The organism is Sphingomonas kyeonggiensis (assembly GCF_030812785.1).
GTDB lineage: Bacteria > Pseudomonadota > Alphaproteobacteria > Sphingomonadales > Sphingomonadaceae > Sphingomonas > Sphingomonas kyeonggiensis_B.
The window spans coordinates 996,851-1,051,239 of record NZ_JAUSTJ010000001.1; the positions used below are offsets into that span (position 1 = coordinate 996,851).

Sequence of the window (54,389 nt, forward strand, 5' to 3'; positions counted from 1 at the left end):
GTCCACCGCCAGCGCCTTGAGCGGCGAGATGTAGAGCGTGTGCAGCCCGTCGGCCGGGTTCTCGATCAGATCGGCGAGCGTCGGCAGGAAGCCGGCCAGCGTCTTGCCCGCGCCGGTGGGGGCGACGAGCAGGGCATGCTCGCCGCGGCGGCCCGCCTCGAGCATCTCGAGCTGGTGGCGGCGCGGCGCCCAGCCGCGGCTTGCGAACCAGTCCTGCAATATCGGGGGGAGCTGGGAACCAAGGGCCATCCCGCCCATATAGGCATGATGGCGAAGCTCGGCGACTGGATCGATCCGCGGCCCACGGGCATCTATCTGCCTGCGGCCGATATCTGGATCGACCCGTCGCAGCCGGTCCGCCGCGCGCTGGTGACGCATGGCCATGCCGATCACGCCCGGGGCGGGCACGAGGCGGTATGGGCGACGCCGCAGACGCTGGCGATCATGGAAGCGCGTTACGGCCCGCAGCAGGGCAATCCGGTGGAATATGGCGAGCGGATCGCGATGCACGGCATCGACATCCGCTTTGTCCCCGCCGGCCATGTCCTCGGCTCGGCCCAGATCGTGCTCGAGCATCGGGGCGAGCGGATCGTCGTCTCGGGTGATTACAAGCGCCGCGCGGACCCGACCTGCGCGCCCTTCGAGCCGGTGCCGTGCGACGTGTTCGTCACCGAGGCGACGTTCGGGCTCCCCGTATTTCGCCATCCGGAGACGCATGACGAGCTCGACAAGCTGCTTGCTGCCCTGCGCGCCAATCCGGAGCGCTGCGTGCTGGTCGGCGCCTATGCGTTGGGCAAGGCGCAGCGGGTGATCAGCGAACTGCGCGTGCTGGGGTTCGACGATCCCATCTACATCCACGGCGCGCTCCAGCGGCTCTGCGACCTCTATGTCGAGCAAGGCGTCGACCTGGGCGAGCTGCGACCGGCCACCGGCGTCGCCAAGGCCGAGCTGCAGGGCCGCATCATCCTCTGTCCGCCGGGCGCGCTCAACGACCGCTGGTCGCGGCGGCTGCCCGATCCGATCACCGCGATGGCATCGGGCTGGATGCGGGTGCGTCAGCGTGCCCGGCAGCGCAATGTCGAGCTGCCGCTGATCCTCTCCGACCATGCCGACTGGGACGAACTGACCCGCACGATCCTGGAGCTCGAACCACGCGAGGTGTGGGTGACGCATGGCCGCGAGGACGCGCTGGTCCATTGGTGCCGGCTGCATCAGGTGAAAGCCAGGGCGCTGGATCTCGCCGGGTTCGAGGACGAGGACGACTGAGCCTGCCGATCCAACAGCGCCATCCCGATTCTCCGCAGAAATGTTGAATCTCTTGCGTCGTTTCAGGGGCAGGCGGCGCGGAAGTTCACTAAGTTCGCACTAGCGAGCGCCGACATCGCCGCCGCCGCATATTATGATTGCCCGTGCCCGATCCAATTTTTCCAACAACATGAAATAGCGGCGGGAAATTCCCGGCCGCCGGAGCACAACAGACGAAATCCTACTTTGCAAGCCGCTCAGGCGGCGGCGCGGTCCGAGCCGGAGAACAGCCAGGCTTCCGCCGTCGCGCTATCGTCGAAACAGCGAGCGTAGCGCTGATCGAGCGCGCGGCCGAGCTGCGTGCGTGCCAGCGTCCGACCGATCACGAAGGCGAGCCGGCGCGAGCGATAGGCCGGATCGGCCAGCATCGTACGGAACATCTCCACACTGTCCTGCGCCTGGATCTTCATCTCGCGCAGGTCATTCAGCGTAAGATGCTGGTTTGGCCCGCAGCGTAGCTGCGTGTGCGCCTCTGCACGCCGGGCCAGAAAGGCATCGATATCCTCGGCCGTGAAGAAGCCGCTCATCCGGATGCGGATGAGGTCACGGGCAGGCTCGACATCAATGGTGAAATCGGCGGACATCGAATCGGCGATACCTCGCTGCTGGCTACCAAAATGCTAAGGCCACGGGTTCCCTAGCGTCAACGGGTCCTGGGCCAGGCGAGCGTGGCGACCACTGGATAATGGTCCGACGGATAGAGCTCGCCGCGATGCGTATCGATCGTGCGATAGCCGCGCACGGTGAAGCCGCGGGTGAAGAGCCAGTCGATCCGCCGATCGGCCACGCCCTTGAAGCCGTGGAAGGTCGCCTCCGGGCCTGTCGGGCGTGCGACGGCAGTGCGGGCGTCCGCCAAGGTTTCCGCGAGCGCCGCGTGCGACCTGGATTCGGGCGCGGTGTTGAAGTCGCCGGTGAGAACGACCGGCACACCCTTCGGCAAGGCCGCAATGCGCTTGCGGATCAGTTCCGCGCATTTCTCGCGCGCCGCTTCGTCCTCTTCGCGATAGGGGAAATGGGTGTTGAGCAGGTAGAAGCGCTTGCCGGCCTTCGTCTCGAACAGGCCCCAGGTCACCATGCGCGGGAAGATGTTGCCCCAGCTGATGCTCGCGACCACATCGGGCGTATCCGACAGCCAGAAATTGCCTTGCTCGACCAGCTTGAGCCGGTCGCGGCGATAGAAGACGCCCATATGCTCGTCGGCATGGCCGCCACGCCGGTCGATCCCGAACCAGCTATATTGCGGCAGCTTGGCGACGAGATGGTCGCCTTGAAGCTGGAACAGCTCCTGCGTGCCGATCACGTCGGGCGCGGCGGCGGCGACGGTCTCGACGAACAGGTCGCGGCGCTTCTCCCAGACATTGGCGCCGTCGTTCGGCGAGGGATAGCGGACGTTGAAGCTCATCACGACGAGCCTGTCCTGCGCCTGCGCCGCCACCGGGGCGAGCAGGGCGAGCAACAACCACAGGAAACGCATCAACCCACACCCTCCAGAGCCTTTTGCCGGCGGCGCTGCACCGAGCTGCCGATCCCCATCGCCTCGCGATATTTGGCGACGGTGCGCCGGGCGATGTCGAAGCCCTTGGCGTTGAGCAGCTCGACGAGCGTGTCGTCGGACAGGATCTTCTTGGGATCCTCGGCCTGGATCAGCGTGCGGATCGCGTTCTTCACCGCCTCGGCCGAGACCGCGTCGCCGCCATCGGCCGACTGGATCGCCGAGGTGAAGAAATATTTCAGCTCGAACAGCCCGCGCGCGCAGCTGAGATATTTGTTCGAGGTGACCCGGCTTACCGTCGATTCGTGCATCTCGATCGCCTCGGCGACCTGGCGCAGGGTCATCGGCTTGAGGTGCGCGACGCCCTTGAGGAAAAAGGCTTCCTGCTGCTTCACGATCTCGGAGGCGACCTTGATGATCGTGCGCTGGCGCTGGTCGAGCGCCTTCACCAGCCAGTTGGCGCTGGCCAGCATGTCGGACAGCCAGGCCTTGCTCGCCTTGTCCTGCGGGCCCGACGAGACCTCGGTGTAATAGGCGCGGTTGACCAGCAGCTTCGGCAGGGTCGCGGCGTTGATCTCCACCGCCCAGCCAGCGCCGCGGCGCGCGACGAAGATGTCGGGGGTGACGGCCAGCGTGGGTTCCCCGCCATAGCGGCAGCCGGGCTTGGGATCATAGTTGCGCAGCTCGCGGATCATGTCCGCGAGATCCTCGTCATCGACGTTGCAGATGCGCTTGAGCCGGGGCAGGTCGCCGCGTGCGACCAGATCGAGATTGTCGATCAGCCGCGCCATGCAGGGATCGTAGCGATCGGCTTCCTTCGCCTGGAGCGCGAGGCACTCGGCGAGGTTGCGCGCGCCGACCCCCGTGGGATCGAAGGTCTGGATCGTCGCCAGCACGGCTTCCACCCGGGCGAGCGCGAGGTTCAGCCGGTTGGCGACATCGAGCAGCGGCGCGGTGAGATAGCCGGCCTCGTCGATCTGGTCGATCAGATGGGCGGCGATGAACAGGTCGGCGCCGTCGACGGTCGCGCCGGCCTGCGCCATCAGGTGATCGGCGAGGCTGAGATCGCTGCTGCCGAGATTGTCGAAGTCCGGGCCGTCTTCCGACCCGCCACCGCCGGTGCCGGTGAGGCCGAGGCTGCCGTCGAGCCCGCCGCCCGCGCCGATCGTGTCGCTGCCGCTGTCGTGATGGAAGGTCTCGGCGGCGAAATCGACGTCGAGCGCGGCCTCGCCCGAGGCTTCGCCGCCGCCGGCGATCAGCTCGCTGGCATCGGCCGGGCCGTCGCGCTCCTCGAACTCGAAATCGGGCTCGGGGGCGTCCGGGGCCTCGCCGCCGCTCTCGCGCTCGTCACCGCCGGTGCCGCTGTTCTCGAGCAGCGGGTTCTTCTCCAACTCCTCGGCGATGAAGGTCTCGATCTCGAGATTGGACAGCGCCAGCAGCTTGATCGCCTGCTGGAGCTGCGGCGTCATCACCAGCGATTGCGACTGGCGCAGATCGAGGCGAGGGGCGAGACTCATTTCAAGCTCGTCACCCCGGCGACCCCGGACTTGATCCGGGGCGGGGTCTCGTGCGGCGGGTGCGTGCGATATGGCCTGAGATCCCGGCTTTCGCCGGGATGACGGTCATGAAAGGCGCCGCCTTTCATGACCTACAGCTCGAAGCTCTCGCCGAGATAGAGGCGGCGGACATTCTCGTCCTTGACGAGGTCGTTCGGCGCGCCGGCGAAGAGCACGCGGCCGTCATAGATGATGTAGCCGCGATCGACGATGTCGAGCGTCTCGCGGACATTGTGATCGGTGATCAGCACGCCGATGCCGCGCTTCTTGAGCTGGATGATCAGGTCGCGAATGTCGGAGATCGAGATCGGGTCGATGCCGGCGAACGGTTCGTCGAGCAGGATGATCGTCGGATCGGCGGCGAGCGCGCGGGCGATCTCGGCGCGGCGACGCTCGCCGCCCGACAGCGCCATGGCGGGCGCGGCGCGCAGGCGGGTGAGGCCGAATTCCTCGAGCAGCTCGTCGAGCCGGCGCTTGCGCGCTTCCTTGTCGGGCTCGGCCAGCTCGAGCACGGCGGAGATGTTGCCCTCGACGCTGAGGCCGCGGAAGATCGAGGTTTCCTGCGGGAGATAGCCGAGGCCGAGGATCGCGCGGCGGTACATGGGCAGGCGGGTGATGTCCTCGCCATCGAGCATGATGCGGCCGCTGTCGGGCTTCACCAGCCCCATCACCGAATAGAAGCAGGTGGTCTTGCCGGCACCGTTGGGGCCGAGCAGGCCGACCACCTCGCCGCGGCCGACCGAGACCGACACGTCGGTGAGGACCACGCGCTTGTCGTACGACTTGGCGATCGAGACGACGGCCAGGCCCTTGTCGGGCAGCGGCGCCGGATCGGCGACGGGGGTTTCGAGGGTGTTGACGTCAGCCATACTCGGTCCCTGCATGGACGGTTCGCGTTACCGTGGAGTTTCCTCCGCGGCCGTTTGGCAGGATTCCTGCATGAAGACGACCGGGAAGGGAAGAGCCCGCGCGGCGTGCCGAGGAAAAAGGGCGATTACTGCTTGGGCGCGGGGGTTGCGGAGGGGGCGGGCGCGGTCGCCGGGGCGTTTGCGCGCTTGGGCACCGAGAAGCGACCGGTGACGCGGCCGCCGCGGCTCTGCACGCCGGGGGTGCCCGGCGCCGCGGTCGAGCCGCCGACGCCCGAGCCGTCGATCGTGGCGCGGCCGGTGTCGAGGTTGATCACCAGGCGACCGCCCGAGACGATGTTCGGACCCTGTTTGAGCGTGACGCCGCCGACCATGGTGATGATCCGCTTGTTGACGTCGTATACCGCATACTGGCCGCTCGCGCTCTGGTCCGGGCGAGTGACGGTGACGCCGCCGGCGGCGTCGAGCCGCGAGACCTCGGGCGAGCCGTCGGTGATCTGGCCGGTATAGGCGAGGGTGACGCGCGCGCCGGTGAGCGTCATCTCGGCCTGCTTGATGCGGACGCCGCCGGAGAGGATGACGCGGTTGTTCTTGTCCTGCAGCTCGATGTGCTGGGCGTCGAAATCGATCGGCGCATTGCTGTCGTGCCGCTGCTGGGCAGCCGCGGGCGATGCGGCGAGCAGCGCCAGCGTGAAGCCGATCGGAAGCAGGGCAGTCGCACGGATCATGATCTAGCGCCTATTCGCGCGCTTGGGCGTAATCCGCAAGCGTGCATTGCCATCTAGGGAGATGGTGCGGTTTTCCAAGTCGGCGGTCAGCTTGTTGGCGCTGAACACGCCGGTCGGCGTCTTGCCCGAGACTGCGCCGCCGCTTTCCATCCTGCGGGTCTTGAGGTCGACGGTGGCGTTGGTGGTGTCGAGCGTATAGCCGTCGGTCGTCCGGAACTGGATCGGTCCGTCGGACGAGACCTGTTCCTTGTCGAGATCATAATGGCCGCGATCGGCCTTCAGCGTCGCCGGCCCCTCGGGCAGCTTGATCTCGGCGGCGAGGTCGCGGAGCTGGACGATCGGCTCGGACGAGCTCTTCTGGATCGCCGAGCCCGCATTGAGGCGGAAGGGCTGCCCCTTCTCGTCCTCGCCGCGATAGATCGCCGATTCGAGGCGGAGGCGCTCGGGCGACAGCTCGACCTTGTTCTTGTCGAGCACGAAGCTGACTTCACCCTTGGTGAGCAGCGGTGCGAGGACGAGGAAGGCCGAGAGCACGCCGATGCCGACGGGCAGGAAGATCAGCGACAGCCGCACGACTCGATCATGCGCGGAGCCAGGATGCGCCCAGCCGCGTTTTTGTGATCTTAGGCGTGTGGCGACTTCCGACATCAGATGTGCGCGAAGATGTCGGTTTCCGGCCAGCCGGCGAGATCGAGTTCCGCACGCGCCGGAAGGAAGTCGAAGCAGGCCTGCGCCAAGTCGGTGCGGCCTTCGCGCTCGAGGCGCTTGTCGAGTTCGGTCTTCATTGCGTGCAGGTAACGCACGTCGGACGCTGCGTATTCACGCTGCGGCTCGGAAAGTTCGGGACCGCCCCAGTCCGAGCTCTGCTGCTGCTTCGAGATCTCGACGCCGACCAGCTCGCGGGCGAGGTCCTTGAGGCCATGGCGGTCGGTATAGGTGCGCACCAGGCGCGAGGCGATCTTGGTGCAATAGACCGGGCCGGCGGTGACGCCGAGATAGAAGCGGATCGCCGCCAGGTCGAAGCGGGCGAAGTGATAGAGCTTCAGCCGCTCGGGATCGGCGAGCAGCATGCGCAGGTTCGGCGCGTCATAGCTGGAACGCGGACCGAAGCGGACGAGATGCTCGTCGCCCGAACCGTCGGACAGCTGGACGACGCACAATCGGTCGCGCGGGGTGATCAGTCCCATCGTCTCGGTGTCGACGGCGATCGAGGCGCCCGGCGCGAACAGGCCCTCGGGGATGTCTTCTTCGTGGAAATGCACAGTCATGCGGGTCGCCTAGCTCCGTTCGCCGCCGGGCTCAATGGCTGGAGGCTGCGGTTGTTTCACCCCCTGTTTGCGGGCGCGGGCGTTCCGCGACCAGATGTTGAGCCCCTCGACCGCCGCCGAGAAGGCCATGGCGGTATAGATATAGCCCTTGGGGATGTGCGCGCCGAACGCCTCGCCGATCAGCACCATGCCGATCATCAGCAGGAAGCCGAGCGCGAGCATGACGACGCTGGGATTGCGGTTGATGAAGTTGGCGAGCGGATCGGCGGCGACCAGCATCACGCCGACCGCGACGATCACCGACACGTACATGATCTGCACATGCTCGGTCATGCCGACCGCGGTGAGGATCGAATCGACCGAGAAGACGATGTCGAGCAGCAGGATCTGGACGATCGCGGCGGTGAAGGTGAGCGAGGCGACCTTGTGCTTGTCGAGCAGTTGGTCCTGCTCGCCCGGTTCGTCGGCATCGACCGAATGGTGGATCTCGGTTGTCGCCTTCCACATCAGGAACAGGCCGCCGGCGAGCAGGATCAGGTCCTTCCAGGAGAAATCGGTCTCGAAGGCGCGCTCGCCGTGCGAATCGAGCGGGCCGTAGATGCCGAGCGAGAACACGGTGTTCTTCAGGCTGATGATCCAGCTGATCCCGGTGAGCAGGGCGAGGCGCATGACCAGGGCGAGGCTGATGCCGACTCGGCGCGCGCGCTGGCGCTGGCCCTCGGGCAGCTTGTTCGAGAGAATCGAGATGAAGATGAGATTGTCGATGCCGAGCACCACCTCCATCACGATGAGCGTGAGGAGTGCGACCCAGGCGGCCGGACTGGCGAGCAAATCGACGATCGCGTCCATATTGCTACCGTGCCCTGCGACGAAATGTGGCGCAAGCGCCGCGGTTAACGGATGTTCGCCCTGTTCAAGTCGAATTTCGTTCGCTCGCTGTTCGATTTTGGGCTATGACCGATTCCATGGCGCAGTTTTTTGCGCTTGAAGACCTGCGTTTTTCGTCCGGCGCTTGGCTTTTGATTGTGATTTTGGGCGAACCGGGAAGACGAACAGGGCATGAGTTTCGATAGAGGGCGCCGTGGGGATCGCGGCGGACGTGGCCGCGACAAGCGTGATGGCTTCGGCGGCGATGACTTTGGTGGCGGCGGCTTCGGCGGCGGCTTTGAGGATCGTGGTGGTTTCGGCGGCGGCGGCGGTTTCCGCAGCGGCGGCGGCTATGGCGGTGATCGCGGCGGCTTCGGCGGCGGCGGTGGCGGCGGTGGCTATCGCGGCGGTGGTGGCGGCGGCTTCGGCGGCGGCGGTGGTGGCGGCTTCGGCGGCGGCAACCGGATGCCCCCGCAGGTCATCGGCGAAGGCACCGGCGTCGTTAAGTTCTTCAACGGCCAGAAGGGCTTCGGCTTCATCGTCCGTGACGATGGCGGCGAGGACGTCTTCGTGCACATCTCGGCGGTCGAGCAGGCGGGTCTCACCGGCCTGGCCGAGGGCCAGCCGCTCGGCTTCACGCTCGTCGATCGCGGCGGCCGCATCTCGGCCACCGAGCTCAAGATCGACGGCGAGCCGATGCCGGTCGAAGAGCGTGCGCCCCGCGAGGACCGCGGCGGTGATCGCGGCGGCTTCGGCGGCGAGCGTGGCAGCGGTGGTCCGCAGCGCCAGCTGACCGGCGAGAAGGCGACCGGCACGGTCAAGTTCTTCAACGCGATGAAGGGCTTCGGCTTCATCCAGCGCGATGACGGCCAGCCGGACGCGTTCGTCCACATCTCGGCCGTCGAGCGTGCGGGCATGCCGACGCTCAATGAAGGCGACCGTCTCGAGTTCGAGCTCGAGGTCGATCGTCGCGGCAAGTACGCGGCGGTGAACCTCACGCCGGGTAGCTGAGACGAGCCTTCAGGCTAAGTAAAACGAAGGGGCCGGGCGGAAACGTCCGGCCCTTTTGCTTTGCGGGACGAGTCGGGGTGGGTTCACCGATTCGCGCGGAGCCGGAGAAGCGGGTGATTCGCGTGGGCGCGGGACGCGGGAATTGGTCTCACCGGGTGGAGAGGCAACATTCTTCTCCCCGGCGCAGGCCGGGGCCCAGACTCAGCGTGCGCGAAGACGCGCCAAGGCGCGTGACTTTCAAGGACTGGGCCCCGGCCTTCGCCGGGGAAAGAAGAGTGGGGGGTGCCGGCGCCTAAGCCAGGATCAGCGCCGCGCCGGCGAGTATCCCCAGCACGCTGAGCGCGCGCATGAGCGTCACCCGCTCGCCGAGGAAGAGGATCGCGATCGCCACGGCAGTCACCATCCCCGTCTCGCGCAGCGCGGCGAGCGGGGCGATGGTGCCGAGGGCGAAGGCGTTGAGCGCCAGGCCATAGGTGACGATCGACAGCGCCCCCGCGGTCACGCCCGGCTTCCACTGGGCGAGCGCGGCAGCGAAGATCCGGCCGCGCGAGGCGAGGCCGAACATCGTCACGATCGCGCCGCCGGACAGGACGAAGGACCAGACGATATAGCTGACCGGCCGCGGCGCCGCGCGCACGCCGTGGGCATCGGCAACGGTGTAGCAGCCGATCATCGCCGCGGTGAGCAGCGCCCAGCCGAGCCCGGCCCGGCCGAGATGGCGGCCGATCACCAGCATCGCGACCGCGCCGCCGATCAGCGCGATCCCGACGATCTCGCGTGTCGAGACATGCTCGCCGAACACGAGAATCGCGAGGGTCGCGGTGAGCATCGGGGCGACGCCGCGCATCACCGGATAGGCGGCGGAGAAGTCGCTCGTCTCGAAGGCGCGGACCACGGCGTAGAGATAGAGGCAATGGATCGCCGCGCTGAGGCCGAGCCAGCCCCAGGCGCCGGCCGGCAGCGGCACGAGCAGCGTAGCGGGCAGGAGGATCAGTGCGCTCGACCCGTCGATGATCGCGCGGCCGGTCATCTTGTCCTTGCCGCCCTTGAGGATGGCGTTGACCACCGCATGGATCGAGCCCGAGGCGATCATCATCGCCGGGGCGAGGAATTCGGGGGTCACAACTCGATCTGGCGGCGGCCCAGCCACAGAGCGAGGATGACTCTGGATACGATTGCCGAGAGCAGGACGAGCGGAACGACGATCCAGAGCGTCAGAACCTGCACTTCGGCCCATTGTCCGGCGATCAGGTTGCGCGTGCTGGTCAGCGCGGTCCAGCCGAGCACGATGGCGGCGGTCAGCAGCCCGGCGAGCAGCCCGGCACCGAACCAGCGCCGCCAGGGCAGCGCCGGATCCCGCAGGAACAGCAAGGCGAGCGGCACCCCGACGATCGCGGCATAGCAGATGCCGAACAGCGACAGCGTGCCCCAGATGCGCAGGAAGCTGTCGCCCGGGTTAGACCCGGCGGCGAAGATGCCCGGCAGCAGCGACGCGACTACCGGGCCGGCGAGGACGCAGGCGACAAGCGGCAGGAGCGGAACGCGTTCTTCCCCCATGAGCGGAGACTGGCGCAGCGCGGCGGCGCGCGCAACGCCTCACTGCAAGGGCACGACCTTGCCGCGCACCATCACATAGCCGATGCGCAGCACCGCGGCGGGATCGGTGAGCGGATCGCCGTCCACCGCGATCAGGTCGGCCGACTTGCCGGGTTCGAGTGTGCCGGTCTCGGCGGACAGGCCGAGCAGGTCGGCGCCGCCCTTGGTCGCGGCGACCAGCGCGTCGCGCGGGCTCATGCCGCCCTTGGAGACCATCAGCCCGATCTCTTCGCCATTGCGGCCATGCGGATAGACCGCGGCATCGGTGCCCAGCGCGATCTTCACCCCGGCCTTGTAGGCGCGGTTGAGCGCCTTGCCCCATTGATCGAGTGTCTGGCGGGCCTTGATCTCGCTATTCTCGCTGAAGATGCCCTTGCCGAGATACATTTGCAGCCCGCTGAACGCCATCAGCGTCGCCGAGAAATAGGTGCCCTTCGCCTTCATCAGCTGGACGTCGACATCGTCGGCGAAGGTGCCGTGCTCCATCGAATCGACGCCGGCGCGCACCGCCGCCTCGATCCCGCGCGCACCGTGTGCGTGGGCGGCGCATTTGAGGTGCATCTGGTGCGCGGTGTCGCAGATCGCCTTCATCTCCTCGTCGGTGAAATGCTGCTCCAGCCCCATCGCGCCGGGATCGAGCACGCCGCCGGTGGCGTGGAACTTGATCGCGTCCATGCCCATCGCCGCCAGCTTGCGCACCGCCTTGGCGCACTCCGCGGCGCCGGTGCACACCCAGAATTGCTCGCCGGTCCGGTCGATCGCGTCGCGCAGCTCGGGGGCGAGGCCGGTGGTCTGGTCGCCATGCCCGCCGATGATCGACAGCGCCGGCCCGGCAACGAGGACGCGCGGGCCGGGGAAGCTGCCATCGGCGATCGCATCGCGTACCGCGAGGCTGGCATTGGCCGCCCCGCCCAGGTCACGCACCGTGGTGAAGCCGGCGCGGGCGGTGACCAGCGCGTTCTTCAGGCCGACGGTGGCGGCATAGGGCTCGGAATATTTGGTGGTCAGGCCCTGATACCAGGGCTCGCCGGCGCTGAAGGTGAGGTGGACATGCACGTCGATCAGCCCGGGCAGCACGGTCTTCCCGCGCAGATCGACCACGGTGGCGCCGGCGGGCGCGGTGGCGCCGTCCTCGATCCGGACGATCCGGCCCTTCTCGACGATCAGCGTCGACGGGCCGCGTGCCGGCTTGGAGGCATCGGTGATCACATGGCCGGCCTGGATGGCATAGGTTTGCGCCTGGGCCGTGCCCGCGGTGACGAGCAATGCGGTGGCGAGCAATTTGCGGATCATGGCATCCCCCCTTTTTCGTTGGGCGGAGCTTATGCCCGTGCGCGGGGATGTCGAGAGGCGCTCAGGTAGCGAGCTTGCGCAGGCTCTCTATCGTATCGGCCTCGTGCGCGGGCTTGTCGGTGCGGATGCGGCTGATCCGGGGGAAGCGCATCGCCAGGCCGGACTTGTGGCGCTTCGATTCGTGGATCGAATCGAAGGCGACTTCGAGGACGAGGGTCTTGTCGGTCTCGCGTACCGGGCCGAAGCGATTGACCGTGTGGTTGCGGACATGGCGGTCGAGCCATTTCAGCTCCTCGTCGGTGAAGCCGAAATAGGCCTTGCCGACGGGGAGCAGCTCGCCCTCCGGGGTCCAGGCGCCGAAGGTATAGTCCGAATAGAAGCTGCTGCGCTTGCCGCTGCCGCGCTGGGCGTACATCAGCACGCAATCGGCGATCAGCGGGTCGCGCTTCCATTTGTACCAGAGCCCGGCGCGGCGGCCGGCGACATAGGGCGAATCGCGGCGTTTGAGCATCACGCCCTCGATCGACGCGTCGCGGGCGCCGGCGCGGATCTCCTCGAGGGCGGCGAAGTCGGCGGCTTCGATCACGGCGGAGACGTCGAAGCGCTCGGGGTCGAGGCGGCTGGCGAAGCTTTCCAGCCGGGTGCGGCGCGCGGTCCAGGGCAGTTCGCGCAGGTCTTGCTCGCCGTCGAACAGGATGTCGTAGAGGCGGACGAAGGCGGGATATTCGGCGAGCGTCTTCGCGCTGACCTGCTTGCGGCCGAGGCGCTGCTGGAGCGCGTTGAAGCTCGCGGCTTCCCCGCCCTGGAACTCGCCCTTCACCAGCAGCTCGCCATCGAGCACGCCGGGGGCGGCGAAGCTGCTGGCCACTTCGGGGAAGCTGTGGGTGATGTCGTCGCCGGCGCGGCTGTAGAGCCGCGTCTCGCCCGCGACATGGACGAGCTGGACGCGGATGCCGTCCCACTTCCACTCGGCGGCATAGTCGGCGAGGTCGACGCTCTCGGCCTCGAGCGGGTGGGCGAGCATGAATGGGCGGAAGACGGGGACGTTGCGCGCGGTCGGCTGGGCGCCGCGGCCCTCGGCCCAGTCGAACAGCGGGGCATAGGGTGGCGTCAGGCCGTGCCACACCTCCTCGACGGCATCGACATCGAGCCCGAAGGCCTGGGCGAGCGCGGTCTTGGCGAGGCGGGCGGAAATGCCGACGCGCAGCGCGCCCATGGCGAGCTTGAGCAGGGCGAATCGCTCGTCGGCCTCGAGCCGGTCGAGCATCGATGCCAGGATCGCGGGGGCGTCCGATTTCGAGATGCTGCCGAGCGTGGCGACGACGTGCGAGAGGGCGAGGGGCGTGCTGTCCTCTGGCGGCACGGGCGGCTCGGGCCAGAGCAGCGCGATCGTCTCGGCCGAATCGCCGACGAAGTCGCGGCTCATCGCGTAGAGCACCGGATCGACGCGGGCCTCGACCATCGCGCGGATCAGCGCGGGCTTGACCGCCGGCAGGTCGAGCGTGCCGGTGAGCGCCGCCATCGCCCAGCCGCGATCGGGATCGGGGGTGGCGCGCAGATAGTCGCCGATCAGCTTGAGCTTGGCGTTGCGCGAGCGCGTGTAGATCAGGCTGTCGAGCAGGTCGGCAAAGGCACGCATGATGGCGCAACGCATAGCGCAGCCGATGCGCTCCCGTTACGATGTTCTGATGCGCAAGCTCCTCGCGATTCTCGCCACGCTGGCCTTTCTGGGCGCCGCGTTTCTCGGCTGGTGTTTCCGGGAGGCGACCAGCGATCCGGTGGTGCGCCGCGCCGAAGTGGCGATGCCGGGGCTGGCGCAGCCGTTGAAGATCGTGCTGCTCAGCGACATTCATGTCGGCACCGCCGCGATGGGGCCTAAACGGCTTGGCCGGATCGTCGCGCAGGTGAACGCGCTGAAGCCGGACCTGGTGGTAATCGCGGGCGACTTCATCTTCGGCCACGATCCGCAGGGCGCGGCGAAGCTCGGGCCGGCGATGGTGGAGCCGTTGCGCGCGCTGCGGGCACCGCTTGGCGTGACAGCGGTGCTCGGCAATCATGATTACTGGACCGGTGCACAGGCAGTGCGCGCGCAACTCGTCAGGGCAGGGGTGACCGTGCTGGAGAACAGCGCGGCGCTGCGTGGACCGGTGGCGCTGGGCGGGATCAGCGACGATTTCTCCGGCCATGCCGATGTGCGGGCGACGATGCAGGCGGCGCGGGCGCTGGACAGGCCGATCGTGCTGGTCACCCATTCGCCCGACGTCGCGCCGGACCTGCCGGCCGATGCGCATCTGCTGCTCGCCGGGCACACGCATTGCGGGCAGGTGACGCTGTTCGGCCATCCGGTCGCGCCCGAGGTCAGCCGGTACGGCGCGCGCTATCGTTGTGGGCTGGTGAGCGAAGGCGAGCGGACCGTGGTGGTCACAGCGGGGCTGGGGACCAGCGCGGTACCGTTCCGGCTGGGTGCGAGACCCGATGTCTGGCTGCTTACACTCGTGCCAGCAGCAATAGCGCCGTCACAAAAAGCGCGTTAGGCTCAGCGTTCCACCACCGGAGGGGACTCCAAGTAATGAAGCTCATTCTCACCGCTGCCGCGCTCGCCTGCCTGCCGGCCGCTGCCTTCGCCCAGACCGCGCCTGCGCCCGCCGCGACTCCGGCGCCTGCTGCTGCGCCGGCCCCGGCTGCCGCCGCCAAGTTCAGCGCCGACACACCGATCGAGGCGCTGTTCGCCAATGAGGCGGCCAAGGCGGTGCTGGTCGCCGACGGGCTGGGCGATGTCGACAAGCACCCCGCCTATGAGCAGTTCAAGGCGATGAGCTTCCGCGGGGTCGCCCCCTATTCGGAAGGCAAGATCACCGACGAGCTGCTCGCCAAGCTCGATGCCGACCTGGCGAAGGTGAAGTAATAGAAAAGGGGCCGGAATCGCCTGATTCCGGCCCCGTTTTTTGTCCGGCTTCGTCGGGCCGCATCGTTCAGCTTTGGCTGAACAGCAAAAGGCATCAGCCCTTGCGGCTGGCCTCGAACAGGAACCAGGCGCGCTCCTCGGCCTGGTCGGTCCATTCGTCGACGATCCCGCTGGTCGCATTGTCGCCGGCATCCTCGGCGGCCTGCTTCACGGTGCGGAAGCTCTCGACCAGCTTGAGATTGTCCTCGCGCAGCTCGGCCAGCATGTCGCCGGGCGACACGTAATCCGCATCATTGTCGGTCAGCGTCTGGCGGCGGGCGATGTCGCCGATCGAGCGCAGCGTGACGTTGCCGGTCTTCCGCACGCGCTCGGCAATGGCGTCAGTGATGCCGTAGATCTGCGCCGCCTGATCGTCGAGCAGCAGGTGATAGTCGCGGAAATGCGGGCCCGAGACGTGCCAGTGGAAGTTCTTGGTCTTGAAATAGAGCGCGAAGCAGTCCGCCAGCGCGCTGTTGAGCGCGTCCGCGACGCTCTTCGTGTCGTTGCGGTTGAGGTCGGTCGGGGTGCGGAGCGCCGCGTTGGTATCTGCCATGTTCGTCTCCCTGGGGAATTGGTTCGGAGGGTCAACGAACGGGATATAGTGCGCGGTTCCGGCCATGCACCTGCAATTTCCCCGATCTCAGAAATCGATCAGGTCAGGCGCAGCGCATCGACGCCGATCCAGCAGCCGGCGACGAGGAAGCCGACGCCGCTGAGGATACGCAGCCAGCGCCAGGGTGCCGCCTGCCAGATCCGCTCGCCGAGCACGGCGGCGACGAACGCCACGGCGAAGCAGGCGATCGAGGCGCCCGCGGCGGCGAACCAGGGCTGGCCGCCGGTGGAGAGGGCGAGGGTGAAGAAGGGCGTGCTCTCCCCAAAAGCGAGAATCAGCACGCCGAGGAAGGGGGTGAGGACCGAGCCGAGCTTCCAGCCGGCCAGCCGGTCCTTCACCCTGGCCGATCCGATCGTGCCGAGCGCGCCGAAGATCAAAGCGAGCGCGAGCAGCAGCGCGCGGGCATTGGGGGTCATCATCGGGGCGACCAGCAGGCCGCCCAGCCCGGCGGCGAAATTGACCGCGGCATGCGCGAGGCCGGCGGCGATCGCCACGGTGAGCGGCCGCCCATAGCGATCGGCGAGGATCGCGCTGAGCATCGCCGGCTTGTCGCAGAGCTGGGTGAGTGCGGCCAGAAGGAAGGCCGGGACCAGAGCTTCCATGCGCCTCCCTTTCGGCGGCCATTGTGTCCGGGCAGGGTTAAATGCGTGTGAAGCATGTGGGAATGCGGCTTTCCCGTCACCCCGGCCTTGTGCCGGGGTCCACCAGGCCGCGCGGTCTGTCCTACCGCCTCCTGTCCGGAATTCGCCTCCCGGTGGACCCCGGCACAAGTCCGGGGTGACGAAGAATATGGGGAGAGGCGATGACCTGCTCCTCCCAGCCTTGACTTTTGGCAGAGAATCGCACAGTTGCCCGCGTCTGGCAGCGGTGCGCCTCAGCGTGCCGCTCTTTTCTTTTTACAGAATCAAGGGTTTTGGGTCATGGCGAAGCCGACCACTGTCAAGATCAAGCTCGTCAGCACGGCGGACACGGGTTTCTTCTACGTCACGAAGAAGAATCCGCGTACCCAGACCGAGAAGTTCTCGTTCCGCAAGTACGACCCGGTCGTGCGCAAGCATGTCGAGTTCAAGGAAGCCAAGATCAAGTAAGCCAGGCCTAGGCCCGGCTTGCCCGTCCCCGCCGCGTGCGGGGACCGATCAGAAGAGAAGCCCCGGGCCCTTAGGCTGCGGGGCTTCTTCTGTGCCCGTTGCCGGAGCCTCGGGTGCCGATGCCTCGGGCGCCGGCGATTCGGCCGGCATCAGCGCGCGCACTTCCTCCATGAAGCGGACCAGGCCGATCGGCTTGGAGACATAGGCATTGGCGCCCGCGGCGCGGATCCGCTCCTCGTCGTCGCGGCCGGCATAGGCGGTCACTGCCATGATCGGGATGGCGCGCAGCTGGGGATCGCGCTTCATGTGCTGGATGATCTCCAGGCCGGTGATGTGCGGCATCTGGATGTCCATCACCACCAGCTGCGGATCGAAATCGCGGGCACGCACCACCGCCTCGCGCCCGTCGCGCACCGGCTCCGCCTCGAACTGGTGCGCGCGCAGCAGGTCGCAGAACAGCTTCAGATTGAGTTCGTTGTCCTCGACAACGAGCACCCTTTTTGCCACGCGCTAACCCCCAGGGACCAATTTGGGCGATGTAGGCTATGGCGAGCGCGGAAACAAATGCGGAAGCGCTGGCGCTGCAGGCACTTGTCTGGACGCTGGGCGACGAATCGCGGGCCCGGCGCCTGCTCGACCTGACCGGACTCGACCCGTCCGAGCTGCGCGCCCGGGCCGGCGAGGCGACGTTGCTCGCGGCCACGCTGAGCTTCCTCGAATCCTACGAGCCCGACCTTGTCGCCTGCGCCGAGGCGCTCGATATCAGCCCCGAACAACTGGTCGCCGCCCGGGCGACGCTGGAAAGATCATGAAGCCGCTGCTGATCACCGATTGCGACGAAGTCCTGCTCCACATGGTGCGCCATTTCGGCGTGTGGCTGGGCGAGACCCATGACATCGACTTCAACCCCGACGGCGCGGACTTCGCCAATTCGATGCGCCGCCGCGGCGATTCGTCGGTGATCGCGCGCGAGGAGATGTGGGGGCTGCTCGACGGCTTCTTCCCCGCCGAGATGGAGCGCCAGACCCTGGTGCCGCATGCCCGCGAGGCGCTGGCCGCATTGGCCGAGCAGGCCGATATCGTCGTGCTCACCAACCTGCAGGACCATTGCCGCGATCACCGCATCGCCCAGCTGGCGAATCACGGGATCGCGCACCGGGTGGAGTGCAACCAGGGCGGCAAGGGCTCGCCGGTCGCGCGGCTGATCGAGGAATTCGCGCCCAGCGTCGCCGTGTTCGTCGATGACCTGGCGGTGCACCACGAATCGGTCGCCAAGCACGCGCCGGAGGTGTTCCGCCTGCACATGGTCGCCGAGCCGAGCCTGGCGCCCAATGTCGCCAGGGCGCCGCATGCCCATGCCCGGATCGACGACTGGCGCGATGCCCGGGGCTGGATCGAAGCCCGTTTCGCGGGCTTGACGCTTTGAACCACCAGTGATTGAGCGAGGACCATGACCACTGCAATCGATCGCAAGCTCGAAGAGCTCGGCCTCACCCTTCCCGAAGCCGCGGCGCCCGTCGCCGCCTATGTCCCCGTGGTGGAGGCCGGCGGCCTGCTCCACATCTCGGGCCAGCTGCCGTTCAAGGACGGTGCGCTGATGACCGGCCGGCTCGGCGAGGACCGGGACCTGGAATATGGCGCCGAGGCCGCGCAGCGCTGCGCGCTGATGCTGGTCGCGCAGATCAAGAAGTATCTGAACGGAGACACGGCACGGGTCGCGCGGATCGTCAAGCTCGGCGTGTTCGTCAACTCCACCGCCGACTTCACCGACCAGCCCAAGGTCGCCAACGGCGCCTCGGAGCTGATGCAGGCGCTGTTCGGCGATGACGGCAAGCATGCCCGCAGTGCGGTGGGCGTGCCCACCCTGCCGCTGGGTGCCGCCGTCGAGATCGACGCGATCGTCCAGATCCGCTGATCCACCCTATTTCGGTTAGAATGCCGGCCCGCTTCCCAACCCGGGAAGCGGGCCGGTTCCGTTTTGGACGCTGTGGCCGCGCAGCAACAGTTCGTCACGATCCCGTGACGGAACAGCAATTAATGTTGTGCGCTGCAGCGGCGTGCGGCAAGGAACGGATGTCGCCGCAAGCAGCGCAGGCCCATGAGGCAATGACGCAGCACCGGGGGCAGCAGGCGGGAACCCTTTTGAATAAACGGGAAGGGTATTCCATGCGCTACACCATGATCAGCCTCGCCGCCCTTGCGGCTGCGGTTGCCGCAACGCCGGCAATGGCTCAGGACCAGACCGATCCGCCCCCCGCCGTGACCGTCAGCGGCAGCGTCGGCGTCGTCAGCGATTACAAGTTCCGCGGTATCTCGCAGACCGACGGCAATTTCGCCGTGCAGGGCGGCATCACCGTGAGCCACGCATCGGGCTTCTACGTCTCGGTCTGGGGTTCCTCGATCGACGACTATGTGACCGTGCACGGCACCGCCCATCAGGAAATCGACCTGATCGCCGGCTACAAGCATGCGTTCGACGGCGGCGTCACCGTCGATGTCGGCGCGCTCTATTATGTCTATCCGGGCACCCGGCCGGGCTTCGCCGGCGACAAGAGCGCCTCGGACTTCGTCGAGCCCTATGCCTCGGTCTCCTATGCGATCGGTCCGGTCACTGGGAAGGTGACGGGTAACTACGCGCCGAAGCAGAAGGCGCTGGCGATCGACCAGGGCCAGACCGGCCTGCTCAAGAAGGAAGACAATTTCTACTTGGCCGGCGACCTGTCGGTCGCGATCCCGAAGACGCCAATCGGCCTCACCGCCCATCTCGGCCACACCTGGGGTCCGAGCTGGCTGTCGGGCCCGACCGACGAATATACCGACTGGGGCGTGGGCGCGACCTTCACCTACAAGTCGCTGACCTTCGGCGTGAACTATGTCGACACCGACACGACCTTCATCACGCCGAGCGGCAAGGACGCCGCCAAGGGCGGTATCCTCGGCTCGGTGAGCGTCGCTTTCTAAATCTGGGAGGATGGGGAGCACCACGCGCGCTCTTCGCCATAGCAAAGCGCCGGCCCGCATATGCGGACCGGCGCTTTTTCATGTGCGCTGGAGGCGGCCCCTTGAGGCCGGCCGCTTCTACTGCGGCGTGCTGGCCTTGGCGTCCTTGCCGTCGCCTTCGGGCGCCGCGACGATGTCACGCGTGGTGGTGCCCTTGTCGACGACGCTGGTGTTCGGGCTGCCGGCGGTCGAGCGGGCGCTCTGGTCGGCGCCGGTGCTGCCCGACTGGTCCATGATCGCCTGCTCGCCGGGGCTGCGCGCCGCCGAGCCGCCGAACATCGCGTCGAGCGCCTGGTTGGCCGGGTTGCCTTCCTGCGGACGCGGGGCGCCCGGCTGCGGCGGGACCAGCGCGAAATCGGGCGGGATCACCAGCGGCGCCTGGCGGGCGACGGCGAACTCGTCCGGACGCGCACGATCATAGCCCTTCTTGCCGCAGGCGGAGAGCGAGGCCGCAAGCGCGATCGCGCTCACGATGGTAACGGTCTTACGCATTGACTTCATTCTCCACAGCGGCCGGGCTGTCGCCTGCGGCCTTATCGCGCACGAGGAGCGCGCGGATCAACAGGATCAGCACGCCGATGGTAATCGCCGCATCGGCGACGTTGAAGACCAAAAACGGGCGCCATGTCCCGAAATGCAGGTCGGCGAAATCGACGACGAAGCCGAGTCGCGCGCGATCGAGGATGTTGCCGAGCGCACCGCCCAGCACCAGGCCGAGCGCGCAGACATCGGGCAGCTTCTTCTCGCGGAACATCCACCAGACCACGCCCACGGCGATCGCGCCGGTGAGCGCGACGAGCATCCAGCGGGTCGCGTCGCTGTTCGCGGCGAACAGGCCGAGCGACACACCGATATTGGCGACGAAGCGCAGGTCGAAGATCGGCAGCACTTCCTGGACATGGTTGAGCCCGTCCAGGCCGAGCTTCTGCTGGATCAGCGACTGGACGAACGCCAGATCGACACCGAGCGCGCGCACGACCAACAGCTTCGTCACCTGATCGATGACGAAAACCAGAGCCGCCACGGCAAAGCCGATTCCACGAGTCACGTTCATTCCACCACCCCGGCACAGCGGTCGCACAAGGCGCCGTCCTGCGCAACTTCCGGGAGATGCCGCCAACAGCGGCCGCATTTATGGCGCTGGGTGGGCACGACCGTGACCGCGTCACCTTTGCTCACCTTCGAGACGATGAACAGCTCGGTGAGGTCCGCTTCCGATGCCGGCAGCGCGGGCACGGTGACTTCGGCCTCGAGGCTGGAACGCACCTGCTTCTCGCGGCGATAGGGCTCGATCGCCTCGGTCACCTGTTGGCGCAGCGCGCGGATCGCAACCCAGTCGCTCTCGACCGAGGCGCCTTCCGGCAGCACCGGCCATTCGAGCATGTGGACCGATTCGTCCTCGCTCGGGAAGCGGCCCTGCCACACTTCCTCGGCGGTGAAGGCGAGGATAGGCGCGGCATAGCGGACCAGGGCGTGGAACAGCACGTCCAGCACGGTGCGATAGGCGCGGCGCTTGGGGCTCGTCTCGGCCTCGCAATAGAGGCAGTCCTTGCGGATATCGAAGAAGAAGGCCGAGAGGTCCTCGTTCATGAAATCCGTCAGCGCGCGGCTGTAGCGGTTGAACTCGAACGCCTCCGCGGCCGAACGCAGCTCCGCGTCCAGTTCCACGAGCTTGGCGAGGATGTAGCGCTCGAGCTCGGGCATCTCGGCCACCGGCAGGCGCTCCGCCTCGCCGAAGCCGTCGAGCGCGCCGAGCAGGTAGCGGAAGGTGTTGCGGACCTTGCGATAGGCGTCGCCGGTGCCGGCAAGCACTTCCTTACCGATGCGGACATCGTCGAAATAGTCGGTCTGCGCGACCCAGAGGCGCAGGATGTCGGCGCCGCCCTGGTCGATCTCCTTGAGGGGATCGATGACATTGCCTTCCGACTTGGACATCTTCTTGCCCTTGCCGTCGAGCGCGAAGCCGTGGGTCAGCACCGCGTCGTAGGGCGCCCGGCCGCGCGTGCCTGAGCTTTCGAGCAACGACGACTGGAACCAGCCGCGATGCTGGTCCGAACCCTCGACATAGAGGTTCGCGCGGGTGCCGGCACCGTAGCGCGCCTCGATCACGAAGCTGTGGGTCGAGCCTGAATCGAACCAGACGTCGAGGATGTCGGTGATCACCTCATAGTGCGCGAGGTCGTATTTCTCGCCGAGCAGCGCCTGGTGATCGCCCTGGTACCAGGCGTCGGCGCCGCCGGTGGTGAAGGCCTCGAGGATGCGGGCGTTCACGTCCGGATCGCGGAGATACTCGCCGGTCTGGCGGTGGACATAGAGCGCGATCGGCACGCCCCAGGCGCGCTGGCGGCTGATCACCCAGTCCGGGCGGCCCTCGACCATCGCACGGATGCGGTTCTGCGCTTTTTCCGGCACCCAGCGAGTGTTCTCGATCGCATCGAGTGCGATGCCGCGCAGGGTGGCGCCGTTCGAGGCGGTCGCCTCGCGCGATTCGTCGTCCCAGCTGGTGTCGTGGGTGGCGGTGCTGGGGCGGTCCATCGGGATGAACCACTGCGGGGTGCAGCGGAAGATCACCTTGGCCTTGGAGCGCCAGCTGTGCGGATAGCTGTGGGTGAAGTCGTCCGAGGCAGCGAGCAGCGCGCCCGCTTCGCGCAGATCGGTGCAGATCGGGCCATCGCTGGCGACCAACTTCTTGTTGATCACCGAACCCTGGCCGCCGAGCCACAGCCAGTCCGGCCGGTACATGCCCGCCGCGTCGACCGCGAACACTGGATCGATGCCGTGTGCCTTGCAGAGCAGGAAATCGTCCTCGCCGTGATCCGGCGCCATATGGACGAGACCGGTACCCGCATCGGTGGTGACGAAGTCGCCGGCGAGCAGCGGGCGCGGCTTGGCGAAGAAGCCGCCGAGCTTATGCATCGGGTGGTGGGCGACGGCGCCCTCCAGAGCCGAACCCAGATACTGAAGGATATCCTGCGGTCCATCGGCGGTTGGGTCAAAGCCCCAGCGCTGCATGGTCTTCGCTTGCAGGTCGCGAGCGATCACATACCGTGCTCCATTGAAGGGCACGACATCGTAGGCAACGTCACGGCCATAGGCGAGCGCCTGGTTGACCGGGATCGTCCAAGGGGTCGTGGTCCAGATGACCGCGTAAACCTTCTCACCAGCATCGATGAGAGCTTGGATACCCGGCGCGTTCGGCGCCTCAGTGATCTCGAACGCCACATCGATCTGCGTCGAGGTGATGTCCTCATACTCAACCTCGGCCTCGGCCAGCGCGGTCTTCTCGACCGGCGACCACATCACCGGCTTGGCGCCGCGATAGAGCTGGCCGCTCTCGGCGAACTTGAGCAGCTCGCCGGCGATGATCGCCTCGCTCTCGAAGTTCATCGTCAGGTACGGATTGGTCCAGTCGCCCATCACGCCCAGCCGCTCGAACTGCGCACGCTGCACGCCGACCCATTTCTCGGCATAGGCGCGGCATTCGGCGCGGAAGGCGACGGGATCGACTTCGTCCTTGTTGAGCTTCTTGGCGCGATAGGCCTCTTCGACCTTCCACTCGATCGGCAGGCCGTGGCAGTCCCAGCCCGGGATATAGGGCGCGTCCTTGCCCATCAGGCTCTGCGAGCGGACGATGATGTCCTTGAGGACCTTGTTCATCGCATGGCCCATGTGAATGTCGCCATTCGCATAGGGCGGGCCGTCGTGCAGGATGAAGCGGGTGCGGCCGGCGCGCTGCGTGCGCAGCTTGTCGTACAGCCCGATCTTCGCCCAGCGTGCGAGGATGGCCGGCTCCTTCTGGGCCAGGCCGGCCTTCATGGGGAACTCGGTCTTCGGCAGGAAGACGGTGTCGCGATAGTCTTTTTGGTCGGTCATGCGTGCGCGGGAATTAGAGGAAGCGGGCGCCCATGCAAAGCAGATGTTCCGATCACGGGCTTAACCTTCAATTTTCGGAACTGCGCACGGCCCTTGGGCGTCCCTTTGGCATGAACATTCCGGTCCAGAACCTTCCTGGGCCCGGTGCAACCGACGAGATCGCCGAGCTGGCCGGGCAGTATCTGCTCCTTCCCGAGCGGGAGGCGCTGACGCGGATCGATGCCGAGATCGCCCGGGCCACCGACGAATCGCGCTGGGACGACCTCAGCAAATGGCACCGGGTGCGTTTCCGGCTGATCCGGCTGCACCAGATCGCAGCGCGCTAGCCGAGGATTTCCCGCGCGCGGGCCGCGTCGAGGTCGATCTGCAGCTTGAGCGCATCGAGCGAATCGAACTTCGCCTCGGGGCGGAGATAGTCGATCAGCGCGACCTCGATCACCTGGCCGTAGAGATCGCCCGAGAAATCGAAGAAGAACGGCTCGAGCAGCTCGACCGGCGGCTCGAAGGTCGGGCGGATGCCGAGGCTGGCGACACCGCCGACCACGCGCCCATCGGGCAGGCGCCCGCGCACCGCATAGATGCCGTAGGCGGGGCGGAGATAATTGGCGAGGCTGAGGTTCGCGGTCGGGAAGCCGAGCGTGCGGCCGACCTGATCGCCATGCTGGACCACGCCTTCGATCGCAAAGGGGCGGGTGAGCAAGCGGGCGGCCTCTGCCGGGCGGCCCTGGCGCAGATGCTCGCGGATGCGGCTCGACGACACGGTCTCGCCGTCCAGCTGCACCGGGGCGACGGTCTCGGCCGAATAGCCGAGCTCGCTGCCCAGCGCGGCCAGGGTGGCGACATCGCCCTCGCGGCCCTTGCCGAAGGTGAAGTCGTTGCCGGTGACCACGCCGCCGGCGCCGAGGAAGCCGACCAGCCGCTCCTCGGCGAAGTCGCGGGCGCTGAGCGCCGCCAGCTCGGCGTTGAACGGGAAGACCAGCATCGCATCGACGCCCGCTTCGGCGAGGAGGCGCTGGCGCTGGTCCATGGTGGTCAGGCGGAACCAGGGGCTGTCCGGGCGGAAATAGCGTTGCGGATGCGGATCGAAGGTGCCGACGATCGCCGGCCGCCCCTCGGCGCGCGCGCGCTCGACCGCATGGCCCACCACCGCCTGATGCCCCAGGTGAAATCCGTCGAAATTCCCCAGCGCGACGATCGCGCCCCGATAGCGGGACGGGACCGGCGCGCCGCCGTCGAGACGCTCCATGGGCGGGGCTATAGGGGGGGAGTCTCGGTTCTTAAAGCCCTCTCCCTTTGGGAGAGGGTTGGGTGAGGGGCGGTGTGAGGAATGCACTAGGATCGACCCTCACCCTTCCGCTGCCTTCGGCAGCTCCCTCCCTCTCCCGCGGGCAGAGGGATTATTGCGCCACGATCCCCGCGCGGATCACGCGCAGCACATTGCCACCCATCACCTTGCGGATGTCGTCGGGCGAGAGGCCGGCATCGACCAGGCCGCCGGTGATCGCGATCAGCTGGGACGAATCCCAACCGGTGGTGACCGCGCCGTCGAAATCCGAGCCGAGGCCGACATGGTCGATGCCGACCAGGTCGCGGACGTGGAGGATCGCGCGGACGACATTGGCCGGCTCGGTGCCGCAGACTGCCGCATCCCAATAGCCGATGCCAACCACGCCGCCGGTGCGCGCGACGCCCCGAATCTCGTCATCGGTCAGGTTGCGGTTGACCTTGCAGGTCGCCTGGACGCCGCCATGGCTTGAGACGACCGGGCGCTTCGCCAGCTTCAATATCTCGGCGACCGATTCGTGGCTCGAATGGGCGATGTCGACGATCATGCCGAGCTGCTCCATCCGCGCCAGCACCTGGCGGCCGAGCGGGGTGAGCCCGCCCTTCTTCACTCCGTGCATCGATCCGGCGACGTCATTGTCGAAGAAATGGGCGAGGCCGGCCATGCGGAAGCCGGCGGCGTGGAGCTTGTCGAGATTGCCGAGCTGGCCTTCGAGGTCCTGCAGCCCCTCGATCGAGAGCATGCCGCCGACCACCTTCCTACCGCGGGCGCGATCGGCGAGCAGCTGGTCGAGCTCGGCGGGCGTGTGGATCACGCGCAGCTTGCCGTTCGATCCGGCGGCGGCGCGGTCGAGCCTGCGGGCGTGGAACAGCGAGCGCTCGAGCAGCGAGGTCCAGGTCCTGGGCGGCTGGAGCTGCGCGATGGTCAGCAGCGTGATGTTGTCGGTGTCGCCGGGGTTCGAATCGTAATTCTGGTGCTTCGGGGTCTTGGTGACCGAGGAGAAGACCTGGAGCGCGACATTGCCTTCGAGCAGCCGGGGCAGATCGACCTGGCCGGTGTTAGAGCGATCGAGCAGGCTGCGGCGCCACATCAGCGTGTCGGCATGCATGTCGGCGATCTGGAGCGAGGCGTGGAGCTTCTTCACCGCGTCGCTGGGTTTGGCCAGCTTGACCGGCACCACCTTGTTCATGCTGCCTTCGACGATCCCCGGGGCGAAGCCAAAAAAGCCGACCGCGGCCAGCAACAGCACGATCAGCACTCCCCAGAGGATCTTCTTCTTCATCCCATCCGCTCCAGCGTCACGAAGCTGTAGGCAGGGCGCCCCGCTTCTTCGCCGAAATCCTCGCGCGCAACCTCGTGCCATTCAACCCCGAAAGCGGGGACGACGGCATCGCCTTCGGGGGAAGCATGGACTTCGGTGAGCTCGATCCGGTCGGCGGTGAACAGCGCGAATATCTCCGCGCCGCCGATCACCGCGACCTCGCCATCGCCGGCGAGCGCCAGCGCCTCGGCTGGGGAGTGGGCGACTTCGGCACCCTCGGCATGCCAGCCGGTGTCGCGGGTCAGCACGATGTGGCGGCGGCCGGGCAAGGGCGCGGGGAAGCTGTCGAAGGTCTTGCGCCCCATGATCATCGGCTTGCCCATGGTCTGCGCCTTGAAGCGCCTGAGGTCGGCGGGCAGGCGCCAGGGCAGCTGGCCGTCGACGCCGATCACGCCATTGTCGGCGCGGGCTAGATGGAAGGTGATCATCCCTTGTTCCCCTTCCGCTTGCGGGAGGGGTTAGGGGAGGGGGTGTCCTCGAACTTCATAAGGGGAGGACATGCCCTCCCCCGGCCCCTCCCGCAAGCGGAAGGGGGGATGGATCACACCGCCACCGGGGCCTTGATGTGCGGCTGGGCTTCGTAGCCGTGGATCACGAAGTCTTCGTACTCGTACGCATCGATCGAGCCCGGATTGCGCAGAATCTCCAGCCGCGGGATCTGGCCGGGCGTGCGCGACAGCTGTTCGCGGGCCTGGTCGAGATGGTTCGAATAGAGGTGGCAGTCGCCGCCGGTCCAGACGAAGTCGCCCACTTCCAGCCCCGCCTGCTGGGCGAGGATATGGGTCAGCAGCGCATAGCTGGCGATGTTGAACGGCACGCCGAGGAAAATGTCGGCCGAGCGCTGGTAGAGCTGGAGGCTCAGCTTGCCATTGGCGACATGGCACTGGAACAGGCAGTGGCAGGGCGCCAGTGCCATGGCGTGGAGCTCGCCGGGGTTCCAGGCCGAGACGACCATGCGGCGCGAGCCGGGATTGGTCTTCAGCGTCTCGATCAGCTCCTTGATCTGGTCGATATGGCGGCCGTCCGCCGCCTCCCAGTCGCGCCACTGCTTGCCATAGACCGGGCCGAGATCGCCATTCTCGTCGGCCCATTCGTTCCAGATGCTGACCTTGCGCTCCTGCAGCCACTTCACATTGGTGTCGCAGCGCAGGAACCAGAGCAGCTCGATGATGATCGACCTGAGATGCAGCTTCTTGGTGGTGAGCAGCGGGAAGCCCTGTGACAGGTCGAAGCGCATCTGGTGGCCGAACACGCTCAGCGTGCCGATGCCGGTTCGGTCCATTTGCTTGGCGCCGTGGTTGAGCGCGCGGTCCATCAGGTCGAGATACTGCTGCATGGGTGCAGCCTAGCTCCGCGCTCCGGCGCCGCCAAGCGGACGAGTTATAATCCATTGTGGAGAAAAGCTTCGTCCGGAGCGGACGCGGTCGCGCTTCGATGCGACGGCTGGCGGTGGCAGTCGCTGGGCGTGTTGTTCGACCTACCCCATCGGCCGATGCGCCTGCACGATGCGCAGGAGGCGGGCGAATTGTTCGCGCCGCTAGCACGCGAGCGGGTGGAGGTGCTCGCCTTCGCCTATCTCGACCGGCACCAGCAGATACTCGGCATGCGCCATGCTCGCTCGGAGCATCGAGACCAGCTCGACCTGCCGATCCGCGACGTGGCCGCGGACGCGATCGCGTTCCATGCGGTCGCCGTGGTGATGGCGCATAATCATCCGAGCGGCGACCCGACGCCGAGCAGGGCGGACCGCGAGGCGACGGAAAAGCTCGCCCGCGCGCTCGATGCGCTGGGCGTGCGGCTGCTCGATCACCTGGTGGTCGCCGCCAAGGGCACCACCAGCTTCCGCAGCCTAGGGTTCCTTTGATTCCCGCGCCATGCTCGCCGGCGTGGCGGTCTTGCCGCTCCTGCAGGCGCGGATCGCGCTCGGCTCGGGCCGCTCGCCCCGCGCCTCGAAGATCGCGATATAGCCGCCGGCCGAGGGCATCGGCTTGATCGAGACCAGCGAGTAGCCGACCGCGGCGAACTCGCACTTGAGCAGTTCGGGCGGGGTGCCGTGATCCTGGGTCGGGCGATTGGCGTCGACCACCACCGCCTGGCCGCCGGGCGCGAGCGCCGGGCGGAGCCGCCAGAGGAATTCGTAGGGGCTCTCGATCTCATGGTACATGTGGACCATGAGGACGCGGTCGAAGCTGTTCTCGGGCAGGCGCGGATCGGCGGGCAGGCCGAGACGCACGCTGACATTGTCGAGCTTCTCGCGCAGCACGCGGGTGGCGAGATAGTCGCGCGTCTCGGGGACGATGTCCTCGGCGACGACGCGGCCCTTCTTGCCGACGCGGGTGGCGAGGCGGACGGTGTAATAGCCTTCGCCTGCGCCGATATCGGCGACGGTCATGTCCGGCTTGATGCCCGCCAGGTCCATCACCTGGCCGGCTTCGTTCAGCCGGTCGCGCGCTTCCTCGGTCGACCAGCGCGGCGAGAGGATGGTGGCGACGGGCCGGTCGGCGGCGGGGAAGCCGCTGTGCGGCGCCGGCGCGTCGTCATCCTGGGCCTTGTTGTCGATCATCGCCGCCCCGCCGCACGCGGCGAGCGCCATGGTCAGCAGCAGGGCGAGGCCCGATCTCAATCGACATCCTCCACTTCGACCGTCTCGCCGGTCACGCGCTGGGATAGCGCGGCAGCCATGAACGCGTCGAGGTCCCCGTCGAGCACATCACCGGGCGCGGTGGAAGTCACGCCGGTGCGCAGGTCCTTCACCAGCTGGTAGGGCTGGAGGACATAGGAGCGGATCTGGTGGCCCCAGCCGATATCGGTCTTGCTGGCGTTGGTCGCGTTCGCAGCGGCCTCGCGCTCGGCCAGCTCGCGCTCGTAGAGGCGGGCGCGCAGCTGGTTATAGGCCTCGGCCTTGTTCTTGTGCTGCGAACGCTGGTTCTGGCACTGCACGACGATGCCGGTGGGAAGGTGCGTGATGCGCACCGCCGAATCGGTGGTGTTGATGTGCTGGCCGCCCGCGCCCGAGGCGCGGTAGGTGTCGATGCGCAGCTCGCTCTCGTTGATCTCTATGGCGATGTCGTCGTCGATCACCGGGTACACCCAGATCGAGGAGAAGCTGGTGTGGCGGCGCGCGGCGCTATCGTACGGCGAGATACGGACGAGGCGGTGCACGCCGCTCTCGGTCTTGGCGTAGCCGTATGCGTTCTCGCCCTTCACCAGCAGGGTCGCCGACTTGATGCCCGCCTGCTCGCCGGCGTGGTAATCGACCAGCTCGACCTTGAGGCCGTGGCGCTCCGCCCAGCGCGTGTACATGCGCTGGAGCATGCCCGCCCAGTCGTTGCTCTCGGTGCCGCCGGCGCCCGAATTGATCTCGATATAGGTGTCGTTGGCATCGGCCTCGCCCGAGAGCAGGGCCATGACCTTGTCCTTCTCGGCGCGCTCGGCCAGCGCGGCGAGGCTGGCGGTGCCTTCGCTCGCCATTTCCTCGTCGCCCTCGGCCTCGGCCATCTCGATCAGCTCGGCGGTGTCGTTGAGCTCGGTCTCGATCGCGCGGGTGGCGGTGATCGATTCGTCGAGGCGGCGACGCTCGCGCATCACGTCCTGGGCCTTCTTGGCGTCGTTCCAGAGAGTCGGATCCTCGACGCGCGCGTTCAGCTCGTCGAGCCGGCGCAGCGCCCGGTCCCAATCGAGGAAGCGGCGGAGCAGCGCGAGCGACTCCTTGATGTTGTCGACATGAGCCTGCGCTTCGGCGCGCATAATCAGTAACTCCAAATCATTCCGTCATCCCGGCGAAAGCCGGGATCTCGTGCCTCAGGCTGCACCTTCTACTGCCTGAGATCCCGGCTTTCGCCGGGATGACGAGATGGGCCGGGATGACGATATAGGTGCCGCGCTAGTAGATTCCGCCCTCGCGTTGCAAGAAGTCGCTGTCGCCTTCCTGCTTCTTGGGGGCGGCCTTCTTCTCGACGGCCTTGGTTTCGGGCGCCTCTTCCTGGTCGCGGCGGCCGCGGCGTTGCTCGGTCTCGGGCTTGAAGGCTTCCCAGATCACGCCGGAGAGCGGATCGCTGGACGGCCAGGCGCCGGTCACCGGCTTGCCCGAGGCGCGGTCGATGCGGACCATGCGGATGCCCTGGGGCGCGGTGAAGGGGACCTTCTCCATGCCTTCGAAGGCGGGGATGGCGAACTGCTTGAAGATCGGCGCGGCGATCGAGCCGCCCTGGGCATAGCCGCCCAGGTTGGTCGGCGTGTCATAGCCGATATAGAGGCCGCCGATCATCTGCGGGGTGCCGCCGACGAACCACACATCGGTCGGGCCCGAGGTGGTGCCGGTCTTGCCCATCATCGGGCGATTCAGGTCGCGCAGCACGGTGGCGGTGCCGCGCTGGACCACGCCCTCGGCGATATGGACCATCTGATAGGCGGAGAGCGCGTCGATCACCTGCTTGGCGCGGTTGACCGGCCGCGGCATCGCTCCGCCCTTCCAGTCGGGCGCGTTGCAGCCTTCGCAGGGGCGCCAGTTCTCGGGCCACACCACCGCGCCCTTGCGGTTCTGGACGAAGTCGATCAGCGACGGGTTGAGTGCCCGGCCATGGTTCACCAGGATCGAATAGGCGTTGACCATGCGCAGCACGGTCGTCTCGCCGGCGCCCAGCGCATAGCTGAGATAGGGCGGGAATTTTTGGCGCGACACGCCGATGCGCTGGATCAGGTCGACGACGTGATCCATGCCGGTCTGGTTGGCGATCTGCACCGTCATCAGGTTGCGCGACTGCTCGATGCCCCAGCGCAGCGTCTTGGGGCCGGCGCCGCGGGCATTGCCGAAGTTGCGGAAGCATTTCTGGCCGAGATTGGCGCCCTGCCACACGCAGAACGGGCCATCGACCACGATCGAGGCCGGGGTCATCCCCTGCTCGAGCGCGGAGGCATAGACGATCGGTTTGATCGTCGAGCCCGGCTGGCGCTGGGCCTGGGTGGCGCGGTTGAAACTCTGGATGCGCGAATCGAAGCCGCCCTGCATGGCGAGGATGCGGCCGGTGCGCGGATCCTCGACCACCATGCCGCCCGAGACCTTGGGGATCGAGCGCAGCGACCATTGGCCGCCGGCCTCGGGCGCCACCGCGACGATGTCGCCGGGCTTGAACGCGTCGAACGCCTGGCCGCCCTGGCCGCGCACCGGCATGGTCGCCGCCCATTTGGGCAGGGTGCCGGTCGAGCCGTCGTCGAAGCCGATCTGCCAGCCATCGCCGCTGCGCTCGATCAGCACGCCGGCGCGCCAATTCTCGTAATCGACGCCGATATTGGTGTTGAGGAAGGACTGGAGCCAGCTGCGGCCGATATCGGCATGACCGATCGGGCCCGACCAGCCACGGCCGCGGTCGTAGCGCAGCAGGCCGTCGCGCAGTGCCTTTTGCGCGTACTGCTGGAGCTTGGGATCGAGCGAGGTGCGCACCCACAGGCCGCCCGAATAGACGCTGTACGGGCCGGTCTCGTCGGTCTCGCCGAACTTGTCGATCAGTTGGCGGCGGACCTCCTCGGTGAAATAGCCGCCGACGCGCTCGAACTTCGGCGTCTGGCGCGGCACGGTTCCCAAGGGCGAGGCGACCGCCGAATCATGCTGGGCCTGGTCGATGAAGCCGTTCTCGAGCATCTGCCCGAGCACCCAGTTGCGCCGGTCGAGCGCGCGCTGGGTGTGGCGCTCGGGATCGTAGTTGGACGGGCCCTTGGGCAGGATCGCCAGATAGGCCATCTGCGGCAGGGTCAGCTCGCCCAGCTCCTTGCCGAAATAGGCCTGGCTCGCCGCCTCGACGCCGCCGGCGTTGCGCCCCAGCTCGATCGAGTTGAGGTAGAGTTCCATGATCTGCTGCTTGGTGAGCACATCCTCCATGCGCCAGGCGAGGATGCCCTCCTTGGCCTTGCGGAGATAGCTGGTCTCGTTGCCGACCAGCAGGTTCTTGGCGACCTGCTGGGTGATCGTCGAGGTGCCGCGCGGGGTCGAGCCGCTGACCAGCCCCTGGAAGGCGGCGCGCACCAGGCCGGGGAAATCGACGCCGTGATGCTCGAAGAAGGTCTTGTCCTCGGCGGACATGTACGCCTCGACGAGGAGCTTGGGATATTCCTCGAAGCTCAGCTGCACGCGGCGCTCGCGCGCATAGCTGTGGATCGGCAGGCCTTCCGCCGAGCGGACATTGGTCGGCAGCGGCGGCTCGTAGTTCTTCAGCGTGTCGACCGAGGGCAGGTTGCGCGCGATGAACAGCCAGACCAGGAAGACGAAGACGCCCGATAGCAGGGCGAGGACCGCGAGAATCCGGAACCACCAGCGGTGGCGGACGCGACCGAACAGCCCCTTGAAGCCCCCGATCTCGCGCTTGATGCGCATCTTTACGCTGGAAGTGGAACCGTCGGACATGCGGGTCGCGGTTTAGCAGGATTGAAGGCGGATGCCAGCCGGAGTCTCGGCGGCTCGTCGTGCGGGAGGATCGCTCCCGAAATGGGATTATTCCCTAAGTGAAACCACATCCCCTCGCGCCCTCTATAATGAGGGCACAAGGGGATTGATGAGGAGAGTTTTTCAGCGAGACGCCAGCGTCCGCGTCGCCATGCGCGTCGCGAAATGGATTTCCACGGCCTTGCGCACGCTCTGCGCCACTTTCCTGCGCCCTTCGTCCGAGGCCAGGAAGGCGGCGTCGCTATCGTTCGAGATATAGCCCGTCTCGAACAGCACGGAGGGCATGTCCGGCGCCTTGAGCACCATCAGCGACGCCATGCGGTGATAATTGGCCTTGATCGGGATGAGCGGCTGCGCCTCGCGGCCGAGCAGGCGTGCGAAGCTCGCCGACATGTTCATCGTCTCGCGCTGGGTGAGATCGATGAGGATCGAGGAGATGTCCGGATTCTGCGAGCCGAGGTCGACGCCGGCGATGATGTCGGCCTTGTTTTCGCGCGCCGCCAGCCGCGCCGCTTCCTTGTCTGAGGCGACTTCGGAGAGCGTGTAGACGGTGGCACCCGAGGCATCGGCATTGCCTGCGCTGTCGCAGTGGACCGAGATGAACAGGTCCGCGCCCAGCTTGCGGGCGAGGCCGTAGCGTTCTTGGAGGACCAGGAAGCGATCATCCTCGCGGGTGAGCGCCACGCGCACCCGGCCCGAGGCGAGCAGCGCGTCCTTCATGGCGAGCGCGGCCTTGAGGGTGAGGTCCTTCTCGCGCAGGCCATTGGCGCCGATCGCGCCGGGATCGTGCCCGCCATGGCCGGCATCGATCACCACCAGCGGGCGATCGGAGGCGCCATAGACGCGCGGCAGCGATGCCGGCGGCGCGCGGCGGGGCAGCGCGATCGTCTCGCTGTAGCGGCTATGGCCCGCGGGCTGCACATAGGAGAAGGGCGGCAGGAAGCTCATCCGCCGCTCGGCCGCGGCGCGAGCGAACTGCGCGTCGTCCACGGTGCGCAGCTGCAGGGTGAGTGTGCGCCCGTCGCGCCCGAAGCTGCCTTCGGTCACGATCGCCGGCCGCGCGAGATCGAGCACGATCCGCGCGCCCTCGGCGCCTTGCGAGCCCTGTCGGATGCTCGTTACCGGTCCCTCGGCATACGCGCGGCTACCCGGCTCGGCGCCCTTGGCGTCCAGCACGATCCGCTGCGGTCCAGCCAGCATGAAAGCGCTCGCCTGGGTCACCGGCTCGTCGAACTTGACGATCACGCGGTCACCCTTGACGCGCACTTCCTGCACGACGCCCGCCCAGCTTGGAACTCCGGTCAACCAGCCGGAGAGCAAGGCGAGCAGGAACAGCACCCTGACGCTATGCCGCGCCGGGGCTCTGGGGGTCCAGCCCAAAACCATAGATTGATACTCTGACTACACGTCTGCCCTGACGTGACCGGACTAGACGGCGCGCCTCAAATCGACGTGAAGCGACGCGGTTAATTTCCGATTCGGCATGTTTTTGCCGGCAAGGCTGCAAATGCTTGCCGGTCTCTTTGCCGGTTTTGGCCAAGGTTGCCGCGCCGTTACGGTAATGCTAGGCAGCTTTGTCCGGCCCTTGCGCCGGACCTTTCCCGCGGCCACATCTGCCGCGACAGTTCAGGTTGACGCTCACATGAGGCAATTTCCGCAACGTCTGCACCGATTGGCCGAACCGGCCGGTCGCGTGGTGGCGGCGGAGCTGGCGGACCACCGGTTCGCGCGTGCCCTGCGAGCAGCAGCAGTTTTCGAAACCCGCGAGACCGCAGCCGGCCAATCCGCCGGCCAGGGCCGCATTGTATGTCGCGCGCCTGCGCGAGCCCTCCGCAACACAAATTCAGAGGGCTGGGGCCGGCGCGCCCGGAGAATAATAAATGACCATGCGTATGCTGATCGACGCACGCCACCGGGAGGAAACCCGCGTGGCCGTCGTCAAGGGAAGCCGAATCGAGGAGTTTGATTTCGAGTCCGCCGAGCGCAAGCAGCTCAAGGGCAATATCTATCTGGCCAAGGTGACCCGCGTGGAGCCGTCGCTCCAGGCGGCGTTCGTGGATTACGGTGGCAACCGCCACGGCTTCCTGGCCTTTAGCGAAATCCATCCCGATTATTACCAGATTCCCAAGGAAGATCGCGAAGCGCTGCTCCGCGAGGAAGCCGAGCATGCGGCCGAGGAAGCCGCGCTGCGCGCCGAGGAGGATGGCGACGAGGATCATCTCGACGGCGATGACGGCGTCGAGGTGCTCGAGCGTCCGCATGACGACGAGGAAGAGCACGACCACGATCACGAGGATGCCGAAAGCGAGACCTCGGAAGGTGGCGAGGGCGAGGAAGGCCGTGGTCGCGGTCGCCGCGGCAAGCGCCGTGGCGGTGGTGGCGGCGAGGACAGCCCGGCCGAGGCGCTGCGCCAGCGCCGCATGAACCTGCGCCGCCGCTACAAGATCCAGGACGTGATCCGCCGCCGCCAGGTGCTGCTGGTCCAGGTCGTCAAGGAAGAGCGCGGCAACAAGGGCGCTGCCCTCACCACCTATCTGTCGCTCGCCGGCCGCTACTGCGTGCTGATGCCGAACACCGCGCATGGCGGCGGCATCTCGCGCAAGATCAGCTCGGCTGCCGACCGCAAGCGCCTCAAGACGATCATGGCGGAGCTCAAGCTGCCGCCGACGATGGGCTGCATCGTCCGCACCGCCGGCCTCCAGCGCACCAAGGTCGAGATCAAGCGCGACTTCGACTATCTCGCCCGGCTGTGGGACGGCATCCGCGAGGAGACGCTCAAGTCGACCGCGCCGGCGCTCGTCTATGGCGATTCGGACCTGCTCAAGCGCGCGATCCGCGACATCTATAATCGCGACATCGACGAGGTGATCGTCGAGGGCGAGGACGGCTATCGCCAGGCCAAGGACTTCATGAAGCTCCTGATGCCGAGTCACGCCAAGAAGGTGAAGCAGTACGCCGACGCGGTGCCGCTGTTCCAGCGTGCCGGCGTCGAGGACCAGCTCTCGGCGATGTACAACCCCGTCGTCCAGCTGAAGAGCGGCGGTTACCTGGTGATCAACCCGACCGAGGCGCTCGTCTCGATCGACATCAACTCGGGCCGCTCGACGCGCGAGCACAATATCGAGCAGACCGCGACCGCGACCAACCTGGAAGCGGCGCACGAGATCGCCCGCCAGCTGCGCCTGCGCGACATGGCCGGCCTGGTCGTGATCGACTTCATCGACATGGATCACTCGTCCAACGTCCGGAAGGTCGAGAAGGCGATGAAGGAGGCGCTGAAGAACGATCGCGCCCGCATCCAGGTGGGCCGCATCTCCGCTTTCGGCCTGATGGAGATGAGCCGCCAGCGCCTGCGCACCGGTGTGCTCGAGGCGTCGACCGTGCAGTGCCCGCATTGCGAAGGCACCGGCCTGGTCCGCACCGCTTCGTCGGCCGGCCTCTCGGCCCTGCGCCTGATCGAGGACGAGGCCGCCCGTGGCCGCGGCTCGGTGATCACGCTGCGCGCGAGCCAGGAAGCCGCCTTCTACGTACTCAACAAGAAGCGCGCCGACATCGCCGAGATCGAGGACCGCTACGGCGTGACCGTCGAAATCCTGTCGGACGGCGAGCTCGAGGGCGCGCGCATGTCGGTCGAGGCTTCGGGCCCGCCGCCGGCGCATGCGCCGAAGTTCGAGAAGCTGATCGAAGAGCCCGAGGACGACGACTACGTCGAGGAGATCGACGAGGAGGAAGAGGAGCTCGAGGAAGAGGCCGAGGCCGGCAATCGCCGCGAAGGTCGTGGCGAGCGCCGCGAGCGTGGCGACGACGAGGGTGGCGAGCGCGGCAAGCGTCGCCGCCGCCGCCGTGGCCGTGGCCGTGGCCGTCGCGAGGAAGGCGAAGGCGCCGAGGGTGATGCCGAGGCCGAAACCGGCGAGGAAGCCGAAGGCGAAGTCGCTGAGGGCGAGGAAGCGCCTGCTGCTGTCGAGGGTGAAGGCGAGGGCCGCGAGAATGGCCGCAAGCGCCGTCGCCGTGGCCGTCGTGGCGGTCGCCGTGGCGATCGTGCCGAGGGCGGCGAGGATGCCGGTGAGGAAGCTGCCGAAGCGGTGACCGAAGCCGCCGCGCCGGTCGAGGCCGCGCCGGAGCCGGTCGCCGAGGAAGCACCGGCCAAGCCGAAGCGCACCCGCAAGAAGAAGGTGGAGGCTGTCGAGGCCGAAGCCGCGCCTGCGGTCGAAGCCCCGGTCGAGGTCGTTGCCGAGCCGGTTGCCGAGGAGGCTCCGGCCAAGCCGAAGCGGACCCGCAAGAAGAAGGTGGAGGCCGTCGCGGCCGAAGCCGCACCTGCGGTCGAAGCCCCGGTCGAGGTCGTTGCCGAGCCTGTTGCCGAGGAGGCCCCGGCCAAGCCGAAGCGTACCCGCAAGAAGAAGGTCGAAGCCGTCGAGGTCGAGCCTGCTCCGGCGGAAGCCGCCCCGGTTGCGCAGGACACCGAGGCTGCTGAAGTCGAAGGTGAGGCCGAAGCCGAGGGCGAGAATCCCGACGGCACGCCGCGTCGCGGCTGGTGGCAGCGCACCTTCGGGGCCTGACCCTTAAAGCCTGAGAGAAACGGGGCGCCGGTCCGCAGGGATCGGCGCCCTTTTTCATGGCTTCAGACGCGGTTCATCGGGGCGGGGGCACGGCCAATGCCATTGATCACGGGTGGAATTCGGAGGATACGAACGGGCATGAAGCGCATCCTCGCCCTGCTCTCGGCAGCCTTGCTGCTCTGGGTCCAGCCTGCTGCCGCCCAGTCGATCCTGCGCGACGCCGAGACCGAGGCGCTGCTCAACGACATGGCCCGGCCGCTGTTCATCGCCGCCGGCCTGTCGCCTGCCAATGCCAAGGTGGTGCTGATCCAGGACAGCTCGATCAACGCCTTCGTCGCCGGCGGGCAGATCGTCTATGTCCATTCCGGGCTGATCGACGCCGCCTCGAGCGCCAACGAAGTGCAGGGCGTGATCGCGCACGAGATCGGCCATATCGTCGGCGGCCATGCCGTGTTCCAGAATGACGGTGGTTATACCAACATCTCGATCCTCAGCCTGCTGCTCGGCGTGGCGGCGATGGCGGCGGGCAGCGGCGAGGCTGGCACCGGCATCCTGATGGCCGGCCAGCGCGCCGCGATCGGCAAGTATCTCGCCTTCAGCCGCGTCCAGGAAAGCTCGGCCGACGCCGCAGGCGCCAAGTTCATCAACAGCGCCGGGATCAGCGGCAAGGGCATGCTGAGCTTCTTCGACAAGCTCACCGCCCAGATGCACCGCTATGGCTATTACACCAGCAATCCCGAGGTCGATCCCTTCGCCCAGACCCACCCGATGTCGCAGGACCGCGTCGAGACGCTGAAGGCGGACCTGATGAACGCGCCGAGCTGGAACAAGCCGCTCGACCAGAATCTTGAAGTCCGCTTCAAGCGCGTCCAGGCCAAGCTGCGCGGCTATGTCAGCGATCCCAAGGACACGCTGGCCAAATATCCGCCGGGCAACCAGTCGGTCGAGGCGCATTATGCCCGCGCCTATGCCTATCACAAATCGGGCTATCCCGAGCAGGCGGCGGCCGAGACCCAGGCGCTGGTCAAGGCCGAGCCCAAGGACCCCTATTTCCTCGAGCTCGAAGGGCAGATCATGCTCGAATCGGGCGACCCCAGGGGGGCGATCGCGCCGCTGCGCGAGGCGACCGCGCTGTCGAACAACGCGCCGCTGATCGCCAGCACTTTGGGCCATGCGCTGCTCGCCACCGAGGACAAGGCCAATCTCGACGAAGCCGAGCGCGTGCTCAAGCAATCGGTGGCGCGCGACAACGACAATCCCTTCGCCTGGCTCAACCTCGGCACCGTCTATGACCGCAAGGGCGACGAGGCGCGCACCGCGCTCGCCACGGCCGAGCGCGCGCACATGATGGGCGATGTCGGCACCGCGCTGATGAGCTCGCGCGCGGCGATGGCGCGCCTGCCCCAGGGCTCGGCGGACTGGGTACGGGCACAGGACATCAACATGGTCTCGCAGACCGCCTGGGACGAGATGCGGAAGAAGAAGGGGCGGCAGGGCCAGTGATCGAGCGTTTGTTGGGCAACAGGCTGGCGCTGGCCGGCGCCTTCGTGCTGTGTGCGCTGCTGGGCGCGGCGCTGTTCGCGGCGATCCAGGCGCTGGTGCCGGGCATGGGCGCGCGCGGCCAAGGCGAGCAGGCGATGCGCCAATGGGTGCTTGCCCATCCCGAGGTGCTGCTCGAATCGGTCGAGCGCTACAACCAGAAGCAGAGCGCCAGTGCCGACAAGGCGCAGGCCGAGGCAGTGGCGGCAGCGGAGAAGACCCTGCCCGCCGAGCGGCCGAAGCTCGAGGCGCCCTATGCCGGCGCCTGGGCGGGCAATCCCAAGGGCGATGTCACGCTGGTCGCCTTCATGGACTATGCCTGCGGCTATTGCCGGGCCAGCCTGCCGGCGATCGAGGAGCTGCTGAAGCGCGATCCCAATGTGAAGGTGGTCTACCGCGAATATCCGGTGCTGGGGCCGGATAGCCTAGTCGCGGCGCGCTGGGCGCTGGCAGCGGCCGAGCAGGACAAGTTCCGCGCCTTCCACGACGCGCTGTTCGCTACCGACGGTCCGAGCGCGGCGAACATCGAGGCGGCGGCGCAGAAGGCCGGGCTCGACATGGGCCGGGCCAAGCAGGTCGCCCAGTCCAGGGCGGTCGAGGGCGAGATCGTCACCAACCACAAGTTCGGCCAGAAGCTGGCGATGACCGGGACGCCGAGCTGGGTGGTCGGCGGCAAGCTGCTCTACGGCATGCGCGACTATGCCGGCCTCGCCGCGGCCGTGACGGAAGCGCGCAAGGGGAAGTAACGCTCTCCCTCTTCCTTCAGAGGCGTTTCTCCCGATTTTTGTACCGAGCGGTTGCCGCCGCGCGCTGCCGTGCCTAATTAGCGGGTCCTTTCCCGGCCGGGGGCATCATGACATCCATTCTTTCGATAAACGGCGTGAGCAAGACCTATGGCTCAGGCCACAAGGCGCTCGATCATGTCGACCTTGAGATCCGCCGCGGCGAGATCTTCGCGCTGCTCGGGCCGAACGGCGCGGGCAAGACCACGCTGATCTCGATCATCTGCGGCATCGTCACGCCGAGCACCGGCACGATCCTGGTCGACGGGCATGACGCGGTGCGCGAGCCGCGCGCTGCCCGCTCGAAGATCGGGCTGGTGCCGCAGGAGATCGCGGTCGACATGTTCTCGACCGTGGGCTCGGCGCTGCGCTTCTCGCGCGGACTGTTCGGCAAGGCGCCGAACCAGGAGTTTTGCGACCAGATCCTCCGGGACCTGTCGCTGTGGGACAAGCGCAACTCGAAGATCATGGAGCTGTCGGGCGGCATGAAGCGCCGCGTGATGATCGCCAAGGCGCTGAGCCATGAGCCCGACATCCTGTTCCTCGACGAGCCCACCGCCGGCGTCGACGTGTCGCTGCGCCGCGACATGTGGAAGATGATCGGCAAGCTGCGCGAGCGCGGCGTCACCATCATCCTGACCACCCACTATATCGAGGAGGCCGAGGAGATGGCCGACCGGGTCGGCGTGATCGACAAGGGCCAGCTGCTCCTCGTCGAGGAAAAGGCCGAGCTGATGAAGAAGCTCGGCAAGCGCGAGCTCGACGTCAGCCTGGTCGAGCCGATGACGGCGATCCCGGCGGGGCTGGAGGAATGGCATCTCAGCCTCGAGGACGAGGGCACGCGCCTGCGCTACACTTTCGACGCCCAGGCCGAGCGCACCGGCATTCCGTCCTTGCTGAGGAAGCTCGGCGAGATGGGCATCGGGTTCAAGGACCTCGACACCAGCAAATCCAGCCTCGAGGACATCTTCGTCGGCCTCGTCGAACATAAGGAGGCCCGGGCATGAACTTCCACGGCATCTGGGCGATCTACAAGTTCGAGATGGCGCGCACGCTGCGCACGCTCTGGCAGTCGATCGTCACCCCGGTAATCACCACCGCGCTCTATTTCATCGTGTTCGGCAGCGGCATGGGCAGCCGCATCCCCTCGATCGAGGGCGTGCCCTATGGCAGCTTCATCGTGCCCGGGCTGATCATGCTGTCGCTGCTCACCCAGAGCGTCGCCAATGCCTCGATCGGCATCTATTTCCCCAAGTTCACCGGCACCGTGTTCGAGCTGCTCTCGGCACCGATCTCGGCGGTCGAGCTGGTGATCGGGTTCGTCGGCGCGGCCGCGACCAAGTCGGTGGTGATCGGGCTGATCATCCTGCTCACCTCGGGCCTGTTCGTGCCGCTGCGCGTCGATCATCCGCTGGCGATGCTCGCCTTCCTGCTGCTCACCTCGATCAGCTTCTCGATGTTCGGCTTCATCATCGGCATCTGGGCCAAGGGCTTCGAGCAGCTCAACGTGGTGCCGGCGCTGATCCTCACACCGCTCACCTTCCTGGGCGGCAGCTTCTATCCGCTGAGCTTCCTGCCCGAGCCGTGGCGCACGGTGAGCCTGTTCAACCCGGTCGCCTATCTGATCAGCGGCTTCCGCTGGGCGTTCTTCGGCGATGTCGGCGACATCGACGTGCGCTGGAGCCTGGGCTTCGTCGCGCTGTTCCTGGCCCTATGCCTTGGTCTTATCGTCACGATCTTCCGGACCGGCTACAGACTCAAGAACTGATGACACCCTTTCCCCTGGATATCTTCACCGAGCCCGAGGACGTCGATCCCCACACGCTCGCCAATCTCGGCCCGCTGGCGCCCCTCGCGGGGCACTGGGAGGGGCACAAGGGCGTGGACCTCAACCCCAAGGCCGAAGGCCCCGAACGGCGCGAGTTCATCGAGCGGATCGAGTTCGTGCCGATCGATCCCCAGGCCAATGGCCCGCAGCTCTTCTACGGGCTGCGCTACCATATCCACATCACCACCGAGGAAGAGGACATCACCTTCCACGACCAGGTGGGCTATTGGTTGTGGGAGCCGGCCACCGGCCTGATCCTGCAGACGCTGGCGATCCCGCGCGGCCAGGTGCTGCTCGCCAGCGGCAAGGGTGCGCCGGGCGACAAGACGATCCATGTCGAGGCGAAGCGGGGCGAGACCAGCTACGGCATCTGCTCGACCGACTTCCTCGAATATGCCTTCCGCACCGATGCCTATAGGATCGACATCGCCTTCACCGAGGATGGTGGCTGGAGCTACGACATCCACACCACGCTGGAGGTGAAGGGCCAGGGGCCGTTCGACCATCACGACCGCAACACGCTGAAGCGCGTGGGGGTGGCGAAGCCCAACCCCTGGGTGCAGATCCTCGCGGCGAAGGGCGAGGCGGCCTGAGTCCTGTCGACTGATTGAGCGTCACCCCGGCCTTGTGCCGGGGTCCACCATGCCGCACCGACTACCCTCTAAACTACTCGCTCGGCACTCGCCTCCCGGTGGACCCCGGCACAAGGCCGGGGTGACGGAGAGAGAGGGGGAGTGTTTAGTTCCCCACCACCGGCAGCATGATCGCCGAGCCGGAACACACCTTCTGCGTCGCCTTCTGATAGTCCGCCGGCTTGGCCTTGTAGATGTTCGGCACGAAGGTCTGCGGGTTGCGGTCGATCATCGGGAACCAGCTCGACTGGATCTGCACCATGATCCGGTGGCCCTTCTTGAAGACATGGTCGTGGTTCCTGAGCGGGATCGTCCAGTCGTTCACCTGGTTGGGCACCAGCGGCGTCGATTTTTCCATCGACTGGAGGTAGCGGCCGCGCTTGACCTCCATTGCGATCGGCAGCTGATAGCCGTTCAGCCCCTTCGCATAGGCGCCGATCGCAGTCGGCGGCTTCTCGAAATCCTCGGGGTACACGTCGATCAGCTTGACGATGAAGTCGCTGTCCGTCCCGCTGGTCGCAGCCTGCAGCGCGGCGGTGATCGCGCCGGTGATGGTCAGGTCGGCGTCGAGCGGGGCGCTGGTGTAGCTCAGCACGTCCGGGCGGTACTCGACGAAGCGCTGGTCCTCGGTCTCCCACCAGCGCCAGTCGGGCGTGGCATAGGTCGCCGACATCGGGCGGGCGCGGAACGGCACCGGGTTGGCGGGATCGGAGATGTACTCGCGGCAGCCCTCGCCCTGCGCCGGTGCGGTGAACGACACGCTGCCATCGGCGTGGAGGTAGAGGCTCTTGCTGCTCGCGGTCGTCAGCGGCCACTGGTTGTAGGTCTTCCACTGCCAGCTGCCCGACTGGAAGCTCTTCATCCGGTAATCGGGCTTGGTGCCCTTGCCGTGCAGCCAATAGGCGAAGAACGGCGCCTCGACCTGCTCCATGAACTGGGTACCGCTGTCGGTGCCGATCGGGATGCGACCGAGCATGTTGCCGGGCGAGCGCCAGCTGCCATGGTTCCACGGGCCGGCGACCATCAGCGACAGGTTGTTCGGATCGTTCTCGCGCTGCTTGTCGAAGATCTGCCAGCTGCCCCAAGGGTCTTCCTGGTCCCAGTAACCGGCGACGTTGAGCGTCGGCACGGTCGTCTTCTTCAGCGTGTCCGACCAGACCTGCTTCTTCCAGAAATCGTCATAGTCGGGATGCTCGATCATCTGCTTGTACAGCGGCACCCGGCCCTTGAAATACTTCGCCTCGATGTCCGCCGGCGAGCCTGCCTTCAGGAACCACTCATAGGTGTCGTAGCGGTCGTAGATCTCGATGCCGTCATTGGTCTTGTCGGCCTGGAGGCTGTTCACCCAGTCGCTGGCATAGGTGAGCCGCATCGCGCCCCAGCGGTGGAGGTCGTCATTCTTCCAATAGTCGATCCACGCCGCCTGCGGACTCACCGCCTTCAGCGCGGGGTGCGGGCGGGCGACGGCGATCGCGGCGGTGAAGCCGGGGTACGACACGCCCCACATGCCGACCTTGCCGTTGTTCGGCTTCACATTCTTCACCAGCCAGTCGATCGAATCATAGGCGTCGGTCGATTCGTCGGTCGCGCCCTTGCCGGTCTTGATCTCGGTCGAGAGGGTGAAGGGGCCGCCTTCGGAGCCGAAGCGGCCGCGCATGTCCTGGAACACGAAGACATAGCCGTCCTTGCCGAGCGCCGCCCAGCTGCCCGGCATGCTGCGCGGCGCGGCGCCGGGCGTGCCATAGGGGGTGCGCTGGAACAGGATCGGCAACGGCCCGGTCTGGCCCTTGGGGCGGATGATGACGGTGTGCAGCTTCACCCCGTCGCGCATCGGGATCATCGCCTCCTCGAAGGTGAAGGCGCTGTCGGCGGCCTGGGGCGCCGGTGCGGCCTGCTTCGCGGGCAGGGCCGCCAGCGGCGCGGCGGTGGCGACCGCCAGGGCGAACAGACTGACCAACCGCATGCTTATCCTCCCGCTAAAATCGATTGCGGGAGGGGTAGTCGGTGTATTGTGGCTGTCAATCGGTTCGCGGGCGGAAGCTGAGCTCGATCGCGGGACGCAGCACCAGCGTGGCGGCATTGACGAGCAAGTGGACGAGGATCGGCGCGGTCAGCCCCGGCCAGCCGAGATACAGCAGGGCGAAGATCGCGCCGAGCAGGCTGGTCTGCACCACGCCTACCCAGCCCTGGTAGCGATGGAGCAGCCCGAAGATCAGCGTCGATGCGGTAAAGGCGAGCGCGGCGCTGCCACCGCTGCCGGTGATGAGCAGCGGCAGATAGAGGCGGAACGCCACTTCCTCGCTGATCCCGGCGCTCGCGATCAACGGCAGGATATGGCGCAGCTCGGCATGGTTGCGCGGTATCAGCGGAGCGATGTCGGCGATCGGGGCGCCCCGGAGCGGGCGACGGAGGAGCAGCATGCGCAGCAGCGCGCCGATCAGTGCCCCGACGATCAGCGCGCCCGTGGCCATGCCCAGAAAGGCCGGGTTGCCGGTGCCGAGATCGGGCAGTTGCTCGACCAGCGGGGCGAACTCGGTGGGGAAGGTCCAGAGCGCATCGACTCGGCCCAGCAGCGCCAGCCCGACCAGTGAAGGCAAGAGATAGAGTGCGCAGTTCTTGCCAGCCATGCGGAGAAACAGTGGCTGTCGGCGTGCGCTGTCCTTGACCTTGCCGAAGCGCCGGTAGTTGCGGCGGTCGTTGCGCTGGGCCCAGACGAGCAGCGCGAGAGTGGCGATCAGCAGCAACGGCGCGAGCATCTGCGGCGGCATAGCGGGCACCGCGTGGGAGGCAAGGATCGAGTAGTGCGCAAAGATGAAGGTAAATCGAGTGTAAGCCGTAACAAATAGTGCATGACACTATATTGGTGCGATCCTTGATTGACGCGGAACTATAGTTGATGGAACCCAGTGCCATCGCAGTCGCCTGCGAAGCTTGGGGGAAATTGTCATGCATCTGACGCACAAGGAAGGCGAGCTCTCCGCGCGCCCGTTGAAGTTCCTCGAGACCGACACGCTGGTGGTGCGCTGGATCGCGCAAGCGGCGGTGAATGTCGAGCTGTTCACCATCCCGCTCTACATGACCTCGCTCTACTCGATCACCGGCATGCACCTCATCACCAGCCAGGGGAACAGCTTCTACAAGGGGCGGCAGTGGCCGGGCGCCAAGACCAGCGCCTTCACCGACTACAAGCCGGGCAAGAAGGGCTGGGGCAACAAGAAGGCGTTCAACATCGTCTTCTCGGTGTTCATCCAGGAGATGCTCCACCTGCAGATGGCGGCGAACCTCGCCACCTCGATCGGTGCCGTGCCCAGCTTCACCGCCACCGCGCTGCAGAGCGGCGACCATGGCTGGACCTGTTTCGGTCCCAAGCTCACCGCGATCCCCGGCATCGTCGACCTGACCGACACCAACCGGTTCAAGGACGTGAAGGTCAATGTCGGCCCGCTCGACGAGGAGCGGATCAAGCTGTTCCTCGCCATCGAGCAGCCGCAGGAGACCGCCGAGCAGGACATCGTCCGCAACAAGGACCGCTATTTCCCCAAGGTGCCGTTCAAGTACGACACGGTGGCAGAGCTCGACGCCAACATCATGTTCGGGTCGATCGGCTATATGTACCAGTGCTACCGCGACTATCTGCTGATCCGCTACGAGGACGGCACGCGGCTTTGGGACCATGTGATGAACCCCGGCGGCCAGCAGAACGACCTGTTCAACAATTTCAGCTTTCCCGGCCATCCGATGCGCGAGTTCATGGGCTTCGAGACCACGATCGCGCTGACCGATCCGGAGATCGCGCTCCGCCAAGCGCTCAACATGATGAACGCGATCACCGACCAGGGCGAAGGCGCCACGCTCGGTGCGCGCTATGACGAGAAGGGGCATCGGCTCGACGACGGGAAGGCCAAGCTCGTCCAGGGCGACGTGAACCCGAGCTATTGCCCGAACCGCGATGCGCTGGCGTCGGACTATCCGAGCTATTCGATGGAGGGGAAGCTGGTCCCCTCGGCCGATGCCGCGGCGCGTTCCGACAATGACGGCGTCGACCATTATACCCGTTTCCGCGAGATCGAGGACATCCGGGGCAGCGGCGGGCTCGAGACCTGGGACCAGTCGCCCAAGATCGGCAAATGGGCGGCATCGGACCTGACTACCGAGGGCTATGACCCCAACGACAATCCCTATGGCCTGCCGGCGCCCGAGGCGATCGCCAATGCGCTCAACGCGCTCAAGAATGGCGGCGATGCGGCGGCCAATTTCCAGAAGATGAGCCAGGCGGTGTGCGGCGCGATCAAGGGCGTCACCACCGTGCTCGACGATTACTGGAACCCGGCCGGCGCTGCCGTGTCCTTCCCCTTCCCGTCGATGGCCGGATCGGGCGACCGCATGTCGACCGCCTGGGCGGTGTTCGGCGCGACGCCCGACCTGTCGGTCGGCGTCGGCGAGCCGGACAAGTACATCGTCAACCATGCCTGCCAGGGCCTCGACGTCGAGGAGACCGGCGGGAAATGGGGCGCGAACAGCTGCGCCGAGACGTCGATCTACCATACCTGCCGCGGCTCGAACCTGTGCAAGGGCCAGGGCGGCTGCGGCTTCGTCCAGCTGACCAGCGGCGGCGGCAGCTGCGGCGGGGCGAGCAGCGGGTGCGGGGCGGCATCCTCCAAGACCTCGAACGCGCCCAAGGCGAGCCCGGTGGCGAGCGGCAGCTGCGGCACGCCGACCACGATCAAGGGCGGCGGCTGCTCTGCGGTGACCTTGCGCAGCTTCGGCGGGCTCTGTGGCACGCCGACCCCTTCGCCCACCCCGACCCCGACCCCGAGCGGGCCGATGTACACCGCGCCGAGCGACAATATCTGCGGCGGCTTCGGCGGCTGCGCGGTGCCGATCTCGGCGATGCAGCTCTATCCCAAGGCGGGCACGATGGAGGTGTGGGCCCTGGTCGGCAGCTCGAAGCCGGTGCTGTGCGGCACCCCCAAGCCGACGCCGTCGCCCTCGGGCTGCGGTGCGCCAAAGGCGAATGCCGACAAGAACCTCTGCGGCACGCCATCCCCTTCGCCGACGCCTTCCCCCTCAGGCTGCGGCGCGCCTTCCTCGAAGAAGATCGCCACGATCGACTTCAAGGAAGGCGATAAGGTCGAGGACATCGCCTTCCAGGCATTCGCCAAGGTGGTGGCCTTCAAGGTCAACGGCGATCCGGACAAGCCCGTCGAAGGGCTGGTCCAGCAGGCGCCGAACGACCTGCGCCTTGCCTATCCGCCCTCGACCTAGGGACTGGCAAGGTGACCCCGCAGCCCCGGCTCGGCCTGCCCAACCCCGGCGACGGGTTGGGGCTGCGCGAGGAGCATTTCCCGCACCTCATGTCGACGCCCCCGGAAGCCTGGGGCGTCGACTGGTTCGAGGCGGTCACCGAGAACCTGCTCGACAATCAGGGCTGGGGCATGCGGGTGTTCGAGCATGTCGCGGCGCACCGGCCGGTGGTGCTGCACGGCGTGTCGCTGTCGATCGGCAGCACCGCGCCGCTCGACCTAGCCTATCTCGGCAAGCTGCGCGACCTGGCCGAGCGCTTCCGGCCGCTCTGGGTCTCGGACCATCTCTGCTGGACCGGGGTGCAGGGGGTGAACAGCCACGACCTGCTGCCGCTGCCGCTGACCGAGGCGGCGCTGACCCATGTCGCGCAGCGGGTGCGCGCGGTGCAGGATTTCCTCGGCCGGCCGCTGATCGTCGAGAATCCCAGCACCTATCTCCAGTTCCGCGCCAGCCAGATGCCCGAGGCCGAGTTCCTCGCCCGGCTCTGCGACCTGACCGGCTGCGGGCTGTTGCTCGACGTCAACAACGTCCATGTCTCGAGCTTCAACCATGCGCTCGACCCGCTGGCCTATCTCGAGGCGATCCCGGCCGAGCATGTCGTGCAGGTCCATCTCGCCGGGCCGAGCGATCACGGCACCCATTTGATCGACACGCATGACGCGCCGGTGCCCGATGCGGTGTGGCCGCTCTATGCCCGGGTCTGGGAGCGCTGCGGACCGGTGGCGACGATGGTCGAATGGGATGCGAGCATCCCGGCCTTCGAGGTGGTCGCAGCCGAGCTGGGCAAGGCACGCCGGGTGCGCGAGGGGCTGCCGCTTGCCGCCTGACCTCGCCGCGCTGCAGGACTGGATGCAGGAAGCGATCCTGGCGGCCTCCGGTGCGGATGCGCGCGACTTCGTGCACGGCGACAACCGCCTCACCGCCGAGGACCGTATCCACATCTATGCGAGAGGCTATCGCCAGCGCCTGCTCGAATGCCTGGAGAGCGAATATCCGCTGCTCGCGGCGCTTGCCGGGCCGACCGCCTTCGGGCTGTTCGCCCAGGGCTATATCGCCGCGCGGCCGTCGCACAGCTACACGCTCTACGACTTTGGCGCGGACTTTGCCGCCTGGCTCGACGCCGCCCGGCCTTCGGGGAGCGCGCAGGCAGTCGAGGCGATCCCCGCTGCGCTGGCACGGATCGAGCGGACCAAGGCCGAGGTCCACCGTGCCCGCGGGATCGAGCGCGACATGCCTGCCTGGCCGGGGATCGACCCGGCGATCGCCGAGCTGCTTGCGCTGGCCGGCGGGCGGCGCTGGTACCGGCCCGACAGCTGCCGCCTGCTCGCGCTGCCCTTCGATTTCAGCGAGATGCTCGCCAGCGGCGGACCCGTGCCACCTAGGCCCGAGCCGATGCTGCTCGCGGTGGCGCGGGCGAACTACCGCGTCGCCTGCCTCCCGCTCGAGCCCTGGCACTATGACTGGCTGGCGGTGCTGCCCGAGGATCCCGCCCGGGCGATGGCGCTGCCCGAGGACGAGCGGATCGCCGCATGGCTGCCCTTTGCCACCGCGCACGGGCTGGTGGTGGCGGCCGGGTAGAGGCTTCCTACACGACGTCGCCGCGAATCACGCGGAAGTTCACAAAGTTCGCGACCTCAACGGATTTCCGCCGAGGGGGACTTTCGCAATTTCGTTGCCGGGCGCGGCGCTGCACGCGTCCTATCTTTCCTACGGGTCAAAGAGCGGCCGGGCAGCAGGCCCGGCCGAGCGAGCAGGCCATGCGAAATCCTACATTGCAAGGGCAGCCCTCGGGGAGGCGGCGCCGATGCAATTCCTCCCTCGGAGCGCAGCTCCGGGGGAGGGGGACCGCCGCCGAAGGCGGTGGTGGAGGGGGGATAGAAGGGTGCGCCCCTCAGCATCATGAGTCACCGCTCGCGGAGAGGCCCCCTCCACCACGCGCTTGCGCGCGCGGTCCCCCTCCCCCGCTTCGCGAGGGAGGATTGGAGACCTTACAGCCGATGCTCGCCCTTCACCCAGCGCACCGTGCCGGAGTGCGCGCGCATCACCACGCTCTCGGTGGTCATCTTGGTGGCGAAGCGCTTGACGCCTTCGAGCAGCGAGCCGTCCGTAACACCCGTGGCGGCGAAGATGCAGTCGCCCTTGGCCAGCTCGGTCAGGTCGTAGATCTTGTCCAGATCCTCGATGCCCCATTTCCGCGCGCGCTGGCGCTCGTCGTCGTTGCGGAAGACGAGGCGGCCCTTGAACTGGCCGCCGACGCAGCGGAGCGCCGCGCAGGCGAGCACGCCCTCGGGCGCGCCGCCCTGGCCCATATAGACGTCGATCGTCGTTTCGGGATCGGTGGTGGCGATCACGCCGGCCACGTCGCCGTCGCCGATCAGCACCACGCCGCAGCCGATGTCGCGCAGCTCGGCGATCAGCTTCTCGTGGCGCGGGCGATCGAGCACGCAGGCGATGATCTCGTGCGGCTCGACGCCCTTGGCAGCTGCGATCGCCTTTACGTTCTCGGTCGGCGACCGAGCGAGGTCGATCACGCCTTCGGGATAGCCCGGGCCGACCGCGATCTTGTCCATGTACACGTCCGGCGCGTTGAGCAGGCCGCCCTTCTCGGCGACGGCGAGCACCGCCAGCGCATTGGGGCCGGCCTTGGCGCAGATGGTGGTGCCTTCGAGCGGATCGAGCGCGATGTCGATCGCCGGGCCCTTGCCCTGCGCCGCGCCGACCTTCTCGCCGATGAACAGCATCGGGGCCTCGTCGCGCTCGCCCTCGCCGATCACCACCGTGCCGTCGAGATAGAGCTTGTTGAGCGCGTCGCGCATCGCCTCGACCGCGGCGGCATCGGCCGCCTTCTCGTCGCCGCGCCCGACCAGGGTGGAAGCAGCGATCGCCGCCGCTTCGGTCACCCGCACCATTTCGAGGACGAGGACACGGTCAAGGGCGTGGCTGGGCTGAGTCATGGGATACCCCGGTGGTTGGACTTGCGGCGGCGATTAGGCAGCACCGTGGCGCTTGTCGATGCCGCTAACGTTGTCAGGGCGGCGCTGCTCCCAATTCCGCCACAACATGCCGCTATCGCAACGAAACCGGGGGCGGAGGGATGTGCAAATGCTGCTTTTCGCCTTGCTCCTGCTCGGCCAGGACGATGCCCCGCCACGCGAGATGACGCCGGCCGCGGTGCTGGAGATGCACCGCGAGCGCTGGTCGGCCAATCCGAAATGCCGGCGTGCGCGCGACGAGAGCGAGATCGTCGTCTGCTCGCGGCGCGACGCGGACAAATATCGCGTGCCGCTGGTGACGAGCTATAGCGGGCCCGACACCGATCAGGGGCGGCTGGACCGCGTGTTCGACGGTGCCGATGGCCATTTGCCGTGCGGCCAGGGCGCCTTCACGGTGCGGTGCGGCTCCGTCGGGGTGGGCGTCACAGTCAGCGCGCGGGGCGTGCGGACGAGCCGGAGGGAATTGGCGCCCTGAAGGGAAACCGGCGGCGAGCCGTGCGTTGAGCACGGCGAACCTGTTTTCCGGAGACCTGCCCGATGCTGCTGCTCGTTGCCCTCACCTTGTCCAGCGCAATGCCCGCGATCGACCCGCAGCGCCGCAGGGCCAAGGCACGGGTGACCCGCGTTACGCGCATTCCGATGCGTGCGCGGCCGCTGACGGCGATCCCGATCGTGAAGGCCGATCCCAGCCAGCGCTACCGCCTGCCGCTGGCCAGCAGCGAGATCGCCGATGCCAAGGGCGATGCGGTGAAGAGCGCCGGCATGGCCTGCGGCACCACCGGCGCGCCGGTCTGCCCGCACAAGGGGCGGCAGGTGCTGAAGGCGAGCCTGGACGATTGAATTTCTCCCTCTCCCCATCGGGGAGAGGGAGAATGGGGCTCACCCCAGGATATGCATCCACATCGGCTCGCCGGTCAGGCTGGCCGAGCCGCGCAGCTTGTCCAGCGCCTGCGCCACCGCGCGCTCCGGGCCTTCGTGCGTGACGATCGCCACCAGCACGCTGCCGTCCGGATTGGCGCCGCGCTGCATCAGGCTCTCGATCGAGACGCCGGCGTCGCGCATCGCCGCCGCGATCTCGGCGAGCACGCCGACCTTGTCCGCCACGGTGAAGCGCACATAGGCGCGGCCGGTCCGCTCGCCGGCATCGGCGGCGCCCGGCTGGGCGAGCGCGGCGGCCGGCATGGCATAGGGCGGGCCGAATTCGCCGCGGGCGATGTCGATCAGGTCGGCGACCACGGCGCTCGCGGTCGGGCCGTCGCCGGCGCCGGCGCCCTGGAACAGCAGCCGGCCGACGAAATTGCCCTCGGCGACGACGGCGTTGGTCGATCCGGTGACATGGGCGAGCGGGTGGCTGAGCGGCACGAGATGCGGGTGGACGCGCTGGAACAGGCCATGGCCATTGGCCTCGGCCAGGCCGAGCAGGCGGATGCGATAGCCGAGCGACGCGGCCTCGGCGATGTCGGCGGCGAGCACGTGGCGCACGCCGGTGATCGCGACCTGGTCGAAGGCCGGCTGGGTGCCGAAGGCGAGGCTGGCGAGGATCGACAGCTTGTGCGCGGCATCGACGCCGTCGATGTCGAAGCTGGGATCGGCCTCGGCATAGCCCAGGCGCTGCGCCTCGGCGAGGATCTCGGCGAAGTCGCGCCCTTCCGCTTCCATCTTGGACAGGATGAAATTGCAGGTGCCGTTGAGGATGCCATAGACCCGGGCGATCTCGTTGGCGGCGGCGCCTTCGCGCAGCCCCTTGATCACCGGCACGCCGCCGGCGACCGCGGCTTCGAACTTGAGCGCGAGGCCCGCGCTCTCGGCGGCATTGGCCAGCTCGAGCCCGTGATGCGCGATCATCGCCTTGTTGGCAGTGACGAAGCTCTTGCCGCCGGCGAGCGCGGCGCGGGCGAGGGTGAGCGCCGGGCCGTCCGAGCCGCCGACCAGCTCGACGACCACGTCGGCTTTGGGGTGGCGGGCCAGCTCGGTGGTGTCGTCGACCCAGTCGAAGCGGGTGATGTCGACGCCGCGATCCTTGGCGCGGTCGCGGGCAGAGACGGCGACCACTTCGATCGGCCGGCCGGCACGGCGGGCGATCAGCTCGCCATTCGCGTCGATCAGGCGAATGACGCCCGCGCCGACGGTGCCAAGGCCTGCAAGTGCGATACGAAGCGGTTCGGTCACGATATCCCCCGAAGAATGGAACCGCTCACCCCTAACCCCAGCTTTCGGGGGAGGGGAAGAAGCTTTTCTTCACCGGGATGACACGGGGACCTGGATGGTGACCGAGCAGCCGTCTTGGCAGGGACCCAGCCACTGGGAGTCGACGGCGAGAAGGGCGAAGGAGAGCAGGGGGCGATGAGCGAGAGGCGCCACTTGCGCAGCACCAGCGCGGTCAGCTGGGCCGCCAGGATTCCGGTGAGCACCCAGCCGATCGCTTCATGCAGCGTCGCGCCGTGCATCCAGGACTGCGAAAGGATGAAGGCGACCGGCAGCGACAATATGCCGATGCCGATCGCCAGCCATTTCCACATTACTTCTTGATCAGTCCGATCTCGACCAGCCGCTCGAACAGATAGTCGTGCGCGGTGATCGGGGTCGGATAGCGGTTGGGGTTCTCGTCCGTGATCGTCGACGGCAGCGTCTCGATCAGGAAGTCGGGCGCCGGATGCAGGAAGAAGGGCATCGAATAGCGCGGGGTGCCGCGGCGCTCGACCGGGGGGTTGACCACGCGGTGGGTGGTCGAGGGGAGATAGTGGTTGGTCAGCCGCTGCAGCATGTCGCCGACATTGACCACCATCGCGCCTTCGGGCGGCTTGACCGGCAGCCAGCGGCCGTCCTTGTCGAGCAGCTCGAGCCCGGCTTCCTCGGCGCCGAGCAGCAGGGTGATCAGGTTGATGTCCTCATGCGCACCGGCACGGACTTCGGGGGCATCGGCGGCGACCGGCGGATAATGGAGCAGGCGGAGGACCGAATTGCCGTCCTTCACCGCGCGGTCGAACCAGTGGGGCTCCAGCCCGAGATAGAGCGCGATCGCCGAGAGCAGCCGGTCGCCGGCATCGTCCAGCGCCTGGAACAGTTCGAGGAAGGTCTCCTTGAAGCCCTCCGGCGCATGCGGCCAGATGTTCGGCGCCATCTGCGCCTCGAAGCGGTGGCCCTTGGCCAGCTCGCGGCCGATATGCCAGAATTCCTTCAGGTCGACATGCGTCGCGCCCTTGGCGATCTCGGTCTTGAACGGAGTCAGGCCGCGCGCGCCGCCGCCGCCGGGAATGTGGTACTGGCGCTTCTCTTCCTCGCTCAGCGCGAAGAATTCCTTGGTCTTGGCCCAGGCGCGGTCGATCAGCTCCTGCGGCACGCCGTGATCGGCGACCATCGCGAAGCCGAAGCGGCGGAACGACTGGCCGAACTTCTGGGCGAACCCCTGCGGGTCGTTCGCCTGCTCGGCCATCGAGACGAGAGGCACCTCGTCGAGAACAGTTGCCATAGTACGAGTCTCCTTGCCGGCCAGTTAGACCCGTGGGGGCTGGCGCGACAAGGGGCGCGGGCGCCCGCATCCATTCCAGTTCCCCGGCGAAAGCCGGGGCCCAGGGTCACAAGCGAGTCGGCAGAGAAACCCTGGGCTCCGGCTTTCGCCGGAGAACAGCTCGGCTTTGGTAGCGGGAACCTAGCTCCCGACGATCTCCATCTTCCCGCTGGTCTTCTCCCCGCCATCGGCCGAAAGATCGAGGGTGAAGCGCTCGCCGTCCTCGGTGGTGCCGGCGAAGCCGTTGCCCTTTTCGCTGAACTTGAAGCCCTTGGCGGTCAGCTTGTCGCGGAACCAGCGCTGCACGGTCGCGAGCGCGGCGGGGCTGGTGAAGGCGGCGACGACCTTGCCTTCGTCCTTCGCCTCGCCCGGGTGATCCTTGGCGTCGATGTTGAAGCTGGTGATCGTCGAGTTGGGATAGAGCTTCACCCCGTCCATGTCGAAATTCTCGGCGGTCATCTTGATCGCGGGCAGCTTGAAATTGCCCTTGAAGCCATCGCCATCGTCCGAGGTCGCGTTGATCGAGATCGAGGTGCCGCCCTTGCCGTCACAGGCAGCGAGCGCGAGGGGAAGGACCAGCAGCAGGGGCAGGTGACGCATCATTCACTCTCCGGCAGTGTGTCATTTAGGCAATACACTAACGCAAGCGCATGGGCTGCGCAACAATGGCGCTGGCTTTGGGGGTGACGTAGCGGCCGCGATGCG

The 54,389-nt window shown here is 67.2% G+C and carries 55 protein-coding genes and 1 pseudogene (1 of these 56 cut by a window edge); 22 read left to right on the forward strand and 34 right to left on the reverse strand.

The annotated features are described in order from the left end of the window. Nucleotides 1–249 carry the beginning of a ligase-associated DNA damage response DEXH box helicase gene (locus tag J2W22_RS04955; RefSeq protein ID WP_307117146.1) on the reverse strand. Its footprint begins 2,169 nt before the window's first position, so the window shows 249 of its 2,418 coding nt (coding positions 1–249); its start codon is at nt 247–249; the stop codon falls past the left edge of the window. An 18-nt stretch (nt 250–267) separates the two neighbouring features. Here J2W22_RS04955 and J2W22_RS04960 point away from each other — a divergent pair, with 18 nt between their 5' ends. Further along, nucleotides 268–1,266: a ligase-associated DNA damage response exonuclease gene (locus J2W22_RS04960; protein ID WP_307117147.1), complete on the forward strand. Its 999-nt coding sequence runs from the start codon at nt 268–270 to the stop codon at nt 1,264–1,266. Nucleotides 1,267–1,502: 236 nt separating this feature from the next. Here J2W22_RS04960 and J2W22_RS04965 read toward each other — a convergent pair whose 3' ends face one another. The 8 genes from J2W22_RS04965 to J2W22_RS05000 form a co-directional block, all read right to left on the reverse strand. Continuing rightward, nucleotides 1,503–1,889: a hypothetical protein gene (locus J2W22_RS04965; RefSeq protein ID WP_307117148.1), complete on the reverse strand. Its 387-nt coding sequence runs from the start codon at nt 1,887–1,889 to the stop codon at nt 1,503–1,505. A 59-nt stretch (nt 1,890–1,948) separates the two neighbouring features. Next, nucleotides 1,949–2,779 (reverse strand): endonuclease/exonuclease/phosphatase family protein, encoded by an 831-nt coding sequence (locus tag J2W22_RS04970; RefSeq protein WP_307117149.1) that lies wholly within the window; start codon nt 2,777–2,779, stop codon nt 1,949–1,951. Then, the gene (rpoN, locus tag J2W22_RS04975) at nt 2,779–4,314 is read right to left on the reverse strand and encodes an RNA polymerase factor sigma-54 (RefSeq protein WP_307117150.1); all 1,536 of its coding nucleotides are present in this window, start codon (nt 4,312–4,314) and stop codon (nt 2,779–2,781) included. The genes J2W22_RS04970 and rpoN overlap by 1 nt, the downstream gene beginning before the upstream one ends. A gap of 131 nt (nt 4,315–4,445) precedes the next feature. Then, entirely contained in the window at nt 4,446–5,222 is a 777-nt protein-coding gene (gene lptB, locus J2W22_RS04980) for an LPS export ABC transporter ATP-binding protein (RefSeq protein WP_307117151.1), read from the reverse strand. 125 nt (nt 5,223–5,347) lie between these two features. Further along, entirely contained in the window at nt 5,348–5,947 is a 600-nt protein-coding gene (locus J2W22_RS04985) for an LptA/OstA family protein (protein WP_307117152.1), read from the reverse strand. 3 nt (nt 5,948–5,950) lie between these two features. Further along, on the reverse strand, nt 5,951–6,595 hold the full coding sequence (gene lptC, locus J2W22_RS04990; RefSeq protein ID WP_307117153.1) for an LPS export ABC transporter periplasmic protein LptC: 645 nt from the start codon (nt 6,593–6,595) through the stop codon (nt 5,951–5,953). Further along, a complete protein-coding gene (locus J2W22_RS04995; RefSeq protein WP_307117154.1) occupies nt 6,595–7,215 on the reverse strand; it encodes a ribonuclease D in 621 nt (206 codons plus the stop codon). The genes lptC and J2W22_RS04995 overlap by 1 nt, the downstream gene beginning before the upstream one ends. 9 nt (nt 7,216–7,224) lie before the next feature. After that, nucleotides 7,225–8,064, reverse strand: coding sequence for a TerC family protein (locus J2W22_RS05000; protein WP_307117155.1), 840 nt, complete (start codon nt 8,062–8,064; stop codon nt 7,225–7,227). Nucleotides 8,065–8,274: 210 nt separating this feature from the next. On the opposite strand from J2W22_RS05000, the gene J2W22_RS05005 reads away from it, so the two are divergent. Continuing rightward, a complete protein-coding gene (locus tag J2W22_RS05005) occupies nt 8,275–9,093 on the forward strand; it encodes a cold-shock protein (protein ID WP_307117156.1) in 819 nt (272 codons plus the stop codon). A gap of 292 nt (nt 9,094–9,385) precedes the next feature. Here J2W22_RS05005 and J2W22_RS05010 read toward each other — a convergent pair whose 3' ends face one another. From J2W22_RS05010 to J2W22_RS05025, 4 genes are all read right to left on the reverse strand, one after another. After that, entirely contained in the window at nt 9,386–10,216 is an 831-nt protein-coding gene (locus J2W22_RS05010; protein ID WP_307117157.1) for a DMT family transporter, read from the reverse strand. Continuing rightward, on the reverse strand, nt 10,213–10,650 hold the full coding sequence (locus J2W22_RS05015; RefSeq protein WP_307117158.1) for a hypothetical protein: 438 nt from the start codon (nt 10,648–10,650) through the stop codon (nt 10,213–10,215). The genes J2W22_RS05010 and J2W22_RS05015 overlap by 4 nt, the downstream gene beginning before the upstream one ends. 39 nt (nt 10,651–10,689) lie before the next feature. Beyond that, nucleotides 10,690–11,982, reverse strand: a complete 1,293-nt coding sequence (locus tag J2W22_RS05020) for a metal-dependent hydrolase family protein (RefSeq protein WP_307117159.1) — start codon at nt 11,980–11,982, stop codon at nt 10,690–10,692. Nucleotides 11,983–12,043: 61 nt separating this feature from the next. Further along, nucleotides 12,044–13,621 carry a cisplatin damage response ATP-dependent DNA ligase gene (locus J2W22_RS05025; protein WP_307117990.1) on the reverse strand — a complete coding sequence of 526 codons (1,578 nt, stop codon included), beginning with the start codon at nt 13,619–13,621 and terminating at the stop codon, nt 12,044–12,046. 49 nt (nt 13,622–13,670) lie between these two features. On the opposite strand from J2W22_RS05025, the gene J2W22_RS05030 reads away from it, so the two are divergent. Next, nucleotides 13,671–14,516 (forward strand): metallophosphoesterase, encoded by an 846-nt coding sequence (locus J2W22_RS05030; protein ID WP_307117160.1) that lies wholly within the window; start codon nt 13,671–13,673, stop codon nt 14,514–14,516. 35 nt (nt 14,517–14,551) lie between these two features. Next, on the forward strand, nt 14,552–14,887 hold the full coding sequence (locus J2W22_RS05035; RefSeq protein WP_307117161.1) for a hypothetical protein: 336 nt from the start codon (nt 14,552–14,554) through the stop codon (nt 14,885–14,887). A 94-nt stretch (nt 14,888–14,981) separates the two neighbouring features. On the opposite strand, the gene J2W22_RS05040 is transcribed toward J2W22_RS05035, so the two are convergent. After that, nucleotides 14,982–15,479 carry a Dps family protein gene (locus J2W22_RS05040; protein ID WP_307117162.1) on the reverse strand — a complete coding sequence of 166 codons (498 nt, stop codon included), beginning with the start codon at nt 15,477–15,479 and terminating at the stop codon, nt 14,982–14,984. 98 nt (nt 15,480–15,577) lie between these two features. Next, entirely contained in the window at nt 15,578–16,141 is a 564-nt protein-coding gene (locus tag J2W22_RS05045; RefSeq protein WP_307117163.1) for a TMEM165/GDT1 family protein, read from the reverse strand. Between the two features lie 318 nt (nt 16,142–16,459). Here J2W22_RS05045 and rpmG point away from each other — a divergent pair, with 318 nt between their 5' ends. After that, the gene (rpmG, locus tag J2W22_RS05050; RefSeq protein ID WP_025560997.1) at nt 16,460–16,627 is read left to right on the forward strand and encodes a 50S ribosomal protein L33; all 168 of its coding nucleotides are present in this window, start codon (nt 16,460–16,462) and stop codon (nt 16,625–16,627) included. 147 nt (nt 16,628–16,774) lie between these two features. On the opposite strand, the pseudogene J2W22_RS05055 reads toward rpmG, so the two are convergent. Beyond that, nucleotides 16,775–17,134: pseudogene (locus J2W22_RS05055) on the reverse strand (response regulator); the annotation flags it as partial. A gap of 38 nt (nt 17,135–17,172) precedes the next feature. Here J2W22_RS05055 and J2W22_RS05060 point away from each other — a divergent pair. The 4 genes from J2W22_RS05060 to J2W22_RS05075 all read left to right on the forward strand — a co-directional run bounded on the left by J2W22_RS05060 (nt 17,173) and on the right by J2W22_RS05075 (nt 19,588). After that, the gene (locus J2W22_RS05060) at nt 17,173–17,439 is read left to right on the forward strand and encodes a DUF3572 domain-containing protein (protein WP_307117164.1); all 267 of its coding nucleotides are present in this window, start codon (nt 17,173–17,175) and stop codon (nt 17,437–17,439) included. After that, the gene (locus J2W22_RS05065) at nt 17,436–18,053 is read left to right on the forward strand and encodes an HAD family hydrolase (RefSeq protein WP_307117165.1); all 618 of its coding nucleotides are present in this window, start codon (nt 17,436–17,438) and stop codon (nt 18,051–18,053) included. Before J2W22_RS05060 ends, J2W22_RS05065 begins: the two co-directional genes overlap by 4 nt. A 24-nt stretch (nt 18,054–18,077) precedes the next feature. Then, nucleotides 18,078–18,542 carry a RidA family protein gene (locus tag J2W22_RS05070; protein WP_307117166.1) on the forward strand — a complete coding sequence of 155 codons (465 nt, stop codon included), beginning with the start codon at nt 18,078–18,080 and terminating at the stop codon, nt 18,540–18,542. A gap of 251 nt (nt 18,543–18,793) precedes the next feature. Continuing rightward, nucleotides 18,794–19,588: a TorF family putative porin gene (locus J2W22_RS05075; RefSeq protein WP_307117167.1), complete on the forward strand. Its 795-nt coding sequence runs from the start codon at nt 18,794–18,796 to the stop codon at nt 19,586–19,588. A gap of 117 nt (nt 19,589–19,705) precedes the next feature. Here J2W22_RS05075 and J2W22_RS05080 read toward each other — a convergent pair whose 3' ends face one another. The 3 genes from J2W22_RS05080 to ileS are packed head-to-tail and all read right to left on the reverse strand — an operon-like array spanning nt 19,706 to nt 23,500. Then, entirely contained in the window at nt 19,706–20,119 is a 414-nt protein-coding gene (locus tag J2W22_RS05080) for a DUF3035 domain-containing protein (RefSeq protein ID WP_307117168.1), read from the reverse strand. Continuing rightward, nucleotides 20,112–20,681 carry a signal peptidase II gene (gene lspA, locus J2W22_RS05085; RefSeq protein WP_373422939.1) on the reverse strand — a complete coding sequence of 190 codons (570 nt, stop codon included), beginning with the start codon at nt 20,679–20,681 and terminating at the stop codon, nt 20,112–20,114. The genes J2W22_RS05080 and lspA overlap by 8 nt, the downstream gene beginning before the upstream one ends. Next, on the reverse strand, nt 20,678–23,500 hold the full coding sequence (ileS, locus tag J2W22_RS05090) for an isoleucine--tRNA ligase (RefSeq protein ID WP_307117170.1): 2,823 nt from the start codon (nt 23,498–23,500) through the stop codon (nt 20,678–20,680). The genes lspA and ileS overlap by 4 nt, the downstream gene beginning before the upstream one ends. Before the next feature lie 110 nt (nt 23,501–23,610). On the opposite strand from ileS, the gene J2W22_RS05095 reads away from it, so the two are divergent. Beyond that, nucleotides 23,611–23,826 (forward strand): hypothetical protein, encoded by a 216-nt coding sequence (locus J2W22_RS05095; protein ID WP_307117171.1) that lies wholly within the window; start codon nt 23,611–23,613, stop codon nt 23,824–23,826. Here J2W22_RS05095 and J2W22_RS05100 read toward each other — a convergent pair. From J2W22_RS05100 to J2W22_RS05115, 4 genes are all read right to left on the reverse strand, one after another. After that, nucleotides 23,823–24,746, reverse strand: a complete 924-nt coding sequence (locus J2W22_RS05100; protein WP_307117172.1) for a bifunctional riboflavin kinase/FAD synthetase — start codon at nt 24,744–24,746, stop codon at nt 23,823–23,825. The two genes, J2W22_RS05095 and J2W22_RS05100, sit on opposite strands and share 4 nt — an antisense overlap. A 151-nt stretch (nt 24,747–24,897) precedes the next feature. Next, nucleotides 24,898–26,067: a dipeptidase gene (locus J2W22_RS05105; protein WP_307117173.1), complete on the reverse strand. Its 1,170-nt coding sequence runs from the start codon at nt 26,065–26,067 to the stop codon at nt 24,898–24,900. Continuing rightward, complete coding sequence (locus J2W22_RS05110; protein ID WP_307117174.1) at nt 26,064–26,534, reverse strand: dihydrofolate reductase; 471 nt, start codon at nt 26,532–26,534, stop codon at nt 26,064–26,066. Before J2W22_RS05110 ends, J2W22_RS05105 begins: the two co-directional genes overlap by 4 nt. Nucleotides 26,535–26,647: 113 nt before the next feature. Next, on the reverse strand, nt 26,648–27,442 hold the full coding sequence (locus tag J2W22_RS05115; RefSeq protein ID WP_307117175.1) for a thymidylate synthase: 795 nt from the start codon (nt 27,440–27,442) through the stop codon (nt 26,648–26,650). A 132-nt stretch (nt 27,443–27,574) separates the two neighbouring features. Here J2W22_RS05115 and J2W22_RS05120 point away from each other — a divergent pair, with 132 nt between their 5' ends. Then, a complete protein-coding gene (locus J2W22_RS05120) occupies nt 27,575–27,970 on the forward strand; it encodes a JAB domain-containing protein (RefSeq protein WP_307117176.1) in 396 nt (131 codons plus the stop codon). Here the strand turns inward: J2W22_RS05120 and J2W22_RS05125 are convergent. From J2W22_RS05125 to J2W22_RS05140, 4 genes are all read right to left on the reverse strand, one after another. Continuing rightward, on the reverse strand, nt 27,956–28,669 hold the full coding sequence (locus J2W22_RS05125) for a class I SAM-dependent methyltransferase (protein WP_307117991.1): 714 nt from the start codon (nt 28,667–28,669) through the stop codon (nt 27,956–27,958). The two genes, J2W22_RS05120 and J2W22_RS05125, sit on opposite strands and share 15 nt — an antisense overlap. A gap of 56 nt (nt 28,670–28,725) precedes the next feature. After that, nucleotides 28,726–29,853 (reverse strand): peptide chain release factor 2, encoded by a 1,128-nt coding sequence (gene prfB, locus J2W22_RS05130; RefSeq protein WP_307117177.1) that lies wholly within the window; start codon nt 29,851–29,853, stop codon nt 28,726–28,728. Nucleotides 29,854–29,989: 136 nt separating this feature from the next. Continuing rightward, on the reverse strand, nt 29,990–32,503 hold the full coding sequence (locus J2W22_RS05135) for a penicillin-binding protein 1A (RefSeq protein WP_307117178.1): 2,514 nt from the start codon (nt 32,501–32,503) through the stop codon (nt 29,990–29,992). A 162-nt stretch (nt 32,504–32,665) separates the two neighbouring features. Further along, nucleotides 32,666–33,928, reverse strand: a complete 1,263-nt coding sequence (locus tag J2W22_RS05140; RefSeq protein ID WP_373422940.1) for an N-acetylmuramoyl-L-alanine amidase — start codon at nt 33,926–33,928, stop codon at nt 32,666–32,668. 494 nt (nt 33,929–34,422) lie between these two features. Between J2W22_RS05140 and J2W22_RS05145 the strand changes: the two genes are divergently transcribed. The 6 genes from J2W22_RS05145 (at nt 34,423) to J2W22_RS05170 (ending at nt 41,840) form a co-directional block, all read left to right on the forward strand. Continuing rightward, complete coding sequence (locus J2W22_RS05145) at nt 34,423–37,098, forward strand: Rne/Rng family ribonuclease (RefSeq protein ID WP_307117180.1); 2,676 nt, start codon at nt 34,423–34,425, stop codon at nt 37,096–37,098. Between the two features lie 138 nt (nt 37,099–37,236). Then, nucleotides 37,237–38,601, forward strand: coding sequence for a M48 family metalloprotease (locus J2W22_RS05150; protein WP_307117181.1), 1,365 nt, complete (start codon nt 37,237–37,239; stop codon nt 38,599–38,601). Continuing rightward, entirely contained in the window at nt 38,598–39,383 is a 786-nt protein-coding gene (locus tag J2W22_RS05155; protein ID WP_307117182.1) for a DsbA family protein, read from the forward strand. Before J2W22_RS05150 ends, J2W22_RS05155 begins: the two co-directional genes overlap by 4 nt. Before the next feature lie 107 nt (nt 39,384–39,490). Next, nucleotides 39,491–40,426 (forward strand): ABC transporter ATP-binding protein, encoded by a 936-nt coding sequence (locus tag J2W22_RS05160; protein ID WP_307117183.1) that lies wholly within the window; start codon nt 39,491–39,493, stop codon nt 40,424–40,426. Beyond that, nucleotides 40,423–41,187 (forward strand): ABC transporter permease, encoded by a 765-nt coding sequence (locus J2W22_RS05165; RefSeq protein ID WP_184000259.1) that lies wholly within the window; start codon nt 40,423–40,425, stop codon nt 41,185–41,187. The genes J2W22_RS05160 and J2W22_RS05165 overlap by 4 nt, the downstream gene beginning before the upstream one ends. Beyond that, complete coding sequence (locus tag J2W22_RS05170; protein WP_307117184.1) at nt 41,187–41,840, forward strand: FABP family protein; 654 nt, start codon at nt 41,187–41,189, stop codon at nt 41,838–41,840. Before J2W22_RS05165 ends, J2W22_RS05170 begins: the two co-directional genes overlap by 1 nt. A 145-nt stretch (nt 41,841–41,985) precedes the next feature. Here J2W22_RS05170 and J2W22_RS05175 read toward each other — a convergent pair whose 3' ends face one another. Both J2W22_RS05175 and J2W22_RS05180 read right to left on the reverse strand, forming a co-directional pair. Further along, a complete protein-coding gene (locus tag J2W22_RS05175; protein WP_307117185.1) occupies nt 41,986–43,842 on the reverse strand; it encodes a CocE/NonD family hydrolase in 1,857 nt (618 codons plus the stop codon). A 55-nt stretch (nt 43,843–43,897) separates the two neighbouring features. Then, nucleotides 43,898–44,635, reverse strand: coding sequence for a CPBP family intramembrane glutamic endopeptidase (locus tag J2W22_RS05180; protein ID WP_307117186.1), 738 nt, complete (start codon nt 44,633–44,635; stop codon nt 43,898–43,900). A gap of 190 nt (nt 44,636–44,825) precedes the next feature. Here J2W22_RS05180 and J2W22_RS05185 point away from each other — a divergent pair, with 190 nt between their 5' ends. The 3 genes from J2W22_RS05185 to J2W22_RS05195 are packed head-to-tail and all read left to right on the forward strand — an operon-like array spanning nt 44,826 to nt 48,761. Next, nucleotides 44,826–47,144: a ferritin-like domain-containing protein gene (locus J2W22_RS05185; RefSeq protein ID WP_307117187.1), complete on the forward strand. Its 2,319-nt coding sequence runs from the start codon at nt 44,826–44,828 to the stop codon at nt 47,142–47,144. An 11-nt stretch (nt 47,145–47,155) separates the two neighbouring features. After that, nucleotides 47,156–48,010: an MNIO family bufferin maturase gene (bufB, locus tag J2W22_RS05190; protein WP_307117188.1), complete on the forward strand. Its 855-nt coding sequence runs from the start codon at nt 47,156–47,158 to the stop codon at nt 48,008–48,010. Beyond that, the gene (locus J2W22_RS05195; RefSeq protein ID WP_307117189.1) at nt 48,000–48,761 is read left to right on the forward strand and encodes an HvfC/BufC N-terminal domain-containing protein; all 762 of its coding nucleotides are present in this window, start codon (nt 48,000–48,002) and stop codon (nt 48,759–48,761) included. The genes bufB and J2W22_RS05195 overlap by 11 nt, the downstream gene beginning before the upstream one ends. Nucleotides 48,762–49,171: 410 nt before the next feature. On the opposite strand, the gene glpX is transcribed toward J2W22_RS05195, so the two are convergent. Beyond that, entirely contained in the window at nt 49,172–50,137 is a 966-nt protein-coding gene (glpX, locus tag J2W22_RS05200; protein ID WP_307117190.1) for a class II fructose-bisphosphatase, read from the reverse strand. A gap of 148 nt (nt 50,138–50,285) precedes the next feature. Between glpX and J2W22_RS05205 the strand changes: the two genes are divergently transcribed. Both J2W22_RS05205 and J2W22_RS05210 read left to right on the forward strand, forming a co-directional pair. Then, nucleotides 50,286–50,651 (forward strand): hypothetical protein, encoded by a 366-nt coding sequence (locus tag J2W22_RS05205; protein ID WP_307117191.1) that lies wholly within the window; start codon nt 50,286–50,288, stop codon nt 50,649–50,651. A gap of 62 nt (nt 50,652–50,713) precedes the next feature. After that, nucleotides 50,714–51,016, forward strand: coding sequence for a hypothetical protein (locus J2W22_RS05210; protein WP_307117192.1), 303 nt, complete (start codon nt 50,714–50,716; stop codon nt 51,014–51,016). Between the two features lie 39 nt (nt 51,017–51,055). Here J2W22_RS05210 and J2W22_RS05215 read toward each other — a convergent pair whose 3' ends face one another. The 4 genes from J2W22_RS05215 to J2W22_RS05230 form a co-directional block, all read right to left on the reverse strand. After that, complete coding sequence (locus J2W22_RS05215; protein WP_307117193.1) at nt 51,056–52,345, reverse strand: homoserine dehydrogenase; 1,290 nt, start codon at nt 52,343–52,345, stop codon at nt 51,056–51,058. Beyond that, nucleotides 52,342–52,695, reverse strand: coding sequence for a hypothetical protein (locus J2W22_RS05220; protein WP_307117194.1), 354 nt, complete (start codon nt 52,693–52,695; stop codon nt 52,342–52,344). The genes J2W22_RS05215 and J2W22_RS05220 overlap by 4 nt, the downstream gene beginning before the upstream one ends. Next, nucleotides 52,695–53,645 carry an isopenicillin N synthase family dioxygenase gene (locus tag J2W22_RS05225; RefSeq protein ID WP_307117195.1) on the reverse strand — a complete coding sequence of 317 codons (951 nt, stop codon included), beginning with the start codon at nt 53,643–53,645 and terminating at the stop codon, nt 52,695–52,697. Before J2W22_RS05225 ends, J2W22_RS05220 begins: the two co-directional genes overlap by 1 nt. A gap of 180 nt (nt 53,646–53,825) precedes the next feature. Then, nucleotides 53,826–54,284, reverse strand: a complete 459-nt coding sequence (locus J2W22_RS05230; protein WP_307117196.1) for a hypothetical protein — start codon at nt 54,282–54,284, stop codon at nt 53,826–53,828. Nucleotides 54,285–54,389 lie beyond the last annotated feature (105 nt).

What these genes read in the sequence shown, in the direction of transcription:
- J2W22_RS05025 (WP_307117990.1), bottom strand. Translation starts at nt 13,621, where the DNA reads ATGCGTGCCTTTGCCGACCTGCTCGACAGCCTGATCTACACGCGCTCG.
- J2W22_RS04995 (WP_307117154.1), bottom strand. Translation starts at nt 7,215, where the DNA reads ATGACTGTGCATTTCCACGAAGAAGACATCCCCGAGGGCCTGTTCGCG.
- J2W22_RS05110 (WP_307117174.1), bottom strand. Translation starts at nt 26,534, where the DNA reads ATGATCACCTTCCATCTAGCCCGCGCCGACAATGGCGTGATCGGCGTC.
- lptB (WP_307117151.1), bottom strand. Translation starts at nt 5,222, where the DNA reads ATGGCTGACGTCAACACCCTCGAAACCCCCGTCGCCGATCCGGCGCCG.
- J2W22_RS05160 (WP_307117183.1), top strand. Translation starts at nt 39,491, where the DNA reads ATGACATCCATTCTTTCGATAAACGGCGTGAGCAAGACCTATGGCTCA.
- rpmG (WP_025560997.1), top strand. Translation starts at nt 16,460, where the DNA reads ATGGCGAAGCCGACCACTGTCAAGATCAAGCTCGTCAGCACGGCGGAC.
- J2W22_RS05175 (WP_307117185.1), bottom strand. Translation starts at nt 43,842, where the DNA reads ATGCGGTTGGTCAGTCTGTTCGCCCTGGCGGTCGCCACCGCCGCGCCG.
- J2W22_RS04985 (WP_307117152.1), bottom strand. Translation starts at nt 5,947, where the DNA reads ATGATCCGTGCGACTGCCCTGCTTCCGATCGGCTTCACGCTGGCGCTG.
- J2W22_RS05080 (WP_307117168.1), bottom strand. Translation starts at nt 20,119, where the DNA reads ATGCGTAAGACCGTTACCATCGTGAGCGCGATCGCGCTTGCGGCCTCG.
- J2W22_RS05020 (WP_307117159.1), bottom strand. Translation starts at nt 11,982, where the DNA reads ATGATCCGCAAATTGCTCGCCACCGCATTGCTCGTCACCGCGGGCACG.
- J2W22_RS05225 (WP_307117195.1), bottom strand. Translation starts at nt 53,645, where the DNA reads ATGGCAACTGTTCTCGACGAGGTGCCTCTCGTCTCGATGGCCGAGCAG.
- J2W22_RS05000 (WP_307117155.1), bottom strand. Translation starts at nt 8,064, where the DNA reads ATGGACGCGATCGTCGATTTGCTCGCCAGTCCGGCCGCCTGGGTCGCA.
- lspA (WP_373422939.1), bottom strand. Translation starts at nt 20,681, where the DNA reads ATGAACGTGACTCGTGGAATCGGCTTTGCCGTGGCGGCTCTGGTTTTC.
- J2W22_RS05035 (WP_307117161.1), top strand. Translation starts at nt 14,552, where the DNA reads ATGAAGCTCATTCTCACCGCTGCCGCGCTCGCCTGCCTGCCGGCCGCT.
- J2W22_RS05170 (WP_307117184.1), top strand. Translation starts at nt 41,187, where the DNA reads ATGACACCCTTTCCCCTGGATATCTTCACCGAGCCCGAGGACGTCGAT.
- J2W22_RS05135 (WP_307117178.1), bottom strand. Translation starts at nt 32,503, where the DNA reads ATGTCCGACGGTTCCACTTCCAGCGTAAAGATGCGCATCAAGCGCGAG.
- lptC (WP_307117153.1), bottom strand. Translation starts at nt 6,595, where the DNA reads ATGTCGGAAGTCGCCACACGCCTAAGATCACAAAAACGCGGCTGGGCG.
- J2W22_RS05220 (WP_307117194.1), bottom strand. Translation starts at nt 52,695, where the DNA reads ATGTGGAAATGGCTGGCGATCGGCATCGGCATATTGTCGCTGCCGGTC.
- J2W22_RS05185 (WP_307117187.1), top strand. Translation starts at nt 44,826, where the DNA reads ATGCATCTGACGCACAAGGAAGGCGAGCTCTCCGCGCGCCCGTTGAAG.
- J2W22_RS05165 (WP_184000259.1), top strand. Translation starts at nt 40,423, where the DNA reads ATGAACTTCCACGGCATCTGGGCGATCTACAAGTTCGAGATGGCGCGC.
- J2W22_RS05075 (WP_307117167.1), top strand. Translation starts at nt 18,794, where the DNA reads ATGCGCTACACCATGATCAGCCTCGCCGCCCTTGCGGCTGCGGTTGCC.
- J2W22_RS05180 (WP_307117186.1), bottom strand. Translation starts at nt 44,635, where the DNA reads ATGCTCGCGCCGTTGCTGCTGATCGCCACTCTCGCGCTGCTCGTCTGG.
- prfB (WP_307117177.1), bottom strand. Translation starts at nt 29,853, where the DNA reads ATGCGCGCCGAAGCGCAGGCTCATGTCGACAACATCAAGGAGTCGCTC.
- J2W22_RS05070 (WP_307117166.1), top strand. Translation starts at nt 18,078, where the DNA reads ATGACCACTGCAATCGATCGCAAGCTCGAAGAGCTCGGCCTCACCCTT.
- J2W22_RS05150 (WP_307117181.1), top strand. Translation starts at nt 37,237, where the DNA reads ATGAAGCGCATCCTCGCCCTGCTCTCGGCAGCCTTGCTGCTCTGGGTC.
- J2W22_RS05125 (WP_307117991.1), bottom strand. Translation starts at nt 28,669, where the DNA reads ATGATCGACAACAAGGCCCAGGATGACGACGCGCCGGCGCCGCACAGC.
- J2W22_RS04960 (WP_307117147.1), top strand. Translation starts at nt 268, where the DNA reads ATGGCGAAGCTCGGCGACTGGATCGATCCGCGGCCCACGGGCATCTAT.
- ileS (WP_307117170.1), bottom strand. Translation starts at nt 23,500, where the DNA reads ATGACCGACCAAAAAGACTATCGCGACACCGTCTTCCTGCCGAAGACC.
- J2W22_RS05230 (WP_307117196.1), bottom strand. Translation starts at nt 54,284, where the DNA reads ATGCGTCACCTGCCCCTGCTGCTGGTCCTTCCCCTCGCGCTCGCTGCC.
- J2W22_RS05045 (WP_307117163.1), bottom strand. Translation starts at nt 16,141, where the DNA reads ATGGAAGCTCTGGTCCCGGCCTTCCTTCTGGCCGCACTCACCCAGCTC.
- J2W22_RS04965 (WP_307117148.1), bottom strand. Translation starts at nt 1,889, where the DNA reads ATGTCCGCCGATTTCACCATTGATGTCGAGCCTGCCCGTGACCTCATC.
- J2W22_RS05145 (WP_307117180.1), top strand. Translation starts at nt 34,423, where the DNA reads ATGACCATGCGTATGCTGATCGACGCACGCCACCGGGAGGAAACCCGC.
- J2W22_RS04970 (WP_307117149.1), bottom strand. Translation starts at nt 2,779, where the DNA reads ATGCGTTTCCTGTGGTTGTTGCTCGCCCTGCTCGCCCCGGTGGCGGCG.
- J2W22_RS05015 (WP_307117158.1), bottom strand. Translation starts at nt 10,650, where the DNA reads ATGGGGGAAGAACGCGTTCCGCTCCTGCCGCTTGTCGCCTGCGTCCTC.
- J2W22_RS05065 (WP_307117165.1), top strand. Translation starts at nt 17,436, where the DNA reads ATGAAGCCGCTGCTGATCACCGATTGCGACGAAGTCCTGCTCCACATG.
- J2W22_RS05105 (WP_307117173.1), bottom strand. Translation starts at nt 26,067, where the DNA reads ATGAAGAAGAAGATCCTCTGGGGAGTGCTGATCGTGCTGTTGCTGGCC.
- J2W22_RS05205 (WP_307117191.1), top strand. Translation starts at nt 50,286, where the DNA reads ATGCTGCTTTTCGCCTTGCTCCTGCTCGGCCAGGACGATGCCCCGCCA.
- J2W22_RS05005 (WP_307117156.1), top strand. Translation starts at nt 8,275, where the DNA reads ATGAGTTTCGATAGAGGGCGCCGTGGGGATCGCGGCGGACGTGGCCGC.
- J2W22_RS05060 (WP_307117164.1), top strand. Translation starts at nt 17,173, where the DNA reads ATGGCGAGCGCGGAAACAAATGCGGAAGCGCTGGCGCTGCAGGCACTT.
- J2W22_RS05115 (WP_307117175.1), bottom strand. Translation starts at nt 27,442, where the DNA reads ATGCAGCAGTATCTCGACCTGATGGACCGCGCGCTCAACCACGGCGCC.
- J2W22_RS05030 (WP_307117160.1), top strand. Translation starts at nt 13,671, where the DNA reads ATGCGCAAGCTCCTCGCGATTCTCGCCACGCTGGCCTTTCTGGGCGCC.
- J2W22_RS05095 (WP_307117171.1), top strand. Translation starts at nt 23,611, where the DNA reads ATGAACATTCCGGTCCAGAACCTTCCTGGGCCCGGTGCAACCGACGAG.
- J2W22_RS05100 (WP_307117172.1), bottom strand. Translation starts at nt 24,746, where the DNA reads ATGGAGCGTCTCGACGGCGGCGCGCCGGTCCCGTCCCGCTATCGGGGC.
- rpoN (WP_307117150.1), bottom strand. Translation starts at nt 4,314, where the DNA reads ATGAGTCTCGCCCCTCGCCTCGATCTGCGCCAGTCGCAATCGCTGGTG.
- J2W22_RS05040 (WP_307117162.1), bottom strand. Translation starts at nt 15,479, where the DNA reads ATGGCAGATACCAACGCGGCGCTCCGCACCCCGACCGACCTCAACCGC.
- glpX (WP_307117190.1), bottom strand. Translation starts at nt 50,137, where the DNA reads ATGACTCAGCCCAGCCACGCCCTTGACCGTGTCCTCGTCCTCGAAATG.
- J2W22_RS05140 (WP_373422940.1), bottom strand. Translation starts at nt 33,928, where the DNA reads ATGGTTTTGGGCTGGACCCCCAGAGCCCCGGCGCGGCATAGCGTCAGG.
- J2W22_RS05210 (WP_307117192.1), top strand. Translation starts at nt 50,714, where the DNA reads ATGCTGCTGCTCGTTGCCCTCACCTTGTCCAGCGCAATGCCCGCGATC.